Below are 57,671 nucleotides of genomic sequence, written 5' to 3'. Positions count from 1 at the left end.
CAAAGTTGGCTGCGCCGGCGATCTTTATGCCGTCGATGCGCTGGTGTCCGCGATCGAAGCCGCCAAGGGCCGCAGCAAACGCATTGCGTTTGAGGTCATCATCGAAAGCGCCGCCGGCATCGCCCATGTCGAAGACATCGCCGCCGCGTCGCCCCGGCTTGAGGCGATGAGCCTCGGGGCTGCGGATTTCGCCGCTTCGATGGGCATGGCCACCACCGGTATCGGCGGCACACAGGAAAACTATTACATGCTGCGCGAAGGGGTCAAACATTGGTCCGACCCCTGGCATTGGGCGCAGGCCGCGATTGTCGCCGCCTGCCGCACCCATGGCGTGCTGCCGGTGGACGGCCCGTTTGGTGATTTCAGCGACGACGAAGGTTTCCGCGCTCAGGCGCTGCGCTCTGCGACCTTGGGCATGGTTGGCAAATGGGCCATCCATCCGAAACAAGTCGCCATCGCAAATGAGGTCTTTACCCCATCGGAAAGCGCCGTCACCGAAGCGCGCGAAATCCTGGCCGCAATGGAAGACGCCAAAGCCAAAGGCGAAGGCGCCACCGTATACAAAGGACGATTGGTCGACATTGCCTCGATCAAACAGGCAGAGGTGATCGTGCGGCAATCTGAGATGATTGCCAGTAACTGACCCTTAGCGTTCTTGTGGCAATGTATGGCGTCCGCATAGTACCTGCGGTCGCCATATTGGATTCAGGAAGAGGTGCATGCCCCAGCGTCTGACATTGTTGCATAGCGCCGAGGTCCATTGCCGGACCTTTGATTCCTTACGCGATCGGCTGGCCCCTTCGGCAAGACTGACCCACAAGGTGCGGCCCGATTGGCTCGCGCGGGCGCGCGAGGCCGGGATGACGCAACATCTTTCGGCGGAAATTCACATGGCCGTGCGATCCGCACCCGGCCGGGTTCTGTGCACCTGCACCACCATCGCCGAAACAGCGGCGGCGGCGGGCGCAATCCGTATTGATCAGCCGATGATGCGCCGCGCCGCGCAATCCACCGGCCCCATCCTGTTGGTCTGCGCCTTGAATAGCACGGCCGCCACCAGCCGCGATCTGCTGCAAAACTGTCTCGACAGTCTGGACCGCGACACTGCGATCACCCTCTTGGTGGTCGAAGAATTCTGGCCCTTGTTCGAAGCCGGGCAAGAGGCCAATTTCAGTGCCGCAATTGCCGCCGCAGTGATCGAGGCGACCCAGGCGCGACCGGACTTCACGACGGTTGTTCTTGCCCAGGCTTCAATGGCCAACGCGGCACATTTGCTGGATGGAATCGCGCCAGAGGTTCTGACCGCACCGGAGCTGGCCTTGCGAGCGGCGCTGGACCTTGGACCGGAACAGAAACCGGCCCGCGATCTAGGCCCGCTCGTCCTTGGGCGATCCCATTACAACAAATGATGTGATCTCTTTCACTTGGGGCAACGCGCCCAGAACATCGGTGTGAAAGGCCTTGTAGCTTGGCAGATCGGCACATTCGACCCGCAGCATATATTCGATGACACCCGTGATGTTGTGGCATTCCCGCACCTCGGGTGCCCGGGAAATCGCGCGTTCAAATGCCTCTTGCGCGGCTTTGGAATGTTCAGACAGGCCAACCCCTACCAGAACCACAAATCCACGCCCCATGCGCGCCGGATCGAACACCGCGCGATAGCCCGTGATCACCCCATCGCGTTCCAAGGCCGCCACCCGCCGCAAACAGGCAGAGGGCGACAGGCCAATCTCTTCGGCCAGTGCCTGGTTGCTGATCCGGCCATCACGCGCCAATGCGCGCAATATTCTGCCGTCGATTCCATCAATATCCGTCATGAATTGCACAAATACAGCATTCACACAGGGATTTGCAATTTCACGGCGCAAACTCCGTGAAATATTGCGGCCATGACCTATGACCTCTTCCTTGCCCTTGCGGGCTTTGCCATTGCGACCAGCGTGACGCCGGGACCGAACAACATGATGCTGATGGCGTCGGGTGCCAATTTCGGCGTGCGCCGCAGCATTCCCCATATGCTGGGCATCATATCGGGGTTTCCGGCCATGATCTTTTTGGTTGGGGTGGGTGTGATGCAGGTGTTCGACGCCTGGCCCGGCCTGCGCGATGCGCTATTGGTGGCTTCTGTGGTCTATATGCTGTGGCTGGCATGGAAAATTGCCACCGCCGCACCACCGCCGGAAAACAACACTGAGGTCACAAGCCGGTCCCGCCCGCTGTCCTTTCTGCAATCGGCAGGTTTTCAATGGATCAACCCCAAGGCCTGGACCATGGGGATCAGTGCCATCACAGTCTATGCCGCCAGCCGCGATTTGACGGCCATCCTGTGGGTGGCGTTGATTTACGTTGGGGCGGGCATGATCAGCACAACGGTCTGGGTCGTGTTGGGACAACAGATCCGCCGCATCCTGCGCAACCCCCGGCACCTGCGGCTGTTCAATATATTGATGGCGGGATTGTTGATTGCCTCACTTTTGCCGGCCCTGATGGCAGGCTAAACGCGGGTCACAGATTGCATCCTGCGCCACATCGGGCCATATACGCCCTGCAGCAAAGGAGTGTCGCATGGCGCATTATCTCGATTTTGAAAAACCATTGGCCGAGATCGAGGGCAAGGCCGAAGAATTGCGGGCGATTGCCCGCCAGAGCGACGACGCAATGGATGTCGAGGAAGAAGCAGGCGCGCTGGACCGCAAAGCGGCAGCGATGCTGAAGGATCTGTACAAGGATCTGACACCTTGGCGCAAATGCCAGGTCGCCCGCCATCCACAGCGCCCCCACTGCAAAGATTATATCGAGGCGCTGTTCACAGAATTCACGCCGCTGGCCGGCGACCGCAATTTTGGCGAAGATCTGGCGATCATGGGCGGCCTGGCCCGGCTGGACGACCGCCCGGTGATGGTGATCGGCCATGAAAAAGGCCATGACACCCAATCGCGGCTGGACCGCAATTTCGGCATGGCCCGCCCCGAAGGCTATCGCAAGGCCGTGCGGCTGATGGAAATGGCCGACCGCTTTGGTCTGCCTGTGATCACCCTGGTCGACACCGCCGGGGCCTATCCCGGCAAAGGCGCCGAAGAACGCGGCCAATCCGAAGCGATTGCCCGGTCCACCGAAACCAGCCTGAACCTTGGCGTGCCTGTTGTGTCGGTGATCATCGGCGAAGGCGGCTCTGGCGGTGCGGTGGCGCTGGCCACAGCCAACCGGGTGGCGATGCTGGAACATGCTGTCTATTCGGTGATCTCGCCCGAGGGCTGCGCATCGATTCTGTGGAAAGACGCCGAAAAGATGCGCGAAGCGGCGCAGGCGCTGCGGCTGACGGCGCAGGATCTTTACAAACTGGGGGTCTGCGACCGAATTGTCCCCGAGCCGCTGGGCGGCGCGCAACGCGATCGCACGGGCACCATGCGCACCGTCGGCCGGGCCATTGTTCAGATTCTGGACGAATTGGCGGGCAAAGACGCGGCGGCACTGCGCCAAGACCGGCGGAAGAAATTCCTGGACCTCGGATCCAAAGGGTTGGCGGCGTAACACCCGCAGCCCTACCCTTTGGCCTGCGCCTTTGACCTCCGCCCGCCTGCGCCTAGGTGGTCAGCAGGCGCAGACCTTGGGTCACATCGGACCGCACTGCCAATCGCAGCCCCGGCTCATCCCCCGCTTTCAGCGCGGCAATGATCAGCCGATGATAATGCGGCGCTTCGGTGCGGCGCAGCCGCCCATAAAGCGACCGCATGGTCGGCCCCAATTGCAGCCAAACGGTTTCCGCCATCGCCAACATCGCAGGCGCTTGTGCGCGGAGATAAAGCGTGCGGTGAAACTCAAGATTGACGCGGATATAGCCCGCAGCATCCCGGTTCGAAATGACCTCGGAAATCGTTGAGTTGATGCTTTGCAGCCGTTCGATCAGCGCAATATGCGCGCGCGGCATCGCCCGGCTGGCCAATTCCACTTCGATCAGCGAACGCAACGCCGCAAGCTCTTCTATCCGGTCGTTGCTCAGCTCGGGCGTTGACACCCGGCCAGAGCTGGACAGAGACAACGCACCTTCGGCCACCAACCGGCGCACGGCTTCGCGTGCGGGTGTCATCGACACCCCGAATTCGGTCCCGATCCCGCGCAGGGTCAGCGCCGCACCGGGGGCGATTTCGCCATACATGATCTGCGTCCGCAGGCGGCGATACACCCTGTCATGGGCGGATGTGGCGCTGTCTGGCTTGGGGTTCATCAACATGGCGCAATTGTGATCACAAAAGCCGGATCACGCAAGTCAGTTCTGCGTCACATGTCAGTTCTGTGTAAAACGAATGCGATGCAGCGCCGCGCCCTCGTCGCGCAGCCAACGGCGGGGGCCCTCATACGCACCATAGAGCCGCTCAACCACCGCCCAGAAGGCCGGTGAATGGTTCATCTCTGCAAGATGCGCCACCTCATGTGCGGCAACATAATCCAACACCGCAGGCGGGGCGAGGATAAGCCGCCAGGAATACATCAAACCGCCATCCGCAGTGCAACTGCCCCAACGAGAGCGGGTATCGCGCAGCGTCAGGCGGTTATAGGGCCGCCCCAACGCCGCGGCGTATTCATCCGACGCCGCCGCCAGCCGCGCCCGCGCACGGGTTTTCAAAAAGCCCAGCAGCCGCGCCGCTGCGCGATCCTCTGTCCCCGGCACCAAAATATGGTCGTCCGACATCTGAACCCGGCGCCCGGATCCGATGCCCACCCGCCGCAACCGACCCTCAACCGGAAGATCCACCCCGACGCGCACCTCCAGCCAATCGGATTGTCCAGCCAGATGCTGCCGCAGCCAATCCTCTTTTTCGCGGGCAAATTCCAACGCCTGGGCTTCGGACACGCCGCGTGGACGGGTCAGCGTCACGGTGCCATCCAGAGACGAGATCCGCAGGGTAATCCGACGCGCTCGGGCAGACGACCGAAGCAGAAGCGGCACCGGGGGGTTGCCGGGAAGCGAATGTTGGCCCATATGGGGTCCTTATGCAGGCTTTTGCGCGCCTTTCGCCAAAGGCTTTGACACGGCATTGGTCTTATGGCAGTGGAACACGATTGCCCGCAAGACTGAATGCCCGCCAGAACGAAAAACTGAGAGAGACCGAGATGCCCAAGGAAGAATGGGGAACAAAGCGCCTTTGCCCCGCCACCGGCAAGCGCTTTTATGACCTGAACGCAAATCCGATCGTCAGCCCCTACACGGGTGAGATTCTGGAATTCGACAGCACCAAATCGCGCATGATCCAGGCAGACGCCGCGGATGCCGCATCTGCCAAAGCCGCTTCGAAGGACGAAGAAGAAGAAGTGGTGCTGGATGATGATGACGCCGATGCCGTTGACGTGGATCTGGGGGATGACATCCTCGAAGATGACGACGACGAGGACAATGTCTCGCTTGACGAGATTGCCGATGTTGCATCGGACGACGACGACTCCTGAGGCGAAATAAGACGCCACAGGAAAAAACGGCGCGGGGGGAAGATTTCTGCTTGAACCTCTCCCCGCCTTTGCATATGACGCGCGTCACGGGGACAACAAGACGTCCTCTGGTTCGGGGCCTTAGCTCAGCTGGGAGAGCGCTACAATGGCATTGTAGAGGTCAGGAGTTCGATCCTCCTAGGCTCCACCAAACACCTCCTTAGGGAATGTGTTTCATCCTTTCGACATCAGATACGGACAATCGTCGTTTCACAGATACGACGAGGGATTCCGCATATTTGCGCCCGTGCCCCTTCGGGCCATATCCGACTGCAAGGTCGGGTTGGTTTGGGTGCCCTTGCGTCCGATAATTGCATTGGCACAGCTGTCGTCTTATGATCGCCATATGCAAGACACGCCACGCAAGTCCCCCGACGAAACGCCAGAGATTGATCCCGCTGCGTCAGATCTCACCGTGCCAGATCCCACTACGGCAGACACTGGCCGAGACATAGCCCTGCCCGCAGATGTGGCGGGGTCAGGCAGCCTCGACCGGCTTGTCGACACCGCACGCGCTTTTGCGAACCAGGCCGCATCGGACAATACGCTCAAGGCATATAGCCGTGATTGGGCGCATTTTGCCCGCTGGTGCCGGATGAAGGGCGCAGAGCCGCTGCCGCCCTCGCCAGAGCTGATCGGGCTTTACCTTGCGGATCTGGCCGCCCCCACACAGGGCACGGCCCTGTTGGTCTCCACAATTGAACGGCGCTTGTCGGGGCTTGGCTGGAACTACGCCCAGCGCGGTTTCACGCTTGATCGCAGGAATTGCCATATCGCAAGCGTTCTGGCGGGCATAAAACGCAAACACGCCCGCCCGCCCGTGCAAAAAGAGGCCATCCTACGGGATGATATTTTGGCGATGGTGGCCAGCCTGCCCTATGATCTGCGGGGATTGCGGGATCGCGCGATCCTGCTGTTGGGCTACGCTGGTGGGTTGCGCCGCACCGAGATTGTCAGCCTGGACGTCAACAAGGACGACACGCCGGAATCGGGCGGTTGGATCGAACGTCTTGATGAAGGGGTGATTTTGACCCTGAACGCCAAAACCGGCTGGCGCGAGGTCGAAATTGGCCGGGGCTCCTCTGATGCGACCTGCCCTGTTCACGCGCTGGAACAATGGCTGCATTTTGCCAAAATCGACTTTGGCCCGATATTTGTGCGCAGCTCGCGGGATGGCAAACGCGCGCTTGCCGCCCGGCTAAGCGACAAACATGTGGCCCGGTTGATCAAACAAACCGTCTTGGCCGCCGGGATTCGCGCCGACCTGCCAGAGAAGGAGCGTTTGGCGCTGTTTTCCGGCCATTCCCTGCGCGCCGGACTGGCCAGCAGCGCCGAGGTTGATGAACGCTATGTCCAGAAACACCTGGGCCATGCCAGCGCCGAAATGACCCGCCGCTATCAACGCCGCCGCGACCGTTTCCGGGTCAACCTGACCAAAGCAGCCGGGCTATGATGCCGCTGCGGTGTCTGCTTCGGCCGGGGCCAGTTTCAAGGTCGCAAGCCAGCTGAGCGCGATCATCGCCGCCGCCGTCGCCAGACACAGCGCCACGCCGCCGATCTGATACGACAGGCCAGACAGCACCGTGCCCAACAGCCGCCCGGCGGCGTTGGCCATATAATAGAATCCGACATCCATCGTCACACGTTCCTCGCTGGTGAACGCAAGGATCAGATAGGAATGCAGCGAAGAATTGACCGCAAACAGCGCCCCGAACGCCAGCAGGCCGATCACCAATGTCACCGTCAGCCATGTGGTCGGCGCGCCGGCAATCGCGACCAGCACCGCCAATGCCGCTGGCACCACAAACAGCGCCGCGACCCAGTGGCGGGCCAATGCGGTGATCTCGTCATCGCTGCGGGACTTGGCCCGCAAGAGCTTGGGTGCGCTGGCCTGGACCGCGCCATAAAGGATGATCCAGACCGCCATGAAGCTGCCGATCAGGAAAAACGCGGCGCGGTTGCCCTCTTCTGTGCCATCCGACAGGACCGCGTAGAAATAGATCGGAATGCCCACCACGAACCACACGTCGCGCGCCCCGAACAGGAACACCCGCGCCGCGCTCAGCCAATTGATGTTGCGGTTCTTTGACCAGACTTCATTGAATTTTGCATCCTTTCGCCCGGCGGGCAGACCCGAAGGCATGCGCAAGGCAATCGCCACAAGGATCACCGCCAGCACCGCCGCCATGAACAGCACCGAGGCCACAAAACCAAACAGCCCCAGCGCCGCCGCCCCAAGCAGGAACCCGACGCCCTTGACCGCGTTTTTCGACCCGGTCAGCAGCGCCACCCAGCGGAACAACCCGCCGCCATCCTTCGGGGCCAAAACCTTGACCGCGGATTTCGATGACATCTTGGCCAAATCCTTGGCCACCCCCGACGCGCCCTGCACCAGCATGACAAAGGCCACCGACAGCCCGATGGACCAGCCTGGGTCCAGTTGCGCCAGCGCCAACAACGCCACGACCTGCAAACCCAACCCGGCATATAGTGTTGAGGTCAGGCCGAACCGGGCCGCGATCCATCCCGCCGACAGGTTGGTGACCACGCCGGCAATTTCATACAGCACAAACAGATAGGCCAATTGCACCGGCGAAAAGCCAAGCGTGTGAAAGTGCAACAGCACCAACATGCGCAAGGCGCCATCGGTCAGCATGAAGGCCCAATAGGCCGCCGTTACGGCGACATAGGCGGCAAAGCCGTTTGGTGTTTCAGTGCTTTGTGCGGTCATTGGTCAGGGCCAGTTCTGAAAAAGGAAGGCCGCCACCAGTCCAAAGAACCGGAGGCGGTGAAAATTCAAGCACAGGGGATCAAAGGCTGTTGCCTACCATCAAAGCCACATCCACCAACCGGTTGGCGTAGCCCCATTCATTGTCATACCAGGCATAGATTTTGACCTGGGTGCCATTCACCACCATGGTCGACGGCGCATCGACAATCGAAGACCGGGGATCATTGGTGTAATCGGTCGACACCAAGGGGCGGGTTTCATAGCCCAGAATGCCCTGCAACGGACCTTCGGCTGCGGCTTTGAACAGCGCGTTGACTTCTTCTGCCGTGGTGTCACGCTCTACCTCAAAGACGCAATCGGTCAGCGAAGCATTCAGCAGCGGCACGCGCACGGCATGGCCGTTCAACTTGCCCTTGAGATCCGGGTAGATCAGCGTGATCGCGGTGGCCGATCCTGTGGTGGTCGGGATCAATGAGTTCAGCGCAGACCGCGCCCGCCGCAGATCCTTGGCCGGGCGGTCGACAATGGTCTGGGTGTTGGTCACATCATGGATCGTGGTGATCGACCCATGTTTGATGCCCAGATTTTCGTGAACCACCTTGACCACGGGCGCCAGACAATTGGTTGTACAGCTGGCCGCCGTGACAATCCGGTGGGTCGCCGCATCATAAATGTCGTCATTCACGCCCATCACGATATTGGCGGCATTGCCATCCTTGACCGGGGCCGAGACCACAACCTTTTTCACACCGGCATCAAAATAGGGCTGGATCTTGGCCTCTGTTTTGAACACGCCGGTACAGTCGATCACTACATCCACCCCATCCAGCGGAAGATCCGCCAGATCGCGGCTCTGGTGACAGGGGATGCGGGTGCCGTCGATGGTGATGCTGTCGTTATCTGCGGCAAAATCGGCCTTCCAGCGGCCATGAACCGTGTCAAATTCCAACAGATGCGCATGCATCGCCGGATCCCCCACCGCGTCATTGATAAAAGCGATGTCAGCGCCGCGTTCCAGCAGCGGACGCAGGGCCAATTTGCCCATACGCCCCAAGCCGTTCAATGCATATGTCGTCATGTGTCTTCCTTTACGCGACCGATGTCGTCGACCTTGTTTTGCAGCGAGACCCGATCCAGCGCATCAAATGGCAGAGCGGCAAACGCCATGATACGATGACGCATCATTGCGTAAGTTTGTTGAAACGCGAGCCGCTTTTCCGCTTCGGTCCCGGTTGCGCGCACCGGATCCGGCAAACCCCAATGGGCGCTGATCGGCTGGCCCTGCCAGGCCGGGCATTCCTCATTCGCGGCGCGGTCACACACGGTGAACACGAAATCCATCTTTGGCGCATCTTCGCCCTGGAATTCATCGACGTTCTTGGATCGAAGATCGTCGGTCGCGATATCCTTGGATTTCAGCATTTCCACCGCAAATGGGTTCAGCTCGGAGTAATGTTTGGTGCCTGCCGAAAACGCATTGAACCGGGTGCCGCCCAGTTCACGCAGAATGGCCTCGGCAAAAATCGACCGTGCGGAATTGCCGGTACAGATGAAAAGCACGTTGTATTTGCGATCTGACATGGTGTGTCTCCTGTCGGACTGAGGATCGTTTTGGTCGAAGGCGGGCCCATTGAACAAAGGCGGGCAAAGATCGGGGCGGCCGCGGCAGCAATCGAGAAACAGATCACTGATCAGCGCCCGGGCCGCTGTCGGGTTCATGGAATACAACAGCGACGTTCCCCGCCGCTCCTGGGTAATCATCTCGGCGCGGGTCAAGGCCGACAGATAGACCGACGCGGTCGAGGCCTTGAGCCCCAAAATCCCGGCAATTTCACCGGCAGGCAGCGCATCGGGACATCTGCGCACCAGCAAGCGAAACACCGCGAGACGCTGTGGGTGGCTAAGAACGGCGAGTTTATCTGCAATATTTATTTCCATAATTCATGAATAACCAAACAATCACGATTCGACAACCGGAAATGGCGGGCTATGACGTCGTACAGAGGTCGGGGTTGGAACCCCTGCACTGGCCCGGTAAGGTTCCTGCGAAACTTGGAAATTGCCGCCGTGCCCCTCGCTGTGCCCCCGCCCCGCCCTGTATCTCTGGCCCTGTCGCGTCGAACGCTGATCACCGGCGCGGCCACCTTTGCCGCTGTTTCGGTGATGGCTGCCCCGGTGATGGCTGCGCCCGCGCCCGTGATTGCCGCCGCCGCTTCGTTGCGCTTTGTGATGGCTGATTTGCTGGCGGCCTTTCAGGACAGGACCGGTGACACTGTGCGGGTCTCATTTGGCGCTTCTGGCACCCTGGCCCAGCAAATGCGCCACGGCGCCCCGTTCGAAATCTTTTTGTCGGCTGACGAAACCTATATCCGTGCGCTGGCCGCGGATGGCGTTTTGCCCACCGACGGCGTGATCTATGCCAAAGGCCGATTGGCCCTGATCGCCCCAACGAACGGCCCGCTGGATGTCGACAGCGATTTGGCCGGGCTTGCAACCATGTTGGGCAGCGGCACATTACATCGCTTTGCCATCGCCAACCCGGCACATGCGCCCTATGGCATTCGCGCGCGCGAGGCCTTGCAGCATCGTGGCTTGTGGCAGGCGTTGCAGCCGCATTTGGTGCTGGGTGAAAACGTCGCCCAGGCCGCGCAATTTGCCGTATCGGGCAATGCCGACGGCGGGCTGATTGCGGCGTCGCTCGCCAATGCCGGGCCGGTGGCCGCACAGGGCTGGTCGGCGCTGATCCCCGAAGGCTGGCACAGCCCGTTGAACCAACGCATGGCGCTGACCGCAGGGGCCGGACCGGTTGCACAGGCATTTTTTGCCTTTCTCCAGGACAAGGAAGCGCTGGCCATATTCACCAACCACGGTTTTGCCCTGCCGGGGGACGCGTGATGGATTGGCAGGCCCTGCTCCTGTCGCTACGTCTGGCCGCCTGGACGGTGGTGGTGCTGCTGCCGGTGGCGATCTTCTTTGGCCGATTCCTGGCCTTTCAACAGTTTCGCGGCAAAGGCGCGGTCGAGGCGCTGGTCATCCTGCCGCTGGTCCTGCCGCCCACTGTGTTGGGATTTTACCTCTTGGTGGCCTTTGGCGCGGCCAGCCCGGTTGGCAAGGTTTGGCAGATGCTGTTTGACGGCCCGTTGGTGTTCAGCTTCTCTGGTCTGGTGGTGGCATCGGTGCTGTTCAACCTGCCCTTTGCCATCCAACCCGCCCAGCGCGGTTTCGAAGCGGTGCCGGTCGAGGTGCGCGAGGCCGCAGCCTGTTGTGGTATGTCACCAATGCAGGCCCTGCGCCGGGTCGAATTGCCCTTGGCCTGGCCGGGTGTGCTGACCGGAATGGTGCTGACCTTTGCCCATACGCTGGGCGAATTCGGCATTGTCCTGATGGTCGGCGGCGCAATCCCCGGCGAAACCCGCACCATTGCGATTGCGATTTACGACCGGGTGCAATCCTTTGACATGGCCGGGGCCGCCCAGATGTCGGCCGTGTTGCTCGCGATTTCGTTAAGCACGATCGCGGTGACATTCTGGCTGTCGACGCGCGCCGGGCGGAGGCTGTCCTGATGGCGCTGACGGTCACACTGTGCGCCACGGCACCGATCCAGATGAATGTCGCGCTTTCGGCCAAAGCCGGCGAGGTGCTGGCGCTGGTTGGCCCGTCGGGTGCCGGGAAATCCACCATCCTGCGCGGCATTTCCGGGTTATGGACGCCGGACACTGGCCGGGTCGCGGTTGGAAACGCGGTCTGGTTCGACAGTGACAGGTCCCTGGACACCCCCGCCTTTCGCCGGCGCGTCGGCATGGTCTTTCAATCCTATGCGCTGTTTCCGCAGATGTCGGCGCTGGCCAATGTCATGGCGGCAGGGGCCAACCGCGCACGCGCACAAGAGTTGCTGACCCTTGTCCGCCTTGCCGGACTTGAGGCGCGCCGCCCGGCGGAATTGTCCGGCGGCCAGCAACAGCGGGTGGCCGTGGCACGGGCCTTGGCACGTGATCCAGAGGTCCTGTTGCTGGATGAGCCGTTTTCGGCGGTGGATCATGCAACCCGACAGGGGCTTTATGCCGAGATCGAGCGCCTGCGCGCCCATCTGGCCATGCCGGTGGTCCTGGTGACCCATGATCTGGAGGAGGCCCGGCGCCTGGCCGATCAGATTGCGGTGATCGACAACGGGCAGGTTCTGCGCCAGGGCCCGACGCAGGACATCCTGTTTGACCCCGTCGCCCTGCGCGGCATCGGCCTACGTGGCGCGGGCGCAACCCTGACCGCGCGACTTGAGGCCCAGGAAGCCGACGGGCTGACACGGTTGCAGGCGGCGTCAGGTCCGCTCTGGCTCCCGCGGATCAGCGGCGCTGTCGGCGATGTGGTGCGGGTGCAGATCATGGCGCATGACGTGATCCTGTCGCGCAACGCCCCGGTGGATGTGTCAGCCCTGAACATCATTCCGGGCGTGATCGACACCATCGTGCCGGGCGACGGCCCCGGTGCAATTGTCACGCTTCAGGTCGGTTCAGAGCTGCTGCTGGCCCGGATCACCCAACGTTCGGTCCAGACCATGGAGTTGGCGCCGGGTCAGAGCTGCTTTGCGCTGGTCAAGTCGATGGCCGTCGCGCCGCATCAGATCGGTCGCGACAGCGCGTCTTGACCCTCAGACCGGTTACAACCCGTTCACCGGCACCTTCAGCATCGGGAAACCATCCTTGTCCTTGGGCACCTCGCCGGCCCGCATATTCACCTGCAACGATGGAATAATCAGTTTCGGCATGCCCAACTGCGCATCGCGTTCAGTGCGAAAAGCAATAAAGTCCGCCCGCGATTTGCCACCACCAACATGTATATTATGTGCCTTTTCCGCGCCGACAGTGGTTTCCCACTGAATATCGCGGCCGTTGGGACCATAATCGTGGCACATGAACAGACGCATGTCGTCGGGCAGCGCCAGCACCCTCTGGATCGAGTTGTAAAGCGTGCCGGCATCGCCGCCGGGGAAATCCGCCCGCGCCGAACCACCGTCCGGCATGAACAGCGTATCCCCGACAAAAGCGGCATTGCCCATCACATAGGTCATGCAGGCGGGCGTGTGACCGGGGGTATAAAGCGCATGAACCGGCATCTCCCCGACATGATATATATCGCCATCCTCGAACAATTGGTCGAACTGGCTGCCATCGCGCTGAAATTCAGTGCCCTCGTTGAACACCTTGCCAAAGGTATCCTGGACCATCAGAATCCCGGAACCGATCCCGATCTTTCCCCCCAATTGTGCCTGAATATAAGGCGCCGCCGAAAGATGATCGGCATGGACATGGGTTTCAATAATCCATTCGAGGCTGAGGTCGCACTTTTTAACCTCGGCAATTATCTGGTCTGCATGGTCATGCGTGATTCGCCCGGCGGCGTAATCCATGTCCATTACACTGTCGATAATGGCGCAAGCGGCGGTCGCTGGATCCTTGACGAGATAGGAAATCGTATTTGTTGCCGAATCAAAGAACGCCGAAACATCGGGTTTGATTTGCATTTGCACAGGAAAATCCATGGTGATCTGTCTCCTGACCGAATGGGGCGGACCAGACGAATGGCCCGTTTAAATCACCCTAACACAGCCCCGCATGCCCATACATAGAAAAAATTGAATACTTGATTTCACGGCCAAAACCCCCGGCCCCCGGCCATAGTTCCGGACGGGTCGATCAAAATTGTTACCCCAATGATTTATGGGGTTTGCCGGGAAAGAGCGCCAATTCCCCGCGACGCAGCGGTCCGGCGAAGATCGGCCAAATTTTAAAGAAAAGATCAGCGAAAACCCGCCAGTCAGCACACTTCATGCTTGCATTCTGCGCAGGTCACTTCGCTGTAGCAGAAATGTCACCATGCGCGTTTTGGTAATCATTGTTAACATTTTACTTTACCTACGACATGCATCTACCTAAGTTTTATCGAAAAAAGACGAGCAAACACTTCAATCATAATCACTCACAAAGAGTGAATTGAGAGGCAGATATGGCAAGAATCAGTGTCTTTGGCATTGGGTATGTAGGCGTGGTTTCCGCGGCCTGCTTGGCCCGAGATGGTCACCAAGTTATCGCAGTGGACGTCGATCCCGGCAAAATTGATGCGATCAACGCAGGACTTTCCCCCATTGTGGAAAACGGTCTGGATGAATTGATCGCAGACGTGGTGAAAGCTGGTAAGCTCACCGCAACAGATGATGTGCAACACGCCATCGACAATACCGACGCCAGCTTTATTGCGGTCGGCACCCCCAGCGCCCCGGATGGGTCGGTTGGTCTTAAATATGTTGAAATCGTTTGCCGCAATATCGGCAACGCATTGAAAAACAAAGATGCCTACCATGCGGTTGTCATCCGGTCGACAATTGTCCCCGGTTCGACCGAAGGCACATGTATCCCGACCCTCGAAGAGGCCAGCGGCAAGAAATCCGGCAAGGATTTCGGCGTCGGATACTATCCTGAATTCCTGCGCGAAAGCACAGCGATCGAAGATTACTATGATCCCGGCCTGATCGTTTTCGGCGCCCAGGACAAAGGCACTGCCGACATCCTGACTGAGATCAACCAAGATCTGCCTTGCGACATCAAAGTTGTCGATGTCCGCACCGCAGAAATGGTGAAATACACCTCGAACACATGGCGCGCGGTCAAAGTGACCTTTGCCAACGAGATCGGCAATATCGCCAAATCGTCCGGCCTCGACGGCCAGACCGTGATGGAAATCCTGTGTTCCGACACCAAGGTTAACATCTCGTCCTACTTCATGCGTCCCGGTTTTGCCTTTGGCGGCTCCTGCCTGCCCAAAGACGTGCGCGCGCTGCGCCATCTGGCGGCAACCCAGGGCACGCCTGCGCATCTGCTGAACGCCGTTCTGGAAGCCAACGAAGCACAAATTCGTCGCGCCGAAGAAATGGTCGAACGCACAGGCGCCAAGAAGGTGGGCTTTGTAGGCATCTCCTTCAAACCCGGCACCGACGATCTTCGCGAAAGCCCGCTGGCCGAACTGGCCGCGCGTTTGATCAAGAACGGCGTACAGGTCGACATCTATGACCCCTATGTGCACGAAGCCTATGCCAACGAAAACTCGACCGCGGGCCGCGGCAACGACGTGATCCCTGACCTGAAGGACCGGATGAACCCGGATCTGGACGCGATGATCAACGATGCGGGCGCCATTCTGGTTGGCAACTTCTATCGTGAGACAGTGGAAACACTTGAAGCTGCCTCCAAGAGCCGTCCTGTGCTGGATCTGACGCGGATGAACCGCGACAAGGTCTCTGACGGCACATACGAAGGCATCTGCTGGTAATCGCCATGATCCTTGCGCTTTCGCATTTGGCCTACTTCTCAGTGGTAATCCTGCTGGTCACCCTGGTGCCGAAAACGGCACTAGGGGAGATTTCCTATGCGACCAACACGATTTTCATCATGGGGTTTCTGGGCACCTGGCGGTACAGTTGGGCGGCAGTCAACTTTACCCGCGCTATTATCTTCCGCCGGATTGTCCATCCCAAGCGAAAGCGCAAAAACCGCAAGCGGTTTGCCGCATTGGTCGGCAAATCGCACATGTATATGCTGGTCACCTCCTATATGGTGGAACCGCATGTCACCCTGCCCGTCTATCGCAGTGTCTTTCGCGCCGCTTCCCGGGCGCGGGACGGGGCAACGATTGTGGCTTCGGTGGTGGATGGGGCAGACGAACGCCTGATCCGCTCCATCTTTGAAAGCCAGACAGAGGACATGAGCAATGTCCAACTGATCATTGACCGGATCAAGGCCAACGGCAAACGCGACGCCCTGGCCAAGACCCTGCGTATCCTTGGCGCACAAAGCCCGACACACCGCGACATCCTGGTGTTTGTCGATGGTGATACCATGGTGCCGGAAGACATCTGGTACGAAAGTGCCCCGGTGTTCACCGACCCCAAGGTCGGCGCGCTAACCACCGACGAAGGCATTAGAATCGATAAGGAAAACCTGTTCAAAGACTGGTTTGTGCTGCGGTTCAACCAACGGCAGGTGATGATGTGTTCGATGGGTCTGTCGAAACATGTGCTGACCCTGACGGGCCGGATGAGCGTGTTTCGGGCCGATCTGGCCACACGGCCGGATTTCATCGAAGGCATCAACTATGACTTCCTCGATCACTGGCGTCTGGGTCGGGTCAAGTTCCTGACCGGTGACGACAAATCGACTTGGTTCTGGTTGCTGAAAAACGGCTATGAGATGCATTATCTTCCCGATGTTGCCTCGATCAGCTATGAGACACAGCCGCGCCCGACCTTCTTTGACAGCTCCAAGACGCTGATGGTGCGCTGGTTCGGCAACATGATCCGCACGAACGGGCGCGCGATGCGGCTTTCGCCGCGGCTGATCGGGCCGTTCACATGGTGGTCGATCATCGACCAACGTGTGTCGATGTGGACCACCCTTGTGGGTCCAATCACCGTCGCACTTGCGGCCCTGATGGTCACCCCATCGGTGATCCCGCTCTATATCGCCTGGGTTTTGACCACCCGTTACATTTTCTGCGTCATTATTGCGTTGTTCCGGGGGACCTGGTTCCCGATCACGCATCCACCGATCCTTTATTTCAGCCAGGTCGTCGGTGCGGCACTGAAAACCTATGTCAGCTTCCGCATGGACAAACAAAAGTGGACGCGTCAGGGCAGCGGCACAGTCCGCAAGGTCGTGGCCTTCCGCGACAAGCTCAAAGCATCTGAATCCACCGCGCACCACGCCATAGCGATTACATGGCTCACCGTCGCCATCCTGTTTTTCACCAAGGTCTGAGGCAACATCATGCTCGACAGAACCAATAATAATAATTCGAACGGCACCCCGCCACCGCCCCATATTCCCAGTGAATTCGGGTTCGACAATGAGCATCCTATTCTGCCGGTTCCCTTTACCGCGCAGATTGGCGATGCCCGTTTCAGTGGCAATGGCATTTCCGTCACCGCCGCTTATGTCGAAGCTACAGGGCCAATCTCGACCACATTGTTTGGCAGCCGCCAGGCCGTGCGACTTCGGTTTGACTTTGGTGGCTTCACCATCACGCTGTTTCCCGAAGCACGGGTGATTGCCAATGGTGCGGACGGCGATTTGATGCTGCAATTCATCGACCCGACCGGGCCGCATTTGCCGCAGCTGCGCTATATTCTGAACACCTATATTGCCGGCGACGTCGTTTCGCTGGGCTCGATGATGGCCTATACCGGCCCGACCCAGCCCAAAGAACCCGCCGCCAAGGGCGGTGCCAAAGCCGACCTGCGCCGCCGGATCAAAAGCATTGCCGCAGCGACCCTGTCGGCCGGGCTGATCCTGGTTGCGCTTTATTCGCTCTATTCGCGCTATACCACCAACTACGAGCTGCGCCCGGTGTTCATCATGCGCGCGGGCAATGAAATGCGCGCCACCGGCGGCGGTCAGGTGCTGTACCTCAACAGTGAGGCCAAGCAAGGCGAAGTGCTTTATTCGCTGTCTGCCACCACCGGCGATGTGCTGAACTTCCAGTCCCCTTGCGACTGTGAGGTGGCTGTGACCGACGGCATGTTCGAAGGCGCCACTGTCCTGCCCGGTGACAGCATCCTGACACTGTACGGCCAGGACGACAAAGTCAGCGTTCAAACACAAATGAGCACAGAAGGTCTGTCGCGCGCGATGAGCGGCGAGAACGTCCATCTGATCATGGATGACGGTCGGGCCATTCCCGCGCGTGTCATCCTGACATCGGCCACCAGCGCCGCAGCGGAAAACGGCGACATTTTCCTGCCCGTGCGCATGGAGCCAATACCCGGCGCCCTCACCGCCGATGACATCGGGAAATCCGCGCGGGTGCGGCTTTCCAAGGCAATTTTTGCCAAGCCATTTGACAACGGGAACAACTGACAATGAAAGAGATCACACCTCTGATCATCTGCGGTGGAAACGGGACACGGCTTTGGCCCATCTCCCGCACGCAAAGCCCGAAACAATTCCAGCGTGTTGGCGACGCCGCTTCTCTGACCTTCTTTCAGACAGCGATCGACCGCCATTCCTCTGAGGGGTTCGGCACGCCACTGGTTGTCTCTTCGGCCAAACACACGCTGATGTTGCACCGTCAATTGCAGCAAATTGGGCGCGGCGCGGATGTCATCCTGGAACCGATGGGTCGCAACACCGGTCCTGCGGTTCTGTCGGCGGCCCTGCGTCAGATGGAAAAAGACCCCGATGCGCTTATGCTGGTTGTGCCCGCCGATCACGTGATCGAAGGCGACATCAACAGCGCCATCCTTGCGGTGCGCGCGGCGGCAGAAGACGGCTATATCATCACCTTTGGTATCAAGCCGCGTTATGCCGAAACCGGGTTTGGCTACATCACCGATGGCGGGCCGATCTTTGCCCACCCTGCCCTGCGCGAGGTCGAACGCTTTGTTGAAAAGCCGCCCACCCGCAAGGCGCGTCTGCTGGTTGAAAGCGACATTGCTTACTGGGCCTCGGGCATCAGCCTGTTCAAGGCCTCGACCATCATCGAGGAATATGCCCAATACGACCCCGAAACGCTTGAGCATGTGAAAAAGGCCGTTGCCGGTGGCAAGGAAACGCCCGAAGGGCTGTTGCTTGACGCCGACGCCTTTGCGCTTGCCGATGACGAGCCGACCGAAACGGCCGTATTCGAACGCACCCGCAAGATCGCGCTGTGCCCACTGGATGTGGATTGGAGCGATGTCGGCAGCTGGACTGCGATGTATGGCATTTCCAATGCCGATGCCCAGGGCAATGTCATTCAGGGCGATGTGATCCAGGTGGAAACCAAAAACTGCATGGTGCGGTCGGAAACCCGGCTTGTGACCTGTGTGGGACTGGAAGACATCATTGTGGTCGACACCGCCGATGCGTTGCTGGTGACAAAGGTCGGGCATTGCCAATCGGTCAAGAAAGTGGCGCAGCACCTGAAATCCACCTCGCGCGTCGAAGCCGAAAAGCACCAACGCAGCGATTTCGAATGGGGCCACATCTGTCAGATCATGGAACGTGATCACATGACGATGTGCACCGTCAGTGTGAAACCGGGCGCGACCATGCGGCTTGACCCTGCGCCGGGCCGCGAGGCGATCATCACAACCGGCGAAGTGTTGCTGACCAATGGCCGCACACAGGCGCGGATGGGCGAAGGCGACCGTCGCGAGCTTTGTGAAACCACGCCAACCACGCTGTCCAATCCGACCGATGGCATGATCGAGGTCATGGTCATCACGATCGCCGCGCAGTCGCAACTGCAGGATCTGGCAAGCAGCGCCCGTTATGCATCGTGAAACCGCCATATCGGTGACCCGGACGTCGCCAGCCAGACGGCTGGCGGCGCTTGGGGCGTTTCTGACAGCGATGCTGGCAGTGACATCACCGCTGGCCGCCGCACCGGACAGCCCGGGCCAATTGCGCCGCATTGCCGTCGAACGGCTGGCGATCGCAACCGAAGCTGACGGCCGGGCCCACCGCCGGGCACGTGAAATGCTTGGCTCTGCCGGGTTCCCCCTGCCCGCCGTACCCGGCCTTGTGCCGCTGGCACCGCGCGGAGAAGCGGCCCTTGCCACTGACCGGTTTGACCTGCGGATTGCACTGGGTCTGCTCGCCCAGGCTTTTGGCCATGATGACAACAGTGCCGTGCTCGATGCACAGGAAGAAAACGGCGTGCATGCCGTCATTGTCGAACGTGGCAGTCTGGGATTGGCGGATCTGACCCGGATCATGGGTACAGGCGCAGTCGCCCAGGGCAACGTGGTCGAACTTCATGCGCCGTTGATCCTTTGGCATGACGCGGAATTGCATTTGAACGCCAATGAGGTGCTGCAACTGTCGCGCCGCCATGGGGCGTTTATCCTGAATTTCGGTCGGTTGATCGTGGATGGCGCCGGGATTCACGGTGTCGGCACGCAAAGCCCCTACAACGAAGAATTCGCGCCCTTCATCACCACATCCGGCCCGGGTACGATGCAGATGCGCAATGCGCAGATCTCCGATCTTGGCTTTGGCGGCTCGGTGAAGTTTTCCGGCCTGTCCGTGGCGCGTTCTGCGCTGGACCGGCCCGCAGCCGCCTCTTTCATCATCGACAGCGTGATCGAACGGGTGCAGCGGATTTCGATCCAGGCAGCCAGCAATCTGACCATCGACAACAACCGCATCATCGACGCCGGCAGCGCCGCTTTGGTCGTGCAACACAGCCGCAACACCACCATTTCCGCCAATATCATCACCGGCAAATCCAACACCAATGCGATCCGGGTTCTGGATGGCGCGGTGGGCACGGTGCTGGCGGGCAATGCGATCCTCAAAGGCGACCGTGCCGGCATCCTGATCAAACAGGCCGCCGACAACACCCTGGTCAAAGACAATATTGTCTGGGCACGGGGCGGCGGTGGCATCAAGGTCGACCGCGCAAGTTGCACCGAGGTGATTGGAAACTTCCTGATTTCCAACCGCCAAAAAGGCATCGAAGTCCGCCGCAGCCTGGATGCATATCTGGCCGGAAACTATCTGGTGGACAACAAAAGCGCCGGGATCTGGGTCTCTGGCCAACCGAAACGCGCCGTCACCCGCATTGCAGGCAACGTACTGGATTCCAACGGTTCCGGCATTGCCACCGCAACTGCGGCGGCGGTCCTTCTGGAAGGCAACGACTTTTCGGCGCAATTTCCGAAATTCTTCTCTGGCGATCTGTCACCACAGGCCCGGTTTGTGGCCGCGGATGTGACCGGTGAGACGCCAATTGCGCTGGATGCGGCCGGACCGGTTCCGATCACCGACCTGGTGCGCAACTGCGAAAGCGCGAGCTAGGGCCATGGTGAGGGGCTGGACCAAATCATTGGCCATCGTTTTGGCCGGGCTGGTGCCGCTGAGCGATGTTGCGGCCCAATCCCTGACCCTGCCCTCCAGCGCGGAATCGCGCCGGATTTCGGTTGTGGTGGATCGTGGCATCACCAGCACGCGGCAATTGCCCACCACGGCCTTGCGTCAATTGCGCAAGGAAATGGTGTCGGGCGCCCCAATGGCCGAAGACGATCTGCGCGCTTTGGCCAATCAGAAAGACGGGCTTGCCGCGCTGAAACTGACCAAGATCCTGCGCCAACGTGGCGTGGCGCAAAATGCGTCCGATCTGGCCTATTATGCCAGCATCGCAGCAGGGGCCGGGCGCAAGGGCATGTTGGATGACATGATCGGCGCGCTGTATTTCCTGTCGCCCGCCACAGAACCCAGCAGCCGGATTTCGCAATATATTCGGGTGCTTTACGCCCATGCCTGGGCCGGAAATACCCAGGCACAGGATGCAATGGTGGCGTTGAACGGCCCGGACCAGCTGTTTGGCCCGATGTCGGACGCCACGCGCGACCGCATTGTCGCGCTAAGCAGCACCGGGAACGGCCGCATGGTCCTGTCCCTCGCGATGAAGGACATGGGCCGGACCGATCTGAACAGAGCTGAGCTGAACCGGGTATTGGGATATCTGGAAATCGCAGACCGGCGGGGAGATCTGGCGATACGGGCAATGGCGTTCAGCCTTGCCGAACAGGCCAAAGCACGGCGCAACGCGCTTGCGGTGAATTAAGGGATGGCACGGCAGATGAGACTTCTTGAACGGTTTGGTGCGGCGCTGATCGGTGTGGCCCTGACCGGCACTTTGGTTGGTCCGGCAGCGGCACAATCACAATATGGCTGCCGCGATCTCGCGGGGTCGCAATATCTGGCATCGGTCGAAGGGCGCGACGGCGTGTTTTTCCGCATTTCGCCCGATCTTTCCAATATGCACCCGATGACCCCGGAAACTGTGGCTGATCTGGCTGAATTGAGCCAGGCACTGGCGGCCAAGGGCACAGCATTGATCTATGCGCCGGTGCCGACCAAGCCGCTGGCCCTGCCCCGGTATCTGTCCCCCGAAGCGATGGATTTCGGCTTTGATTATTCGCTGGCCACCACGGTCTATCTTGATGACCTTGGAAAATTGCACGAGGCCGGTGTGCGCGCGGTTGATCTGCGGGCGGAAATGGCCCCGGCGAATGCGCCCTTGTCGTTCTTTCGCGCCGATCCCCGGTTGAACGCTGCGGGGGCACAGCTCGCGGCGCGGGCCATTGCCCGGGCGATCGCGGCGGTCCCCGGCATCGAGGCACTGGCCCGAAACCGGTTTCAAACCCGCCCCACCGGCAGCGCCAATGTCGAATCGCACAGCCGACTGGTGCGGCAGCAATATTGCGCCGAACCCCTGCCCGAGGCCACAACCGAGACATTTGCAACCACACGCGCCTCGACCGGCGATGGCCCACAGGGCGTGATTGCATTGGTGGGCAGCGCCCATTCCGACACGCCCGAAGCCAATTTCGCCGGTTTCCTGGCGGAAGAGACCGGCATTCAGGTGATCCAGTATTCCGTGCCCGGTGGTGGCGCCTTTGCTGCGATTTCGACCTATCTGACCTCCGCCGAATTTCAACAGGCCCGCCCCAGTATCATCGTCTGGGAATTGCCCCTGGCCGAAGCGCCCGGTCTGAGCGACGACCAAAGAATGCTGGAATTGATTGCCGCAGCGCGTGGCAGTTGTGATCTTGGCCTGACCGTCAGCCGCGAAGGCGGCAGCCGCGACCGGGTCAACGCCGATCTGTCGTCGGTCAGCGACCAACATGACAAGATCCTGTTCATCGACGCCGACGGCGCCCAGGCCCGCCGCGCGGTGTTCACCTGGCACGACAATCAGGGCCGCAGCCGCAGCCGCGAAATCACCCGCCACCCGGCACAGCTGCCCACCGGGCGGTTTTATGTACCGATGTCCGGGCTTTGGCCCGAAGGGGCCCGCAACGTCACTGTCACGCTGGACGCGACATTGGGAGACAACACCGAGATGCGCCTATGTTCGCGATAAAACGTCAAATCCCGCACGCTCTGGTCGCTACGGCGGTCCTGGCCCTGAACCTTCCTGCCGCAGCCACGGCCGCGCCGCTGGACTTTGCCTTTTTGCCGCCGCCGGTCGAACAACAGAACCTTTGTGGCGGCGACGGTCCCGAAGAGCTGATCTCTGACGCGCCCGGACCGGGATCTGATGGCGAACTGACCACCATTGAGCGTGTTCGGTTCCTGCAACGCGACATTCGCCGATATCAGGCCGAAGACCCGAACCGCTATTTTGATTTCATCGTCGCGCTGCGCAAACGGCTGTCGCAGGCTGACGCGCGGTTTGGCGGCATGGATGAAACGCTTGATCTGATCGGATTGCATATCGACGCCGGTCGGCTGCGGGAATTGATGCAGGCCGGGCTGGTACAGCAACTGAACGAGCGCCGCGCAGAGCTGAACTATACCCAAAGCATGAAACTGGCGCAGTTCTTTCTGAACGGCATCGGCGTGCAACGCGACGAGGAACAGGCGCTTGATCTGATCCGCGACGCTGGTTTTGGCGGCAATGCCGATGCATTGCTGTTCATCGCGCGCCGCATGGCCGAGGGCCGCCCCCTGCCCGGCTGGGAGGCACCCGCCAACCTGACCGCAACCATGGCCTTTGGCGGTTTGCTGGGCCAGATGGACAGCCAGATCTGCATCCGCGCCGAACGCATCGCGCAAGAATACCGCAAAGGCATCATTGTTCATCGCAACACTGACATCGCCTTGGCCTGGGACCGGTTTGCCGCCGATCTTGGATCGGCACGGGCGGCATGGCGGGTGGTGGAACACCATCTGGCCGCCGGCGTGATCGAGCAGGACAACGACGAAATGCTGGCCTATCTTCAGCGTGCGGTCGAGCGCGGTATCGCAATTGACGACAGCGCCGAAGGCCAGCTGCAGAGTGCCGGGGTCGACCTGGACATGCTGCGCGAAATCCTGGCCTTCAATCAGGCCGAGGATCGCGGTCGCAGACGCCCGACCCTGACGCCGCTGTTGCAGCTTGATGTCAATATCGACGCCTTGGAAAACAGCCCCTCCAGCCCCTATCTGACCTACCTGCGTGAGGTTACGCAGATTCCATCGGCCCCCGGGGCGATTTACACCGATCTGGCCAAGGAAATTGCGGTCCGGCTTGGCCGCTGGGGCGGCGAAGCGCAGATGATTGCCCAGTTGGAAATCGCGGTTGCGCGCGATGACGCCGAGGGGATGCGGCTTTTGGCCGAGCGTCTGCTGCGGTATCGCGACACCCCGGCACAATTGGACCGGGCCGTCGATCTTTTGACGCTGGCGGCAACGCGCCACAGCGATGCCGATGCGATGGATGATCTGGACAAACTGTTTCGCTGTCAGATCCCCACCGCGCCGCATTTGGACCAGGCCGAGCCCTGGGCCCGCGCCTTTCGCGCGACAGCACATGAAACCGTGCAGGTCAGCGCGACAAACCTGATTTCGCTGGACCCCTACAAAGACCCCTGGAGCCTGGCGCATCTGCAACGTCAGGCGCTGGCCGGGCGCACAACCTCGCTGGCGAACTATCTGGAATTGGTCAACATCGACCCGATTGCCACCGAAACCCGGCAACGGATCTGGGCCGATCGGCTCGACAATTCCGACAAGGGACTTGAGGAATTCGCCAAGCTGGAGTTTGAACTGGCGACCAACCCGGCGGAACGCGCGCTGGCGCTGGAATTCTTTCGCCGGGTCTATCTGAACAACGGTGTGACCTCGGCGCTGGATGTGGCCGTGGCGATGATCAACGACAACGGCACCGACCCCGCCGTGGCCACCGAAGTGCGCCGCTTGTTGCGTCAGGCCAGCTATCGCGGCGAAGGTGCCGCAATCCGGCTGCTGGCACGTCTGGGCAAAACGCCCGAGGCCGAAGCGGCTGTGTTCACCGAGTTTGCCCAAATCATCGAGGAACGCGGTGATTTCCTGGCCTTGATGTTCGCCCTGCCCCATGTCGCGCCCAGCCAATACGACGATTACTTTGACCGGGCGGTCAGCCTGATGGCCTGTTCGACCAAGGACACCAGCGAGCTGGGCGAAGCCCATGCCATCCTGGACAATCCCGACATGGCCTATCACTGGCGTCGGATCGGGCTGGTGCTGCGTGGCGGACATGTGTTGGCGAAACTGCGGTTCACAGACACCCAAATGGAAGTGTTCGATACCGGCGCCGCACCGACACCGGTCGACGTGGTGGCCCGTGACCGTGGCGACGACATTGCGGCACGCTGGCGGTTGTTTGACCTGACGGCGCGACCGGATCTGGCTGGTTTTGACGCCCAGGCCGCCGCCGGGCATTTCGCTGGACTGGTGTCGCAACCCGACAATATTCCGCGCGCATTTGAGCGGTATTTCGCCGCTCCGCCAGAAGTGAGACGCGCCATTGACCAGTCGATGGATTTCCGTCAACTGTTGGCGCGTGCCACGGCATCCGGCGAACCCGAGGCCCTGTGGCGGCACGCACGTCTGCTGCAATCGGAGGCACGAAATGTGCAGACCATGGCCGCAGCGACCGCAGCCGTCCGACAGGCCGCAGAAGCCGGTTCCGTGGCGGCAATGGCTGAATTTGGCCGGGCCAAACTGTATGGCACTGGCACCAATCGAGAAGTTACGGAGGCCCTTGAATGGCTCGACAAAGCTGCCGCAGGTGGAAACCAAGAGGCGGGCGAACTGGCGCGGCAATTGCGATTGCGCTGACACTGGGATCTGCGTTGAGTCTGGAGCTGGGAACCAGCACCGCCGTTCGGGCACAGGAGCTGAATTGCCCACTTGCGCCCGCGCCGGTGCTGTCTCTGGCCATCGAAAGCCGATATACCGATGACAGTGAAACCCGGTCAGAGATCGACAAGGAGGCCGAGGCGGCCGCCATTGCCGATCTGAAGCCGCTGGACAATTTCATTGTTTCCCTGACCGATCAGGCCAACCAGATTTTTGCTGCGGATGCCCCGCATGAGGAAATCGCCGATTGCGTCGTGCATCAGGTCGCTGAATGGGCCCGTGCCGGGGCGCTGGCCAATCTGGATTCCGACACCACACGGCTGACCATTGGATCCCGGCTGGCCGGGTTCGCGCTTGCGCTGCGCCAGGTGGTGCCGCATGGCGGCACAGAGGACGACCTGAACGCCATTCGCCCATGGTTGGCGGGTCTGGCGCAGGATCAGATGCTGTTCTGGGAAGAAGCCGCGCCCAAGGGCGCCAAACGCGGCAATCTGCGTGCCTGGGCGGCGCTTGGGGGGGCTGGCATTGCGGATCTGACCAACGACCCTGTGCTGCGCGGCTGGGCGGGCTGGTCGGTGGACTATGTTCTGTGCACCGCCAACCCTGACGGCAGCCTGCCACAAGAGATGTCGCGCGGGCGGCTGGCCTATCATTACCAGATGCATGCCGTCGCGCCGCTGGTGGTGGCCAGCAAGCTGCTGCGCGATCAGGGCTACCACCCTGGCGCACGCTGCGAAGATGCGCTGGAACGTGTGGTCAACTTTACCATCGCCGAGATGGACGGCGGAGCGCGCACAATGGAAATCACCGGCGAAGCGCAAAATTATTTCGACGGCAGCCGCGAGATCACCGGCTACAACCTCGCATGGCTCCCGGCCTATCTGACCCTGTCCCCTTCCGCGGAACTCACTGATTTGGCTGCATCTTTCGCCCCGCTCGGCAGTTCCAAACTGGGCGGCGACCAAAGCCTGATCTGGCAATCGGAGACCCAATGACCCGCAATGCAAAATTACATGGGAAATTTTGCAAAAACCCACTGGACACTCCCGCACCCCTAACCTAGAACGCGTCCACCCGAACGGTTGTCCGTTCACCCATGCCCGGGTAGCTCAGGGGTAGAGCAGTGGATTGAAAATCCTCGTGTCGGTGGTTCGATTCCGCCCCCGGGCACCACAACTAAATTACAGCGCATTTTCGCACTAGAAAATTGAGTAAAATCAACTTTCTTGGTATCCATGTGTCTCAGCATGTCTCACTACGTCTCAGCCTTTGGCGGTAAAACTGACGGTAGAGACAGCAAGAGACTTACCGTCACGAGGATACCATGTCGCTAACTGATCTGTCCTGTCGAAATGCCAAACCTGCCCTGAAGCCTCGGAAGATGACTGACGGCGCTGGGCTGTATCTCTATATCTCACCTGCGGGATCAAAAACTTGGCGTGTAGACTACCGCCACGAGGGTAAGCGGCAGACCGCAACGCTTGGGCAGTATCCCCGCGTTTCTCTAGCCACGGCCCGAGCGATGCGGGATGAATTGAAGCGCAATCTGACCGAAGGCGTCGCTCCTGCAAAAGTCGATGCGCTGGCCGTTCAGAACGCGTTTCAACGTGTCGCGAACGAATGGTTAGAAGCGCAGCGCGGGGCTTGGTCCGAAAAGCACTATGAGCGCATCGCATCCCGGTTCCGCCGCGACGTGTTCCCGTTCATCGGAAAGCGTGACATTGCCGAGATTGAAGCCCCCGAACTCTTGAAAATCATTCGTGCTGTAGAAGCCCGGGGCGCGCTAGATGTGGCTTCGCGGATTCATCAGACGCTTGGGGCAATCTTCCGCTACGGGATTGCCTGCGGCCTCTGCAAGCGCGACCCGGCGGCAGACCTTCGCGGAGCCTTGCGCCCAGCGCCCCGGGTCAAGCACGTCGCCGCGCTGGGCGGGTCCGAGATGCCAGCCTTCCTCAACGCCCTGTCACATGCTGACTGCGAACCCCAAAGCCGTCTGGCGCTTCTCCTGGCCATACACACCGCTTGCCGTACCAACGAAATCCGGTTCGGGCGCTGGGAAGAGATTGACGGCGATGTTTGGCGCATCCCCGGTGAACGGATGAAGATGGGCGCGGACCATGTTGTGCCCTTGTCCCGGCAGGTTCTAACGATCCTCAACAAGTTGCGACGCCTTGCGGACGGTGGGGGATACATCGTGCCGGGAGATAAGCCAGTGAAGCCGATCTCTGAAAACCGGATGCTCTATCTGGTTTACCGGCTGGGCTTTTACACCAAGGCCACTGTGCATGGCTTCCGTTCAACGTTCTCAACCGTGGCGAATGAGTCCGAACTCTGGTCCCCGGATGCAATCGAGAAGGCTTTGGCGCATTCGCCCAAGAACGCAGTGCGGGCGGCATACTATCGCGGGATGCGCCTGGAAGAGCGGCGTCGGCTCATGCAGTGGTGGAGCGACAAGCTGGATGAATGGGAGGCCGCTGGGCGGGCAAAGTCCGTGGTCTCTACGAAGCCGAGGATTGAAACGGATTTGTCCGATCTACTCAGCTAAAAGTTGATTTTCGATCTTACTCTGCGACTTCTGTACTTTCACACTAGATGTGAAATGTCTTTAATATCAGTGTATTGGAGAACTATTCGACTCGTGATATGATGAACCCTGGATTGAAAACGCAAAGGCCCCGCAGCTTGCGACTGCGAGGCCTTTCAAACCAGAAAAGGTTTATCTAATGCCTCTCGACAATAGCACGAACGCCCATGCCGGGCAAGCGTCACCATGTGCCGCGAACACAGACCTTTCCGACCTGTTATGCGTCTCCATGGGTCTCCATGCGTCTCAAAACGACCCGCTGAATGAGGCCAATCGAGACCTGCTTGCCGCCGGTGCTTCTCTCCATTGGCTGCACGCCGGAGAGAAAAGACCCGTCGCGGCGAACTGGTCCAACCTGCCAAACCAGACCGAATCAGACCTGCTGAACACCTACCGTGAAGGGCGGAACATAGGGGTGCGGCTCGGTTTTGCCTCCAAGATTGGAGACGAATATCTTCACCTGATCGACCTCGATGTGCGCGACCCGGCAAAGGCTGCGGACGCATGGGCGGCACTTTTGGACCTCTGGCCCGAAGCCAAAGGCTTTCCGACCGTTGTAAGTGGCAGCGGGGGCGACTCTCGCCACATCTATTTCCTGTCGCCTGACCCGATGCCTAAGCGGAAACTGGCAAAGGGCGAAGGATGGGAAATCGACCTTATGGGAACCGGTTCACAGGCGGTATTGCCGCCCTCGATTTATCCAACGACCGGACAGCCCTATGTCTGGGAACGCCCGTTCCATCGCCAAGCCAAAATCTCCCGGGCGACGCTCGGCAGGTTTGCCAAAGGACGCGCGCCCGATGTGTCTTCAACCGATCTTTCGGACCTTTTCAGGGAACGGGCAGACCGGACAGAGGTGCGTCTCGCCCTCGCCATGATCAATGATGCAGACGACCGTGACACCTGGCTGCACATCGGTATGGCGCTCAAGGCGGAATACGGCGACACCGAAGAAGCTTTTGGCATGTGGTCGCACTGGTCTCGACAATCCATCAAGTTCAATGAGCGCGGACAACGGACGGCTTGGAAGTCCTTCCGGGGAGGCGCAATCGGAATCGGCACCCTTTTCGAGATTGCCAAGGCCTATGGCTGGGCAAAGTCAGGCGCAGGCTACTGCGCTGACGACTTTGATGACATATTGCCCCTACAGGAAATGTTAGCGCCAGCCGCATCACGTCTGACATTCCTGACACCGGACGAGTGCGACGGGTCGGAGGCGCGGAAATACGTGATCAAAGGTTTACTGTCGCATGGCGATGTGGGCTGCATCTTCGGCGCACCGGGTGCAGGCAAGTCCCTCGCTGGTCCGTTCCTCGGATACATGGTTGCGCTGGGCAAGGAAGCCTTCGGGATGCGGACCCGGCAGGGCAAAGTGTTCTATGTGGCGGCAGAAGACCACCACGGGATGAAGGGGCGCGTAAAGGCGCTCAGACGCGAATACGGTGGCACCGATGCTTTTTCGCTCGTGGGGGGAATATCCCGACTTTTGCCCTCAGCCGGGGAAAAACGTGCCCCTGATCTGCAAGCGTTGCTCGATGCCGTGGAAGCCCAGCGCCCCGACCTGATCTTCATAGACACGCTTGCTGTCGCATTTGGCAGCTTCGATGAAAACTCAGCCGAACCAATGAACCAGATTGTCCGCATCGCGCGGGCGCTTTCGACTTGGGGCGTGACCTGCCCCCCGCGAAATCCCTCACCGTAATGTAGAGTCTGCGCCAACTCTGAAGGAGCAGACAGATGCGAAAGAGTCGTTTCACCGAGGCGCAGATCATCGGTATGATCAAAGAACAGGAAGCAGGGATGCCGACAGCGGAGGTGTGTCGCAGGCACGGGCTGAGCACGGCGACTTTCTACAAGTTGAAGGCCAAGTATGGCGGGATGGAAGTTTCTGAGGCCGCCAGGCTGAAGGCGCTCGAAGACGAGAACGCCAAGCTCAAGCGCCTGCTGGCCGATACCATGCTCGACAACGTCGTGCTGAAAGACTTGCTGGGAAAGAATTGACGACATTGACCAAGCGGCGAGACGCGGCGCTTCGGGCGATGCGGGATCATGACATCTCGCAGCGCCGGGCCTGCAGGCTTGTCGGTGTCGATCCCAAAACAGTCCGGCGAGAACGCCCACCGGACTGTACCGAGATCCGCAAGGAGATGCAGGACATCGCTGCCAAGCGGCGCAGGTTCGGTTACCGCCGGATCGGCGTGCTGCTGGAGCGCAAGGGCATGACCATGAACCACAAGAAGCTCTACAGGGTCTATCGCGAAGAAGGGCTGTCCGTGAAGCGGCGGCGCGGCCGGAAACGGGCGCGTGGCACCAGGGTGCCGATGCCAGTTGCGGCGTATCCCAATGCTCGTTGGTCGTTGGACTTCGTATCCGACAGCTTCGGCGCCTCGCGGAAGTTCCGGATGCTGGCAGTGATCGATGACTGCACTCGGGAATGCCTGTGCCTTATCGCGGACACCAGCCTCTCCGGCGCAAGGGTCGCCCGGGAGCTCAGCGCTCTGATCCGGCTTTACGGAAAGCCCGGCTGCATTGTCAGCGATAATGGAACTGAGTTCACCAGTCGGGCCATCCTGAAATGGGCCGACGAGAACGAGGTGCCGTGGCACTACATCGATCCGGGCAAGCCGCAGCAGAACGCGTTCATCGAGAGCTTCAACGGCAGTCTCAGGGATGAGCTACTGAACGAGGAGATCTTCGACAGCCTGGATGATGCGCGGCGCAAGCTGGCCCTATGGCGTTACGACTATAACACGGTCAGGCCACACTCGTCCTTGGGCAACCAAACGCCGCTGCAAGCGCGCCGTGCGCTTGAGCAATTTGAAGACTCCGCGCCCGGCGCGCTTGCGTCAGACGCGGAAGCCGAATACCCAGATTCAACCTGCAGACTCTCATTATGAATGAGGGACCAGCAGGGGGCAGGTCAGCCCGCTTTGGCTGAAATTCTCGAATGTGCCAAAAAATGCAGTCCTGCGCTACTTCGCACACGATTTACATGGCAAAGATAAAAACGCCATTGAGGGATTCGGTGGGGCCACCGCCCAGCGCGGCGGCTCGGCGGCAGGGTGAGCGCTGTGAGCCGTGTTTGGCGATGGACTGCGGGAACCCTCTGCGGGACGCTTGTGGCATTCAGTCCGCCTAGATTTGGTGCCGCATGACCGCTCCGACCACGCCCGTCCCGGTATACCTTGACCAAAACATTCTCAGTCATTTGCGCGAGGACAGTCATTACTTCATACATCCGGTCCGCAAGCAATGCCGGTCGTTGACGATCTGAGAGGCCGCAGTTCTACAGACCTTTCCGGACTACTATCATTTCTGCGGCCCCCACACGAAACAACACCACCAGGTGTGCAATGCAGTGCCGCCATACCTCGCATATCGGATCGGCAAAGCCGTTCTCGGCTCGATCGGGTGGTCAAAGGCCGACACGCAGCTTCACGTCTGGCTCCGATGACCTTGAACTTGATCGACAAGCTGAAGAAGTGCCGCCTGACTGGTCAGACAGAATGTGCGTCACTCAACCGAAGTGGGTCAGGCCACCCCGACAGGCGCCCAGCATGGTGGACAAGCATGAGGCGGATCAGGGCCAATTGCGCCGTGCGAACATGGTCCAGAAACGCCAAAGTCCAAAAATAAGGCGCAAAATCACTTATATATTGCATTTCTATTGAAAATAAGCCAGTCAACTCGAGGAACCGTAGATTTTCATCCGTACCATGCGAGGAGACGCCATTGACCACAGATATCGTTGCCGAATTTGTAACGACAGGCACATTGCGCGTCGCGCTTAATCACGGGAACCGCATCCTCGTGGGGCGCAACACCGACGGGACCCCCAAGGGCATCTCGGTCGACCTTGCAAAAGCACTGGCCAGCGACCTCGGCGTTGACCTCACATTCGTCGAATTCGATCGCGCGGTTGACGTCTCGAACTCTGCCGAGGATGACCTATGGGATGTTTGCTTCCTTGCCGTCGATCCAAAGCGCGCGCAGACCATCGACTTTACCGATCCCTATATTCGGATCGAAGGGCGTTACCTCGCGGGGGCGGGTTGCACCGCGGAAACCGCTGACGCATTGGTGACATCTGGCGCGCCTGTCGGCACGGTTGAGGGCTCGGCCTATACGCTCACCCTTGCGCGCAAACCCGGTGCCGAGCATCTGGTGACCTTTCCCGACATTCACGCCATGCTTGCGGCGCTGGACGCAGGCGAACTCCACGCGGTTGCAGGCATTGGCGCGGTGATGGAGACCGAGGCCAAACTGCGCCCGGGGGCACGCACGCTGCAACCGCCGTTCATGGAAATTCTACAGGCGATGGCCATTGTGAAAGGCCGCCCCAAAGCGACCGCACACCTGCGTCATTTCCTCGCCGAATTGGCGCGCAGCGGTCGGGTCGGTGACATCCTTGAAGCCCACGGCGTCAGCCGCGACAGCGCAATTGCCCCCGACCCCGCCTGAGACTTCGCGCCTTTGCCGCACGGCCCAAAACACGGCCCGAAACAAGGACATCCCATTGTCATCTCATGCGCGCGCGCTTGAATCCCTGCCTTCTGCCCCACCTCAGCAATGCGGCACAGAGGCCGCAGTGCAACAGGGTCAAGAAACCTTCGGCAGATCGTCACTGCCAACGGCGGCGCGTGCCCACATTTTGGAACATCTGACATGACGCAAAATGCCACCTGGGACACGCATGTTCACCTGTTCGACCCGCGCGTCTTCCCCTTCGCGCACCAGCGAAGCTACACGCCCGGCGACGCCAGTGTGCCTGACCTTCTTGGCATCATGGCGGCGGGGAACATTGATCGCGCCGTGGTGGTGCAACCAAGCGTCTATGGCAGCGACAACACCTGTTTGTTAAAGGCGCTCGACACCCTTGGCGACCGCGCGCGCGGCGTGGCGGTGGCCGACCCTGCGACCCTCGACCATGCCACGATCGCCGAAATGCGCGCCAGCGGCGTGCGCGGTTTTCGTGTCAACCTGGTCAGCGGGGCCGAGGTCGATGCGGGCGCGCACGCGGTTCAGGCGATGGCCTCGGCCCTCGCGGGCAGCGGCATGTTCCTTCAGATCTATGCACCAATCGACGCCGTGCTGCGGCACGTCGAACTCATCACACACGCGGGTGTGCCCGTCGTTCTGGACCATTTCGCGGGCATCGGCGCACAGGCCCCCGAAAGCAACCTGATCGACCTGCTCCAAAAATGTGACTCTGAGCCTGTTTGGATAAAAATGTCAGCGGACTACAAACTTGGCGCCACACCGGAGAGCGCGCGAACCCGGGCAATATCCCTGATCCGCGCATGCGTCGCCCTGCGCCCCGACCATATCATTTGGGGCTCAGATTGGCCGCACACCAGTGGAGGCCCGGAACGCAAGACACGCGCATTTGGCGAGATCGAGCCGTTTCGGAATGTCGACTCTCACGCCATCCCGAGGCTGTTTTCGGCCTGTGGGGTGACGCCCGAACAGATCCAAAACATCATGTGCCACAATCCCGCCCGCCTGTTCGACGGCCAGTAAGCGCGCGGGCAGCGGACCGCGCGTCGTTTGGATTAATTGGCGGCAATATTCAATCCTGCGGCACAATTACGCCTGGGAATGCGCCTCGGCCTCCATCTCCTCTGACCAATTCCGTGCAATCGGGCTTTTGCGACGCAGCGCGCCCGACAGGTGCCGACGCATGAAATAGGACGCCTCCACCACTTCGCCCCGCTCCAACAGGTCGATGATTTCAATGTGGTCGCTACATTGCACCTGCAACCGCTCCTGATCCACGCGCGCACGGTATTCCATCAGACGACGCATGCGGTTCACACGCTCCAAGGCACTGGCAAAAAACGGATTATTTGACATTGCGATCAGGGCCTCGTGAAAGGCCGCCCCATTGGCGAGCAGCTGTTCCGGCGGCGTTCTGGCCACATCGACTTCCAACATCCACTCCTGAATTCGGCGATGCTCTGCGAGCACCTTTCGGTCGAGCTCAAAGCTCGGCTCGAGCAGTGCCACCGGCTCGATCGCGAGGCGGAACCGATAGATTTGATCGAAGGCCTCTGAGGTTTTCGCCACCGGCAGCAACCGCCACCCATAGCCTTCTTTGCGCTCTGCCCACCCCTCGCGCGCCGCGCGCGCCATCATGTCGTTGAGCCGTGATTTGGTAAGCGAATACCGCTGACGCAAGCTCTGTTCTGTGACAATTTCGGTCAGGCGGTTTTTGAGCCAATCTTCGGCAAAGGTTTGATATACATCGGATTCCTCAGAATCCTGCGCCGCAATTTCCTGGGCCAGCCCCTCGGGGATTTCCTCGGGCACGAAATACCCCCGATTGGCCTGATGCTCCAGCAACCCCTTGTCAGACAACGCGACCAGCGCATCGCGAACCGGCGTGCGGGACACCTGATACCGATCTGCAATCTGCTGCGTGGCCACATGCGTCCCCGGCTCAATCGTGCCGGTCAGAATATCCTTGGCAAGACGGTTGGAGATGCGTGTCGCGAGGTCGCTGCTGCTCATTTTATTGGTCCTTATTGGTCGATCACGTTTTGCCCTTGGATGCGCGCGATCCAGATTCGCAGCACCTCCCCACCGGTAGAAGGCATTTTTGGCGACCAAAATGCTAAAATCAAGAGCCGATTCTGCCGCAATGCAATCTCACACCCCTCAATGGGCCTCCTGCATTTGGCAATCAATTCGTTATTTTTCAAACAATTACCACCATTTCCGCCAAAATTTTCGCGTCGCAAAAATTGGCTATTGGCTTTTTCGGTCGTTAAGTGCAATCTGAAGCCCGACTACACTGCACCTAACGAAAACGCATTTGGGAGGAAAAAATGCAATTCAAACACAACCTCGTCGCAGCGGCGGCTCTCGCCATCGCCTCGTTTGCACCAAGCGTGGGTCTGGCCCAGGACTTTGAGCCTGAAAACCCACAGTGCATCGCCCCATCCAACCCCGGTGGCGGCTGGGATTTCATCTGCCGCACCACCGCGCGCTTCCTGTTCGACCTTGGCGTCATGGATGACACGATGCAGGTCACAAACATGACCGGCGGCGGCGGCGGCGTGGCCTTTGCCCATGTCACCAAGGAACGCAACGATGACAACAACCTGATTGTTGCGGCCTCCATGTCCACCAGCGCCCGGATCGCGCAAGGCATCTACAAAGGCGCAAGCTTTGACGATGTGCATTGGCTGGCCACGTTCGGCGCGGAATATGGCGCGATTGCCGTCGCCGCAAATTCCGAGTTCCAAACGCTCAACGACATGATGGATGCGATTTTGGAGAACCCGAAATCCGTGGGCATCGCCGGCGGCTCCTCGGTGGGCAGCTATGACCACATCAAGCCCATGTTGCTGGCTCAGGCCGCAGGAATGGAAGACGTCACACAGGTTAAATACGTCTCTTATTCCGGTGGCGGCGAAGCGATGACCGGCCTTCTGTCCGGCTCGGTTCAGGCCGTTTCGGGTGACTTCTCGGAAATGCTTGGCTTTGTTGAATCCGGCGACATCCGCATCATCGGCATTCTCGCGCCGGAGCGTTTGAAAAACTTCCCCGACATCGCCACCGCGAAAGAGCAGGGCTATGACGTGATTGGCGCGAACTGGCGCGGTCTCTACATGCCACAGGGCGCGTCTGACGAAGCCAAGGAGTTCTGGAAGCAGGCGATCATGACGATGGCCGAAAGCGACGATTTCAAAGCCGCACTCGAGGCCGCTGCGATTGAACCCTTCAACAACTTTGGCGACGACATGAACGCCTTTGTGCAAGGTACAATCGACGACGTGACCAAGCTTTCGAAAGAAATCGGCATCATCAAGTGATGCACCACGGCTGCCCCGACCGCTCGGGGCAGCCGCTTATACAACCCTGCAAATCTGGAGACCAAGATGAGTGACCGAATTTTCGGTGCGGTCGGTCTTGCGCTGGCCGCATTCTACATATGGGCCGCCTCGATAATCCCCAACAGTTTCATGGTCGACGTGATCGGCCCGCGCACCTTCCCCTATATCGTTGGCACCATCATGGCGCTCAGCTCGTTGATATTCATCTTTCGCCCCTCGGGCGAGCCTGAATGGCCTGCTGTACGTGAGTTGAGCGAAATCGCCTTCGCCGCAGCCGTGATGTTTTTGTACGGCTGGGTGCTGCCCGAATTGGGCTTCGTGATCTCAACCATTTTCGCAACCGCATACCTGACATGGCGACTGGGCACGAAGCCCCTCGCCTCGCTGGTGACGGGTCTTGCGACATCGGTCGGTATCTATGTCGTGTTCCATCTGATCCTTGGCTTGTCGCTTGCCAAGGGCCCGCTGGGTTTCTGAGGAGCAAATATCATGGAAACTCTGAGTTCACTTGCGGATGGCTTTGCCATCGCCCTGACCTTCGAAAACTTGTTGCTTGCGCTGCTGGGCTGCTTTCTCGGCACGTTGATGGGCGCCCTGCCCGGCCTTGGGCCTGCCAATGGCGTGGCCATTCTCATACCGATCGCCTTTTCGCTCGGGCTTGGCCCGACGCCTTCGCTGATCCTTTTGACGTCGGTTTATTACGGCGCGATGTACGGGGGGCGGATTTCATCCATTCTCCTTAATATTCCGGGCGACGAGCCTGCGATGATGACCTGTCTCGACGGCTATCCCATGGCACAGCAGGGCAAGGCGGGCGAAGCTTTGTCCCTGTCGGGCATTGCGTCCTTTGTTGGGGCATTCTTTGCCACCTGCGGGCTGGTGCTTTTGGCGCCGCAACTGGTCAAGATCGCGCTGCTGTTCGGCCCTGCGGAATACTTCGTGCTGTTCACATTGGCCTTTGCCACCTTGGGCGGGATTTCCTCGACCAATCAGGCAAAGTCGGCGTTTGCGGCGGCTTTCGGCCTTGGGATTGCGATGATCGGCAGCGACAGCCAAACAGGTTCGCAGCGCTTTACCTTTGATGAAATCCACCTGTTCGACGGGATTGATTTCCTGATCGCCATCGTCGGCCTGTTCGCATTGAGCGAGGTGTTCATCTTCCTTGAGAAACACCGTGGCGGCAGCGTCGGTCACAGTGGCGACATGAAGATTGGTCGCCTCTTGCCTAACCTCTCCGTGCTCAAGCGTTGTATCCCCACAATGGGACGTTCCAGCGTCATTGGCTTCATCTCTGGCGTTCTGCCCGGAGCGGGTGCATCGCTTGGCTCGTTCCTCAGCTACTCGCTTGAGAAACAGACCGTGGACCGCGAAGGCAAGACCTTCGGCAAGGGCGATCCGCGCGGTGTGGTTGCACCTGAGGTCGGCAACAATGCCGCATCGGGCGGCGCGCTTGTGCCGATGCTCGCCCTCGGCGTGCCGGGATCGGGGACAACAGCGGTGCTTCTGGCGGTGCTCTTGCAGTTGAACATCACCCCCGGCCCACTGCTGTTCCAAAAGAACCCGGATGTGGTCTGGGGCCTGATTGCCGCCTTGTTCATCGCGAACTTCATGCTGCTGGCGCTTAACATCCCATTGGTTGGCCTGTTCACCCGCGTCTTGCTGGTGCCAACACGGATCTTGATGCCCGTGGTCGCGATGGTCTCTTTTGTCGGGATCTATTCCATCACCGGCTCGACGTTTGACGTCATGCTGATGGTTGGTTTCGGCATCCTGGGCTGGGTGCTGCGCAAGCTGGACGTGCCATTGGTGCCGATCATCCTTGGCATCCTGTTGGGCAACGAGATGGAAGTGAACCTGCGTCGGGCTCTGACGATCTCTGACGGTGACTGGGGCATTCTCGTCGGCAGCCCCTTGGTGTTGATCTTGTGGGCCGTGGCCATCATCGGCTTCGTCCTTCCGATCTTCCTGTCGCGTCGCGTCAAACGGAACATGGAGGCCGCGCGCCCCTCTGAGGAAATCGCCGCAGGCGACTGACCCCTTCAAACATGGGGGGCGCCCATGTCGCCCCCTGTCCCCCCTCTCAATCTCTCTCAGCGGAACAATCCGTCGAAATTATCAAGGAGAACCATAATGCGTATCATGTATTTGCCCTGCGACGGTATCGGGCCGGAAATCACGGCCGAAACCCTCAAGGTGGTCGAGGCCGCGAATGAACGCTTTGACCTCGGTCTGACGTTCGAAAAGGCAGAATCCGGCTTCGACTCGCTCAAGAAATATGGCACCACCCTGCGTGAAGAGGTGCTTGACCGCGCACGGACCGAATTTGACGGCGTGATCCTCGGCACGCAGTCGCACATGGACTATCCCCCCGTTGTCGAAGGCGGCCGCAATGTCTCAGCCGGGTTCCGCATCGGTCTGGACCTCTATGCCAACGTGCGCCCCGCACGGAGCCGCGATTTCATCCCGAACAAAGCGCCGGGCATGGACCTTGTAATCATGCGCGAAGCGACCGAAGGATTTTACCCCGACCGCAACATGTACAAAGGCGTCGGAGAAATGATGCCCGACCCGAACATGGCCCTGTCGGTCCGCAAAATCACCCGTCACGGCTCGATGCGCATCTGTCGCGAAGCGTTCAAACTGGCGATGCAGCGCAACAAGAAGGTTGTCGCAATTCACAAGGCGAACAGCTTTCTCATGACGGACGGGCTGTTTCTTGAATGCTTCCGCGAAGTGGCCAAGGAATTCCCCGAGGTCGAGACAGACGACAAGATCGTTGACGCCTTTGCCGCCCTTCTGGTGCGTCAGCCAGAGATCTATGACGTTGTCGTCGCGACCAACTTCTACGGTGACATCCTCTCCGATCTCGCCTCCGAGCTTTCGGGTTCCTTGGGTCTTGCAGGGTCGATCAACGCCAATGCCGAAACAGGCCTGTGCTGTGCCCAGGCACAACACGGCTCTGCCCCGGACATTCAGGGCAAGAACGTCGCCAACCCGACCTCTTTGATCTTGTCGGCGGCAATGATGCTGTCGTGGCTCGGCGAGCAACGCGGCGTGCAAAAGCTTCTGGATGCAGGCACAGCGATCACCGAGGCCGTGGATGCGGTCATTGACGATCCGGCCAAGCGCACGCGCGACCTTGGCGGTTCGGTCAACACCGACCAATTCGGCACCTTCGTCGCCGATGCCGTCGCAGGCAAAGTTCCGGCCTAGGTTGGTCCGCTCGACGGGCAGGCACCTCCCCCCTGCCCGTCACCCCCTCTCTGCATTCGGGAACTCGACATGACACGTATCGTATTGATCCACGCCACCCGGGTCGCAATGGCCCCGATCGACGACGCCTTCAAACGGCTCTGGCCGGATGCCGAAACCATCTCGATCCTCGAAGAAGGTCTCTCGGCCGATGCAGCGTCCGGGCGTGTCGATGCAACCGAGCTTGATCGCCGCATCAACGTGCTGGCGGATTATGCGATGGATCTCGCGCCCGACGCCATTCTCTATACCTGTTCTGCCTTTGGGGCGGGCATTGAAACCGCCGCCGCGCGGCTGGACATTCCGGTCCTCAAGCCGAACGAAGCCATGTTCGAAGCGGCCGTCGCAAGCGGTGGCAATGCCACCATGCTCTATACCTTCCCCCTGCTGTGGCGGGGATGGAATTGGAATTCACCGAAGAGACGGCACGCAGCGACGCAGATGCGACGCTGACCTCCGTCGCGGTCCCCGATGCCCTCGCCGCGCTCAAGGCGGGTGATGGCAAGGCACATGACCAACTGATCGCGCAGGCCGCCGCCAATGTGCGCAATGCCGACGCCATAGTGCTGGCGCATTTTTCGATGAGCCGCGCCGCCGACGCGGTGCGGGCCTGCACGGATATTCCCGTGCTGACCAGCCCCGACGCCGCGATAGACAAATTGAAGCGGGTTTTAGCCCCCGCAAACGCAAAAGGAACCTTGGAATGCTGATAGGTGTGATCGCCGACGACTTTACCGGCGGGAGCGATATTGCAAATACGCTGGCCAAGGGCGTCGCCCCGGAAGGTGGATTGATCACAGCGCAATATGCGGGCGTACCAACGCAAAAAGCCGCGCCAGAGATCGAGGCAGGCGTCATCTCTCTCAAGAGCCGCTCGACATCGGTTGAACAGGCGGTCGCGCAATCGCTGGCGGCGCTGGAATGGTTAAGTGAGCAAGGCTGCGAGCAGATCGTTTTCAAATACTGCTCGACCTTTGACTCAACGAATGACGGCAACATCGGCCCGGTCTCCGAAGCCCTCGCACGTGCCCTGGACTGTCGCGGTGTTGTCGTCTGTCCCGCCTTTCCGACGGCGGGGCGCACGGTCTTTCAGGGGCATCTGTTTGTTTTTGATCGTCTGCTGAATGAATCCGGGATGCAGAACCACCCGTTGACGCCGATGACCGATCCCGACCTGCGCCGTGTCTTGCGCGCACAAACGGATGAGAGCGTCGGCCTCATACCGCACACTGTTGTCGCGGCTGGCGCGGATCCTGTGCGCGACGCCCTGTGTTCCATGCCCGAACGCTTTGCCGTGGTTGATGCGATCTCGGATGAGGCGCTTCTGACCATCGGGGATGCCGTCGATGGCGCGGCGCTGGTCACTGGCGGCTCCGGGATTGCGCTTGGCCTGCCACGCAATTTCATTCGCACCGCGCGTGCGCAGGGCGGCGACGTACCGTTCACCCCCGCCACCGGACCCGAAGCGATCCTTGCCGGGTCGTGTTCTGGCGCCACACGCGGTCAGGTAGATTATCACGCCGCCCGCCACCCGACGCTTGCCATTGATGTGCCCGGCGTCATGCAAGGGACCGTCACGGTCGACGACCTCACGGGCTTCATCGTCGCGCATCAGGGCGACGCGCCGCTGGTCTATTCCTCTGGCACGCCAGAGGAGGTGCGCGCGGTCCAACAGGAATATGGCCGCGAGGCCACCGCCGCCAAGCTCGACGCCTTGTTCGCCGATACAGCACGGGCGCTGGTCGAGCGCGGCTACCGTCGCATCGTGGTCGCGGGGGGCGAAACCTCAGGCGCGGTGGCACAGGCGGTCTGTACCACGCTTGACGTCAACGCCATGCGCATCGGCCCCGAAATTGACCCCGGCGTTCCCATTCTCAGCCTCGGCGACGCCCCCGTTCTGGTCGCGCTGAAATCCGGCAATTTCGGCACCCCCGACTTCTTTGAAAAGGCACTGCGCATGATGGAGACCGGCGCATGACCGAAGAAGAGGGCAAAGCACGGGAAGAAATGGCACATCTGTGCCGCTCGCTCTTTGACCGTGGCTTTTCCGTTGGCACCGCCGGCAATGTGTCCGTGCGGCTGTCAGATGGTATTTTGTTGACCCCCACCAATGTGCGGCTCGGTGATCTCGATCCGAAGCGCATCTCGAAGCTGGACTTCGCAGGCCACCATATCGCCGGTGACAAACCCACCAAAGAAGTGTTCCTGCATCAGGCGTTTTACGACACGCGCCCAGAAGCAGGTGCGGTGGTTCATTTGCATTCGACATGGGCCACGGCCCTGTCCTGCCTTGCAGATATCAACCCCGACGATTGTGTGCCGCCGCTCACGCCTTATGTCGTGATGCGCGTCGGGACGGTGAAACGGGTGCCCTATGTCAAACCCGGCGATCCAACCATGGGCGACATGATCCGCGATTTGCAGGGCAAATATGCGGCGGTTCTACTGGCCAACCACGGCCCCGTGGTCAGTGGCAAAAACCTGTTCTCGACCGTTGCCGCGGCAGAAGAGCTTGAAGAAACCGCACGTCTGATCGTGGCGCTGCGCGGCATGAACACACAGGTGTTGACGCCCCAGGACGTCGCGGAACTGAACACAACTTTCGGCAGGATTTAACCCAATTGCCCAGCTTGAAGCCCCTCCCCCGCGCTCTGCTCACCCTTGTCGCGGCGATCGCTGCGGGGTGGGCGCTTTCGACGACGGGGCTGCCGCTTGGGTGGTTGATTGGCGCGATGCTCTTGATTGTGGTGGCGTCATTGCTTCAGCTGCCTGTGGTGCAACCCACGCTGTTGATGCCCTATGTAAAGGCTGCTGTCGGCACGATGCTGGGCGCGGCGATCCCGTCCAATATCGTCGAGCTGGCCGTCGCATGGTGGCCGTCGCTGACCATGATGTTCGCCATTTTGATTATTGGCGGTGCGATAAATTACAATGGTCTCCAGCGTCTGTTCGGGTTCCCGAAAATTGACGCGCTGTTGTGCTCCATGCCCGGCGGGATTTCCGAAATGATCCTGATCGGCGAGCATGCCGGCGCGGATCAGCGACGGGTTGCAATTGTTCATGCGCTGCGCATCGCGCTCTCTATCCTGCTTATTCCCGTGCTTGCCGGGCTGGCCTTTGGCGTTTCGGTGGAAAGCACCACAAACGCCTTATCACATCAGATGACCCTGCCCGATTGGGGCTGGTTCCTGGCATGTATCGCCGCCGGCGTTGCGGCTGACAGATGGCTGCGCATTCCGGCGGCACTCATCCTCGTCCCGATGCTGGTCAGCGCCGCGCTGCACCTGACACAGGTCTCGGCGTTTCATGTCCCGTCAGAGGTCTCGATCGCCATTCAGGTGGCCATCGGCATCAATGTCGGCGCGCGGTTTCTGGGTGTCTCACTGTCGACGCTGGCGGGGTTTGCCCTGTCCGCGATGGCCGTCGTCGCAATCCAGATTGGCATCGCCATTCTTGCGGCCGTCATCATGGCCAAACAGGGCGGCTGGGACGGGCTGGCCTTGACCCTGGCCTTCGCGCCGGGCGGTTTGGCAGAGATGTCATTGATCGCCGTAACCATGGGGCGCGAAGTCGCGCTTGTCGCCTGTCACCACATCCTGCGCGTGCTGTTCGCACTCTTTGCCGCACCGACGCTGGTCTCACTTTTGTCCAAGAGGTCGCAATGACACTTCACACCGATGTGCACCACCACGATCAAACCATGCGTTTTGTCGATCTCAAAACGATCCTCGGCGCGCGGCTGGCAAAGCTGCCACATGTCTTGCGACTGCTGAGCGAGAACCACCTGCGCGAGACACAGGCACCTGCCCCGCTGATCGCTGCCCTCGACGACTGGCTTGCGAAGCGGCCAACAGGTTTCGAATTCTCGTTTCGCCCCAACCGCATCTTGATGCACGACACGACCTGCACCCCGGCGATTGCCGATATTGCAGGGCTGCGGGACGCAATTGCCGAGGCCTGCGGCGACCCTGCCCAGCTGACGCCGCAATTGCCCGTCGAGGTGTCCGTAGACCACTCGCTCGCCGTGGATATCTATGCCAACCCCGAGGCTGCCACCCGCAACGGTGCGCGCGAAATAGAGCGCAACCACGAACGGTATGCATTCATGAAATGGGCCTCGGCCAACCTTAGCGGGGTGCATGTGAATCCACCCGGTACGGGGATCATGCACACGATCAACCTCGAACAGCTCGCCACGCTTCTGGAGATCAACGAAGACGGCACCGCGCATCCGGATATGCTGTTGGGGACCGACAGCCATACGCCGATGATCAACGGCATTGGCGTGCTGGGTTGGGGCATTGGCGGGCTGGAGGCGGAAAGCGTGATGTTCGGCCAAGCCACGACGCTGGCCGTGCCAAAGGTGGTCGGCGTGCGGCTTGTCGGGGCCCTGCGCGCGGGGGTGCTGTCGACCGATCTGGCGCTCGAGATCACCCACCGCCTGCGCGCGCTTGACGTCACGGGCGCCTTTGTCGAATTCCTCGGCCCGGGCGTCGCGACCCTTACGGCGGGTGACCGCGCGGTGATCGCCAATATGGCACCGGAATACGGCGCTTCGACCGGCTTCTTCCCGGTGGATGCCAATAGCGTGACCTATCTGGAACAAACCGCGCGCGCAGCGCCGCTGACCCAGGCCATTGAACCCGTCTTTCGCGCGATGGGACTTTGGTTCGATCCCGAAGCGCACCCCAACTTCGATCAGGAGATCGAGATTGATTTGGCGTCACTGACCCCCGTCGTCGCGGGGCCGCGCCGCCCGCAGGACCGATGCGCGCCCGCGCAGGCACAGACCGGGATTGAAACCGCAATCAACCGCCCTTTGGCCCCCTGTCCCCCGGACAGGAACACGGTGCCGGACGGCGCTGTCGGCGTGGCGGCGATCACGAGTTGCACCAACACATCCGATCCACGCCTGTTGATTACGGCGGGGTTGCTGGCGCGCAAGGCGGCGCAACGCGGCCTCACCGTGCCCCATTGGGTCAAGACCTCTTTGGCGCCCGGATCGCCCTCGGCACGCGCCTATCTGGATCGCGCGGGCCTGACCCGCGATCTTGCGGCGCTCGGCTTTGACATTGTCGGGTTTGGCTGCACCACATGTATCGGCAACTCTGGCCCGCTGCCTGCGGTGATCGAAACGGCATTGGAACAGGACAAAGCCGTCTGCGCGGTCCTGTCGGGGAACCGCAATTTCCCCGGACGCGTGCACCCCAAACTCGACCTCGGATATCTGGCATCACCGCCACTGGTCATTGCCTACGCGATCAAAGGGCGGATCGCCGGGGATATTCTGAGCGATCCCCTGGGCGAGGACGCAAGCGGCGCAGCGGTCTATTTGCGCGACATTTGGCCGGATCGCGATGACATCGACGCCGCAGTGACGCGCGCCTTTCGCGCAGATGACGTGCCCCAGGCCTTTGCCACCGCTTCGGGAAACAAAGCGTGGCAGGACATCGCCTGTCCCGCCACGCCATTGTTCCCATGGGACAGCGCATCGCGCAGCTTGCGTCGCCCGAAATTCGCATCCCTGTCAGAGACCACGCGCCTTGGACAGTATTCCGCCGCGCCGCTTCTGGTGCTTGGCGATGACATGACGACCGATCACATCTCGCCGGCGGGGTGGATTTCACCCGACAGCGAGGCCGGAAAATGGCTGATCGCGCGTGGCGGCACGCCGGCCGATCTGAATGTCTATGCCTCCTACCGCGGCAACTGGGAGGTCATGTTGCGGGGGCTGTTTACCAATCGGCTCGCGCGCAATTACCTCGCCGATGACCTGCCCGCAGGCTGGACCACCCTCAAAGACGGATCCCCCCTGCCCGTGCATCGCGCTGCTGTGCAACTGGCCACGGCGGGCACCTCTGCCGTGATCCTTGCCGGCGCGCGGTATGGCATGGGGTCCAGCCGCGATTGGGCCGCCAAAGGGGCCGCGCTTCTTGGGGCGCGGGCCGTCATCGCCCGCAGCTTCGAGCGTATTCACCGCCAGAACCTGATCGGAATGGGGGTTGTCCCGCTTGTGATCACGGATGGGTTCCTGCCCGCCAGCGCAGGCATTACGGCGGCGGATCGCTTTGACATTTCCCTGCCGCCGGACAGTTTGACGCCCAATCAGGATGTCGCACTGCATTGGTCACCTGCGAACGGCCAGCCAAAAACCATCGCCTGCCGCGCCGATGTGCAAACCGGGCAAGAGGTCGCATTGCTGCAAGCGGGCGGGGTGCTGGCCTCGATCCTTGAACGGGTTCTTGGGCACCACCCGCGCCCCGGCGTGGCGTGACAATCCCGCGCAAATGTGTACTCATTTACAGATACGGCCACCCAATCGCCGTGCCAGCCTGTGAAATGAGACCAAAGTGAACGCGAAACGCAAAATTTACGAGTATCTGACAGGCGAGATCGCCAGCGGCCGCGTCAAGACAGGCGGGCGCATGGCCACGGAAAAAGAGCTGGCCGCGCAATTCAGCGTCAGCCGCTCGACAATTCAGGCCGTGATGTCGCAACTCGTGTCCGAAGGCTACGTGCGGCGACAGGCGGGCAAAGGCACCTTTGCCTGTCAGCGCGAGGATGACATGCGGGTTCGGGTCAATCTCGACATCCACAATATCCAATCCTTTGAAAACGAGGCCGCCGTGTCGGGCGAGCGTGTCACCTATCGGCTGATTTCCTTTTCACGTATCGCGGCCCCGGCGCGTGCCGCGGCGAAACTTGGCCTTGATCTGGGGACCGACGTCTTCAGCCTTCATCGTCTTCGGTTCATCGACAAACTCTGCATTGGCATGGAAATACGGTATTTTTCGCCCGCATTGACCCTGGATTTCCCTGCCACCGCATTGGAAACCGAGGGCGTGCATAGTCTGATCGAAGATGTTCTGGACATCCGCATCAGCCGGATCGAAGCCGCCCTGCGCGCCGAGGCGGCAACCGCTGCGGATGCCGCCCATCTGGGCCTTGCCCCACATGCGCCGCTGCTTGTCCGCTCTCACACCTTGTTCGACACATCCGAGCAGGTGATTCTGCATGGCGATTCCTACTACGTGCAACCTTTCTCGTTCCGCTACACCGCCAGCGTGCGAAACTGAGCCCAAGCGCAGACGCATCAACGCGATCGGCGCCGCACCCCTAGACCTTTGATTTTCATGGAATTTTGATCGGACGCCCCGGCGTGCCGCCATGGGCCGTGGGCGTTCGAAACCTATTGACTAGTCATTTGGAAAACGTCCCGACAATAAGATTGCCTGATTGGATTTTTTAACTTATAAATCCATAACAGCCATCGGAGACAGCAATGTTCTTTGCCCCACCCCAAGACATCACAGCAGAGGTTTTTGCGGAAGTTCCCGCAAAGCTGATGCCGCAGGACACCTCTGAGTGGGGCACCGTCCAGCACCCGGGAAAGACCTTTCGCGCTTTTCTGGAGGGGCCATCCTTTGACACCGAGGGCAATCTTTACTGCGTCGACATCTGCCATGGCCGCATTCTGAAATGTGATCCGGGCGGCAATTTTTCGGTGGCCGCATCCTATGACGGCGAACCGAACGGCCTGAAAATACACAAGGACGGGCGCATCTTCATCGCTGACCACGCGCATGGCATCATGGTCATGGATCCCCTGTCTGGCAAAGTCGAACCATATCTGACCCGTCCCGGGCTTGAACGGTTCCACGGGTTGAATGACCTGCATTTTGCAAGCAACGGCGATCTCTATTTCACCGACCAGGGCCAAAGCGGGCTCCACGCCCCCTATGGCCGCTTGTTCCGGCTGGGCGCCAATGGCGATCTTGATTGCCTGATCGACAAAATCCCAAGCCCGAATGGTTTGGTTTTAAACGAGACTGAAAACCAACTTTACCTTGCCGTCACGCGGATGAACGCCGTTTGGCGCGTGCGCTTCCTCCCGGGTGGCCGGACCGTCGCCAAAACAGGCACCTTCATTCAGCTGTCAGGCGGAATGGCGGGGCCCGACGGTCTGGCGCTCGGAGAGGGGGGAATTGGTGATCGGGCACATGGGTCTTGGCACGGCCTGGGTGATGACACGACTGGGCGAGCCGATGTACCGCATCCGTTCGCCGCGCGGCATCCTGACCGCGAACATGGCATTCGGAGGTGTCGACAATCGGGACCTCTATATCACCGAGGCTGAAACCTCGACGATCCTAAAAGTGACACTGCCGTTTGCGGGCAAGACGATGTTTAGCCATCAAACCTGACCCGCATCGGCACTCATGCGACAGGGAGGCTCCGCATGATACAGATATTGGACAGATTACTGTCCACCTTTGAAAAAACATTGATCGTTGTCCTGACACTTGCGGGACTGATCATGGCATCCGTGCAGGTCGTTCTGCGCTATGCGTTCAACACCGGCATTCACTGGCTTGAGGCTGGTTTGGTGACGGCGCTGGTCTGGGCCATGCTGATTGGCGCGGTCCACGGTGTGCGCCAGGGATCTTATCCACGGGTTGACCTATTGCCGCAACTGATGCCCCGGCGCACGCGCGCCACGATGAACGCCATTGCGCTTTTGGCGACCCTTGTCCTGGTTTGCTACTATCTCTTTGACAGCGTGTTTTATGCCGAATTCATCAATCGCATCAACGCGCTGCATCCCGAGCTTGGTATCAAGATGGTCTATCCGTTTCTGATCATCCCCCTGATCACCGCGCTTATGGCGCTGCGCTACATCCTGCTGGCAGCCGCGCTTTGGCAACGGCCCGACAGCATCACCCCCGAAGAAGATTTTCGCGGCCTGATGGCCAGCCAGCCTGACGACCAAGGAGATTTGAAATGACCGCAGTTGTGCTTGTTGGGCTGTTCTTCGGTCTCATTCTTGTTGGCGCGCCGATTGCCGTGGCGCTTGGCGGTTCTGCGGTTCTGGCGTCGATGATCTTCTCGCCGATTGCGGACGGTATTGTCGGGCAAAAGCTGTTCTCGAACCTCAATCACTTTACGCTGATGGCGATCCCGTTCTTCTTCCTTGCCGCTGGCCTGATGGAGCGCGGCGGGCTGGTGCAGCGATTGGTCGGGCTGGCGCAAGCGGTCGTTGGCCACCTGCGTGCCGGGCTGGGCATGACCACGGTTCTGACCTGCATCTTCTTTGCCGCCATTTCCGGGTCCAGCCCCGCGACGGTCGCGGCGGTTGGCAACATTCTCTATCCGTCCCTGATGAAAGAGGGCTATTCGGCCAAATATGCCGTTGGCGCCCTGGCGACCTCCGGCTCGATTGGCATTCTGATCCCGCCGTCGATCCCGCTTATCCTCTATGGCTTTGTGACGGAAACCTCGATCCCTGCCCTCTTTGTTGCGGGCATCCTTCCGGGGTTGTTTTACGGCGCGATGCTGCTGATCACCGCACGCATTCTTGCGGTGCGCGAAGGCATCGAGGTCAAGCCCAAGGCCACCGCCCGCGAGCTTGGCCAAGCGTTGAAGGTCAGCCTGCCTGCGCTGTCGCTGCCGGTGTTCATCGTGGTCGGCATCTATGGCTTTCCCGAATTCGACCTGTTCGGCTGGCACATGGATGGTGGGGCGATCTTTACCCCGACCGAGGCCGCAGCCATCTCTGCCGTGCTTGCCATGGTGATTGGTTTCTTCATCTACCGCGAGCTGACGTTCCGCGACCTTGTGGCGGTGACGGCAGAGACCGGTCCAAAAGTTGGCATGGTGTTCTGGATCACTGCAAATGCCCTGTTGTTCGGCTTTTTCCTGACCAAGATCGGCATTCCTGCGGCCATGGCCCAGCTGGTAGTTGACCTGAACCTGTCGCCAATCGTGTTCCTTCTGTGCGTGAACATCCTGCTGGTGATCATCGGCTTCTTTCTGGAAGGCGTGCCAACCATCCTGATCTTTGCGCCGCTGCTGGTGCCCGCCGCCGAGGCATTGGGAATTGATCCCGTGCATTTCGCGATCATCATGGTGGTGAACATCGAGCTTGGCCTGATTACGCCCCCGGTTGGCATCAACCTCTTTGTGGCCAGCTCGATCACAGGCATGCCGGTTCTCAAAGTGTTTCAGGCGACGCTGCCCTGGATGGCCGCAACGATCATCACGCTCTTGTTCGTCACCTATTTCCCGCCGCTCTCGATGTTCTTGCCCGATCTCATGCACTGACATCGCGACCGTCCATTTCACCCCGCCCATTTCACCCCATCAACGAGGAGAGGAGACCTCATGTTTACCACCACAATCAAAGCCAGCTGTCTGGCATTCGCCGTCGTCGCGGCCACAGGCGTCGCCGCGCAAACCGACATTATCATGTCGAACGACAACAACGAAAAGGGGTTGAAGGGCCAGACCTTCGACCTTCTGGTCACCGAATTGGAAACCCGTCTGGGCGACCGCGCCCGCGTCGAGATGCACCACAGCGGCACGCTCTTTGATCAGCAAAGCCAGATCCAGGGTCTGCAACTGGGCGGTGTGAACATCATCTCGCCAACTGCGGGCGTCTACAGCTCGGTCAACGAAAACGTCGGCGCGTTGCAATTGCCGTTCCTGCTCAACACGCCTGCCAAAATTCAGGCCGCCGTGGCCGATCCCCTTGTGCGCGAGGCGATCATGCCCACGTTCAACGGCCAAAACATCGAAATCGTCGCGGTTTGGATGAACGGGCCACGTGATCTGGGCTACAAGGCCGATGCGCCGATCCTGTGGCCGACGGACGCCAAGGGGCTGAAGGTGCGGGTGCAATCGGCACCGATCTTCGTCAAGACATGGGAGGCCGTCGAAGCCAGCCCGATTGGCATCAACTGGTCGGAATCCCCAACCGCGCTGCAACAAGGTGTCATTGATGGTGCCGAAGTGACCCCCAACTCCTGGCGCGGCTCGTCGACCTATCAATTCGTCGATCACATCACCAAGACCGACCACCAGTATTCCTTCTACTTGGTTGGCGCCAACAAGGCATGGTGGGATGGCCTTGATGATGACGTGAAGCCGGAAATCGAAGCCGCCCTTCAGGTGGCAACCGATTGGAACATGAGCCAGGCAAGCAGCCTCAACGATGGCGACCTGGAGTTCATGGCCAGCGAAGGCGTGCAAATCCACGACCTGACTGCCGAGCAGCGCCAAGCATGGATCGACGCCATGCAGCCCGTATGGCAAGAGCTTGGCACTGATCTTGTCGGCGAAGAAGTGATGGCGCGCCTCAAGGCGATCGCAGCCGGCGAATAAATCACCCCCCCCTCCCCTGTAGACGAAGAAACGGCGCGGCCCTTGGGGACCGCGCCGTTTTGCATTTCATGAATGGCGGTGGTGCGTCGCGTTACGACGCCACCCGGGCATGACGCACCGAAGACCAGAACGACACGCCGATGATCGTCGCGCCCCCAAGCCCGGTCAGAAGCTCCGGCACATGCACCAACGCCTGGGCATACATGATGACCGACAGGATCAGGATCGCGTAGAACGCGCCATGTTCGAGGAATTTATACTCGGTCAGCGTCCGCTTCTCGACCAGCATGATGGTCATCGAACGCACATACATCGCGCCAATCCCCAGCCCGATTGCAATGACAAAAAGGTTCTGCGTCAACGCAAAGGCCCCGATCACGCCGTCGAAAGAGAAGCTGGCATCAAGCACTTCGAGGTACAAAAACGCCCCCAACCCGCCACGCGCCGCGTCGCTCATGGTTTCGCTGGCACGATCCAGAATGTTGCCCATCACATCAACGACCAGGAACGTCAAAAGCCCGTACAACGCCGCCGTGATGAATGTCATACGCTCTGCGCCCTCAAGAAAAGAGGCAAATGTCAGCGCCAGCAACAGGACAAATGCAATCTCGACGCCTCGGATCGACGCTAGGCGGCTGACATGGTTTTCCACCATCGGCAGCCAGTGGATGTCCTTATCCTCGTCAAAGAAGAACGCAAGCGCCACCATCATCAGGAACGTCCCGCCAAAGGCCGCAATCCCCAGATGTGCATCCTTCATGATCGCCGCATATTGCTGGGGTTCCGCAGCGGCGAGCTTGATCGCCTCAATCGGCCCGATCTTTGCCGCGACCGCCACAATGATGAGGGGGAACAGAATGCGCATCCCGAACACGGCGATCAAAATCCCCCATGTCAGGAAACGCTTTTGCCAGACCGGCGTCATCTGTTTGAGCTTGTTGGCGTTCACGATGGCGTTGTCGAACGACAACGAGATTTCTAGCACCGACAGCACGATGCAGATCACGAGCACGGTCAACATGCCTTCCAGAGTGCCGGTTGTCGCCCAGCCCAGCCAGGCACCAAGCAACAGGCCGAAAAAGGTCACGACCAACGGCCATTTCATATAGTGAAGCGAAGTCATTCGAAGCCTCGAAAATTAAAGAAGAGACGCCAGCCCCTGCGCCGCGCGCGGGGCCATGTGGCGGGGGCCGACCTGTGCTCAGGTCGGCGCGTGATAGCGAAAGCGTGTGGTCGCATCGCGCCGCGTGGGATCGGCGACAGGCACCGCCGACAACAGCGACTGCGTATAGCGATGATGCGGATCAGTGCAGATCTGCTCTGTTTCGCCGCTCTCGACCACCTCGCCTTTGTACATCACAAGCACCCGGTCACAGAAGTAGCGGACAAGCCCGACATCATGGCTGATGAACAGGTAACTCAGGTCAAGCTGTTCCTGGAGATCGAGCAAAAGATCCATTACGCGCGAGCGGATACTGACATCCAGCGCCGAGGTCGCCTCGTCCGCGATGATGATACGCGGCTTTGGCGCGATGGCACGTGCAATGGACACCCGCTGACGCTGGCCACCCGAAAAGGCATGTGGATAGCGGCTCCCCGCTGATTTCGGCAGCCCCACAAGATCGAGCAGTTCCTCGACCCGTTCCTTGCGCTCCGTCGCCGAGGTCATGCCAGACAACAACAGCGGCTCTGCGATGATCTGTGAAATGGTCATCCGCGGATTTAAAGAGGCAAACGGATCCTGGAAAATCATCCGCATATCGCGCCAATGCGGCAACAGCGCCTTGTCATCAAGCCCCACGAGATCGGTTTCTGTTCCATGGGCATCGGTCAGCAGGATCTGCCCCGATTGCGCGGTCACAATCCGCTGAATGCACCGCGCCAATGTGGTCTTGCCAGAGCCGCTTTCGCCAACGATCCCAATGTTTTCGCCCGCATGAAGGTCAAAGGAAACATCCTTGACGGCATGAAGCCATCTGACCTCTTTCCTGAAGATCCCTTTGCTGCTGAGCGGGAACTTCTTGCCCAGATCAACCGCCCGCAGGATCGGTTGCCCGATGGGGCGACGTGCGCGCATTTCCGTCCGCCGCTGCGATGGCGTATCCGAGGATTGCGCCGCCTTGAGAAGCGTTTTGGTATAGCTGTGCTGCGGTTCCCGAAAGAGGGTGAAGACGTCGTTTTCCTCGATCACCTTGCCGTGGCGCATCACCGCAACCTGATCGGCGATCTGCGCCACAACCCCCATGTCATGGGTGATGAACAGCATCGCCATTTGGTGACGATTTTGCAGATCTTTGAGCAGGTCGAGGATTTCCGCCTGAATGGTCACATCCAAGGCTGTGGTCGGCTCGTCCGCGACAAGGATTTCCGGGTTGCACGCCAGAGCCAGCGCAATCATCGCACGCTGTCGCATCCCGCCCGAAAACTCGAACGGATATTTGTCAATCGCCACCTCGGGCGAGGCGATCTCTACCTGTTTGAGCAGATCAACCGCCTTGTCACGCGCGTCTGCCTTGCTGATTTTCTCATGCAGGCGGATGGATTCCGTGATCTGGCTTCCGATCCGATGCACCGGCGACAGCGAACTCATCGGTTCCTGAAAAATCATCGCAATATCGCGGCCACGAATGTCGCGGATTGTTTTGCCTTTGACATCAAGCGTGGCAAGGTCAATCGCCCCCGGCCGCACGCGTCGTGCCGCGCTTTGCGATGGATGCAGGATGATCTCGCCCTTGCGGATCAAACCCGGCTGCTCAATCCGCAAAAGCGATCTCGACAGCACACTTTTGCCGCTGCCGCTTTCCCCCACAAGACAGAGCGTCTTGCCCGCGTGGATATCCAGCGACACATCGTCGACGGCGTTGAAATCCCCGTCGCGGGTGGCAAAGGCCGTGGTCAGGTTGCGGATGGAAATGATCGGCGTCTGAGTGGTGGTATTGGTCTGTGTCATGTTCTGCCCTTTCATGCGCCGTGCTGCGAATAGGGGTCGGCTGCGTCGCGCAATCCGTCACCAAGGAAGTTCAGCGCCAGCACCACAACGACCACAAAGCCGCCGGGGATAAACAGCCATTCGGCCTGTGCGATGGAACGAATATTCTGGGCCTCTTTCAAAAGAACGCCCCAGGAAATCGACGGCGGCATCAGCCCCAGACCGAGGAACGACAAAGAGGTTTCCGCGAGGATCATCACCGGAATCGCAAGCGAGACCGAGGCGATGATATGGCTCACCAGTGATGGCATCATATGGCGAAAGATCACCCGACGGGGCGACGCGCCATCCAACCGGCCTGCGGTGACGAAATCCTCTGACCGCATGGCCATGAACCGCCCCCGGACCACCCGCGCCAGCTCTGTCCAGCCAATCAGTGACAGGATCAGTGTGATCATGAAATACCGCGTCAACGGATCAAGCGACGGCGGAAGCGCCGCGCTCAGCCCGAGCCAGATCGGGATGGTCGGGATCGACAGCATCAGCTCGATGACCCGCGACGATGCAGTGTCGAACCAGCCGCCGAAATAGCCCGCAGCGCCGCCGATGATCAGGCCAAGCACAAGGCTCATCCCCACACCGACAAGACCGATGGACATCGAAATCCGCGTGCCAGCCACGATGCGGCTGAACATGTCGCGCCCCAATCGGTCAGAGCCGAACAGATAGAATCTCTCTCCCTGATTGACGGGGCCGAACAGCGTGCGATTGACAGGGATAAGATTGACGAGCTTGTAGGTTTCGACCTTCGGAAACAGGCGCAGGAAGACACGTTCGTTTTCGACCGGTGCATAAGACGCCTTCAACGTCAGCTTGTCGCGCGTCAGTTTCTGCTTTTGAACATGCGGCGCAAACACGCGTTTGCCCATGTCATCGACATAGGTCAAACGGATCATTTGCGGCGGGTGATAGACATCGGTGCGCGATGTCAGATTTGGATCAAACGGCTGAAAAAACTCGGCAAAAAGCGCCACGACATAAAAGGCGCCGACAATGTAGAGACTGACCAGAGCCACCCGATGCTTGCGGAATTTTTCCCAGATCAGCCGGGCTTGGGACGCTTCGGCGACATCGTCAGCTGCGCGTGGATCGCTTGGTGTTGCGGTGTGTTGCAATTCCATCAGTGAGGCCCCCTATGTGTACCGAATGCGTGGATCAATCAGCGCCAACAGAATGTCGGACACCAACATGCCGACAATCGACAGGACGCTGAGCAACAAGATGAAGGCCCCCGCGAGGTACATGTCCTGTGACAACAGCGCGTCGAGCATGAGCGGATCGGCGGTCGGCAGCGACAGAACCACCGCCACGATTGTCGAACCTGATACGATCTGCGGGAAGGCCCAGCCAATCGTCGACACAAAAGGATTTAACGCAATCCGAACCGGGTATTTCATCAGCAACCGAAACTCGGACAGCCCCTTGGCACGCGCCGTGACCACATAGGGTTTGAACAATTCGTCCAGCAGGTTCGCCCGCATCACACGGATCAGGCTGGCGGTCGAGGCGGTGCCGACGATCACAACCGGAATGATCAGGTGCTTGAGCAGATCGACGACCTTCGCGCCGCTCCACGGTGCATTTGCATATTCCGGCGAGAAAAGCCCCGTCACATCCGCGCCCAGATGCACGGTGCCGTAATACATCAGCGCCAGCGCGATCAGGAAGTTCGGCGTCGCCAACCCGATAAAGCCGAGAATACTAAAGAAATAGTCCCCTGCGGTATATTGACGAACTGCGGAATAAATCCCGATGGGAAGGGCGATCGCCCATGTGAAGAACAACGTCGATGTCGCCAAAACCACCGACAACGCCATGCGCTGACCGATCATTTCCGAGACAGGCTGTTGGAATTCAAATGAGATTCCGAAGTCACCGCGGGTGATGATGCCGCTGATCCAGTTGAAATACTGAACCAGGATAGGCTCGCCCAGGGCAAAACGTTCGCGCAGGGTTTCCAAACGCGCTTGGTCAACCACCTGCCCCTGCGCCTCAAGCCGCGCGGCATAGGTTGTCAGATAGTCGCCCGGCGGCGCCTGAATGATCAAGAACGCGAACAGCGATATCGCGAAAAAGAACGGGATCGACCAGACGATCCTTCGAAAGATGTAATAGAGCAATTTTCCCTCCCTTAGCCGAAAGCTTCCCCGCTTTCTCGTGGCCATAGAGGAATTAAAATGCAAATGATTTTCACATATTCAATAGGTAACAGCATTTTAAAGTTGAAAAAGCCAATACGCCACATCATCTTGAACATCGTGGAACCTGCCCGATCGGGAGATGGGCAGTCGCCCGCGACACTAGGAGGAGACAATCAGAATGCGTAATTTTCAAAGAGTACCGCGCCTTGCGACGGCGCTCGGGCTTGTGCTTTTGGGCACGGCTTTGCACGCTCAGGCGACAGGACAAAACCCAGAGTTTGACGCCAGCGTTTCGGCCGGCGACCTGCCGCCCGTGGCGGAACGTGTGTCCGCCGAACCAGAGATCGTAGATTTTGGCTCGGTCGGCACCTATGGCGGCAAATGGCGCTTCGGGCTGGCCAGTTCCGGCGATGATGGCACCATGCGCCAGCACGTCGGCACCAATGGTCTGGTGCGCTGGCACCATAACCGTGAAGACCTGATTCCCAACGTGGCCAAAGGCTGGGACGTGTCCGAGGACGGGACGGAATTCACCTTCTACCTGCGCAAAGGGTTGCGGTGGTCGGACGGCACCCCGATGACGACAGAAGACGTGGCCTTTGCCATCGACGATGTCCTGCTCAACGCCGATTACGGTTCACTGTCGACACGTTTCAAGGCCGGCGACGATCCGATGGCGCTCGAAGTGGTTGATGACACGACGTTCAAGATCCTCTTCCCGCGCGCCAACGGCGAATTCCTGGGTCAGATGGCGCGGGAAGAAGGGGCTGCCCTCGTCTTCTATGCCAAACACTATTGCGCGACCTTCCACCCGGATTACAACGACAACCTTCAACCCCTGCTCGACGAAGCGGGCGTGTCCGACTGGCAAACGCTGTTCGTGCAAAAATGTGGCGATCCGACCGAAGGCCAGCGCTGGCTGAATGTCGAGCGTCCCGTTCTGGACCCATGGGTCATGGAAAACCCGCTTGATGGCGGCGCGACGGTCGTGACGCTGACGGCGAACCCGTATTTCTGGCAGGTCGACGCCGAAGGCAATCAATTGCCCTATATCGGCGAGCTTGAAGGGCGGATTTTCCAGGATCCCGAGGCGATGACACTTGCCGCCATTGCGGGCCAGTTCGATTTCCAGGCGCGCGGCATTGATGCGGCGGCAAACCGTCCCGTCCTTGCCGACAACCGCGAGGCAGGCGAGTACCAACTCTACGAGGTCGTCGGTGTTGGCGGCAACTACAACTGGATTCAGCCCAACCTGAACCACAAGGACCCGGTGATTTCCGCGCTGTTCAACGAAAAGGATTTCCGCATCGCGCTGTCGATCGGCATGGATCGCCAAGAGGTGATTGATACCGCCCTGCTTGGGGACGGCACCCCGTGGCAAACCGGCCCCTGGGAGGGCAAAAAGCTCTATAATGAAAGGCTGGCCACGCAGCACCTTGAGTATGATCCTGCCAAAGCCAACGCACTTCTGGATGAGCTTGGCCTGACAGAGCGCAATGAGGATGGAATCCGCCTGATGTCGGATGGCCGCCCAGCGCGGTTCCTGATCGACATTCGCAACACCTATCCCCAGATCATCGACATGATTCAGGTGGTTCAGGCCCAGTGGAAAGACATCGGCATCGCGATTGACCTCAACGTTGTGGACCGCTCTTTGCACAAGCTGCGTTCCGCCAATGCGGACCACGATTTTACTGCGGACAGCGGCAACACCACCCTCAGCCCGGGTCAGTTGCCATCGTCGCTGCTGCCCATCGACGACAGCTCGCGTCACGCGCCGCTCTGGACCGAGTGGTATACAACCGGCGGCACCAGCGGTGTGGAACCCCCGGAGCACGTGAAAGAGCGCT

The 57,671-nt window shown here is 60.0% G+C and carries 51 protein-coding genes, 2 tRNA genes and 1 pseudogene (2 of these 54 running past the window's edge); 42 read left to right on the top strand and 12 right to left on the bottom strand.

Features of this window, described 5'->3' with window-relative positions:
• Positions 1-643, top strand: the 3' portion of a protein-coding gene (locus tag AC0L4F_RS11050) for an L-malyl-CoA/beta-methylmalyl-CoA lyase (RefSeq protein WP_244688378.1). It extends 317 nt beyond the left edge of the window; only the last 643 of its 960 coding nucleotides appear in the window; the start codon falls outside the window, past its left edge; the stop codon is at positions 641-643.
• 76 nt (positions 644-719) lie between these two features.
• Positions 720-1,409: a hypothetical protein gene (locus tag AC0L4F_RS11045; RefSeq protein WP_244688376.1), complete on the top strand. Its 690-nt coding sequence runs from the start codon at positions 720-722 to the stop codon at positions 1,407-1,409.
• Here AC0L4F_RS11045 and AC0L4F_RS11040 read toward each other — a convergent pair.
• Entirely contained in the window at positions 1,368-1,820 is a 453-nt protein-coding gene (locus tag AC0L4F_RS11040) for an Lrp/AsnC family transcriptional regulator (RefSeq protein ID WP_244688374.1), read from the bottom strand. The genes AC0L4F_RS11045 and AC0L4F_RS11040 overlap by 42 nt on opposite strands.
• 72 nt (positions 1,821-1,892) lie before the next feature.
• Between AC0L4F_RS11040 and AC0L4F_RS11035 the strand changes: the two genes are divergently transcribed.
• Positions 1,893-2,501 (top strand): LysE family translocator, encoded by a 609-nt coding sequence (locus tag AC0L4F_RS11035; protein WP_244688372.1) that lies wholly within the window; start codon positions 1,893-1,895, stop codon positions 2,499-2,501.
• Between the two features lie 67 nt (positions 2,502-2,568).
• Positions 2,569-3,534 carry an acetyl-CoA carboxylase carboxyltransferase subunit alpha gene (locus tag AC0L4F_RS11030; protein ID WP_244688344.1) on the top strand — a complete coding sequence of 322 codons (966 nt, stop codon included), beginning with the start codon at positions 2,569-2,571 and terminating at the stop codon, positions 3,532-3,534.
• 52 nt (positions 3,535-3,586) lie between these two features.
• Here the strand turns inward: AC0L4F_RS11030 and AC0L4F_RS11025 are convergent, their stop codons facing one another.
• A complete protein-coding gene (locus tag AC0L4F_RS11025; RefSeq protein ID WP_244688342.1) occupies positions 3,587-4,234 on the bottom strand; it encodes a GntR family transcriptional regulator in 648 nt (215 codons plus the stop codon).
• A 54-nt stretch (positions 4,235-4,288) separates the two neighbouring features.
• Positions 4,289-4,984 (bottom strand): M48 family metallopeptidase, encoded by a 696-nt coding sequence (locus AC0L4F_RS11020; RefSeq protein WP_244688340.1) that lies wholly within the window; start codon positions 4,982-4,984, stop codon positions 4,289-4,291.
• A 131-nt stretch (positions 4,985-5,115) separates the two neighbouring features.
• Here AC0L4F_RS11020 and AC0L4F_RS11015 point away from each other — a divergent pair, with 131 nt between their 5' ends.
• The 3 genes from AC0L4F_RS11015 (at position 5,116) to AC0L4F_RS11005 (ending at position 6,940) form a co-directional block, all read left to right on the top strand.
• A complete protein-coding gene (locus AC0L4F_RS11015; protein ID WP_244688338.1) occupies positions 5,116-5,448 on the top strand; it encodes a TIGR02300 family protein in 333 nt (110 codons plus the stop codon).
• 114 nt (positions 5,449-5,562) lie between these two features.
• A tRNA-Ala gene (locus tag AC0L4F_RS11010) sits at positions 5,563-5,638 on the top strand.
• Between the two features lie 195 nt (positions 5,639-5,833).
• Positions 5,834-6,940: a tyrosine-type recombinase/integrase gene (locus AC0L4F_RS11005; RefSeq protein ID WP_244688336.1), complete on the top strand. Its 1,107-nt coding sequence runs from the start codon at positions 5,834-5,836 to the stop codon at positions 6,938-6,940.
• On the opposite strand, the gene arsJ is transcribed toward AC0L4F_RS11005, so the two are convergent.
• The 3 genes from arsJ to AC0L4F_RS10990 all read right to left on the bottom strand — a co-directional run bounded on the left by arsJ (position 6,935) and on the right by AC0L4F_RS10990 (position 10,156).
• Positions 6,935-8,218 (bottom strand): organoarsenical effux MFS transporter ArsJ, encoded by a 1,284-nt coding sequence (arsJ, locus tag AC0L4F_RS11000; protein WP_244688334.1) that lies wholly within the window; start codon positions 8,216-8,218, stop codon positions 6,935-6,937. The two genes, AC0L4F_RS11005 and arsJ, sit on opposite strands and share 6 nt — an antisense overlap.
• 79 nt (positions 8,219-8,297) lie before the next feature.
• Positions 8,298-9,296, bottom strand: coding sequence for an ArsJ-associated glyceraldehyde-3-phosphate dehydrogenase (locus AC0L4F_RS10995; RefSeq protein WP_244688332.1), 999 nt, complete (start codon positions 9,294-9,296; stop codon positions 8,298-8,300).
• Complete coding sequence (locus AC0L4F_RS10990) at positions 9,293-10,156, bottom strand: arsenate reductase/protein-tyrosine-phosphatase family protein (protein WP_244688330.1); 864 nt, start codon at positions 10,154-10,156, stop codon at positions 9,293-9,295. Before AC0L4F_RS10990 ends, AC0L4F_RS10995 begins: the two co-directional genes overlap by 4 nt.
• 129 nt (positions 10,157-10,285) lie before the next feature.
• Here AC0L4F_RS10990 and modA point away from each other — a divergent pair, with 129 nt between their 5' ends.
• The 3 genes from modA to AC0L4F_RS10975 are packed head-to-tail and all read left to right on the top strand — an operon-like array spanning position 10,286 to position 12,860.
• Positions 10,286-11,113 (top strand): molybdate ABC transporter substrate-binding protein, encoded by an 828-nt coding sequence (gene modA / locus AC0L4F_RS10985; protein ID WP_244688328.1) that lies wholly within the window; start codon positions 10,286-10,288, stop codon positions 11,111-11,113.
• Positions 11,113-11,781: a molybdate ABC transporter permease subunit gene (gene modB, locus AC0L4F_RS10980; RefSeq protein ID WP_244688326.1), complete on the top strand. Its 669-nt coding sequence runs from the start codon at positions 11,113-11,115 to the stop codon at positions 11,779-11,781. Before modA ends, modB begins: the two co-directional genes overlap by 1 nt.
• Positions 11,781-12,860, top strand: a complete 1,080-nt coding sequence (locus tag AC0L4F_RS10975; RefSeq protein WP_244688324.1) for a molybdenum ABC transporter ATP-binding protein — start codon at positions 11,781-11,783, stop codon at positions 12,858-12,860. The genes modB and AC0L4F_RS10975 overlap by 1 nt, the downstream gene beginning before the upstream one ends.
• 12 nt (positions 12,861-12,872) lie before the next feature.
• Here the strand turns inward: AC0L4F_RS10975 and AC0L4F_RS10970 are convergent, their stop codons facing one another.
• Positions 12,873-13,754 (bottom strand): MBL fold metallo-hydrolase, encoded by an 882-nt coding sequence (locus tag AC0L4F_RS10970; RefSeq protein ID WP_244688322.1) that lies wholly within the window; start codon positions 13,752-13,754, stop codon positions 12,873-12,875.
• A gap of 464 nt (positions 13,755-14,218) precedes the next feature.
• Between AC0L4F_RS10970 and AC0L4F_RS10965 the strand changes: the two genes are divergently transcribed.
• The 16 genes and pseudogenes from AC0L4F_RS10965 (at position 14,219) to AC0L4F_RS10890 (ending at position 33,961) form a co-directional block, all read left to right on the top strand.
• Complete coding sequence (locus AC0L4F_RS10965; protein ID WP_244688319.1) at positions 14,219-15,538, top strand: nucleotide sugar dehydrogenase; 1,320 nt, start codon at positions 14,219-14,221, stop codon at positions 15,536-15,538.
• A 5-nt stretch (positions 15,539-15,543) separates the two neighbouring features.
• Positions 15,544-17,022 carry a glycosyltransferase gene (locus tag AC0L4F_RS10960; RefSeq protein ID WP_244688317.1) on the top strand — a complete coding sequence of 493 codons (1,479 nt, stop codon included), beginning with the start codon at positions 15,544-15,546 and terminating at the stop codon, positions 17,020-17,022.
• 9 nt (positions 17,023-17,031) lie between these two features.
• Positions 17,032-18,120, top strand: coding sequence for a hypothetical protein (locus tag AC0L4F_RS10955; protein ID WP_244688315.1), 1,089 nt, complete (start codon positions 17,032-17,034; stop codon positions 18,118-18,120).
• A 2-nt stretch (positions 18,121-18,122) separates the two neighbouring features.
• A complete protein-coding gene (locus tag AC0L4F_RS10950) occupies positions 18,123-19,526 on the top strand; it encodes a mannose-1-phosphate guanylyltransferase (protein ID WP_244688312.1) in 1,404 nt (467 codons plus the stop codon).
• Complete coding sequence (locus AC0L4F_RS10945) at positions 19,516-21,045, top strand: right-handed parallel beta-helix repeat-containing protein (RefSeq protein WP_244688310.1); 1,530 nt, start codon at positions 19,516-19,518, stop codon at positions 21,043-21,045. The genes AC0L4F_RS10950 and AC0L4F_RS10945 overlap by 11 nt, the downstream gene beginning before the upstream one ends.
• Positions 21,046-21,073: 28 nt before the next feature.
• Positions 21,074-21,814, top strand: a complete 741-nt coding sequence (locus tag AC0L4F_RS10940; RefSeq protein WP_244688308.1) for a hypothetical protein — start codon at positions 21,074-21,076, stop codon at positions 21,812-21,814.
• 15 nt (positions 21,815-21,829) lie between these two features.
• Positions 21,830-23,116, top strand: coding sequence for an alginate O-acetyltransferase AlgX-related protein (locus AC0L4F_RS10935; RefSeq protein ID WP_244688306.1), 1,287 nt, complete (start codon positions 21,830-21,832; stop codon positions 23,114-23,116).
• Positions 23,104-25,836, top strand: a complete 2,733-nt coding sequence (locus tag AC0L4F_RS10930; RefSeq protein ID WP_244688304.1) for an SEL1-like repeat protein — start codon at positions 23,104-23,106, stop codon at positions 25,834-25,836. Before AC0L4F_RS10935 ends, AC0L4F_RS10930 begins: the two co-directional genes overlap by 13 nt.
• A gap of 14 nt (positions 25,837-25,850) precedes the next feature.
• Positions 25,851-26,852: an alginate lyase family protein gene (locus AC0L4F_RS10925; protein ID WP_244688302.1), complete on the top strand. Its 1,002-nt coding sequence runs from the start codon at positions 25,851-25,853 to the stop codon at positions 26,850-26,852.
• Between the two features lie 103 nt (positions 26,853-26,955).
• Positions 26,956-27,030 (top strand) — tRNA-Phe (locus AC0L4F_RS10920).
• 151 nt (positions 27,031-27,181) lie between these two features.
• On the top strand, positions 27,182-28,402 hold the full coding sequence (locus tag AC0L4F_RS10915) for a tyrosine-type recombinase/integrase (RefSeq protein ID WP_280520554.1): 1,221 nt from the start codon (positions 27,182-27,184) through the stop codon (positions 28,400-28,402).
• A 178-nt stretch (positions 28,403-28,580) separates the two neighbouring features.
• The gene (locus tag AC0L4F_RS10910; RefSeq protein ID WP_244688296.1) at positions 28,581-30,143 is read left to right on the top strand and encodes an AAA family ATPase; all 1,563 of its coding nucleotides are present in this window, start codon (positions 28,581-28,583) and stop codon (positions 30,141-30,143) included.
• A 35-nt stretch (positions 30,144-30,178) separates the two neighbouring features.
• Positions 30,179-31,338, top strand: a protein-coding gene (locus AC0L4F_RS10905; protein ID WP_244688294.1) for an IS3 family transposase whose coding sequence is annotated in 2 segments (ribosomal slippage) — positions 30,179-30,428 and positions 30,428-31,338 — 1,161 coding nt in all. Because the reading frame shifts where the segments join, the coding sequence is not laid out codon by codon here.
• A gap of 389 nt (positions 31,339-31,727) precedes the next feature.
• Positions 31,728-31,895, top strand: a pseudogene (locus tag AC0L4F_RS10900) (DNA cytosine methyltransferase); the annotation flags it as partial.
• Positions 31,896-32,173: 278 nt separating this feature from the next.
• Positions 32,174-32,902: a transporter substrate-binding domain-containing protein gene (locus AC0L4F_RS10895; RefSeq protein WP_244688292.1), complete on the top strand. Its 729-nt coding sequence runs from the start codon at positions 32,174-32,176 to the stop codon at positions 32,900-32,902.
• A gap of 204 nt (positions 32,903-33,106) precedes the next feature.
• The gene (locus tag AC0L4F_RS10890) at positions 33,107-33,961 is read left to right on the top strand and encodes an amidohydrolase family protein (protein WP_244688290.1); all 855 of its coding nucleotides are present in this window, start codon (positions 33,107-33,109) and stop codon (positions 33,959-33,961) included.
• Between the two features lie 66 nt (positions 33,962-34,027).
• Here AC0L4F_RS10890 and AC0L4F_RS10885 read toward each other — a convergent pair whose 3' ends face one another.
• Positions 34,028-34,951 (bottom strand): GntR family transcriptional regulator, encoded by a 924-nt coding sequence (locus tag AC0L4F_RS10885; protein WP_244688288.1) that lies wholly within the window; start codon positions 34,949-34,951, stop codon positions 34,028-34,030.
• A 317-nt stretch (positions 34,952-35,268) separates the two neighbouring features.
• On the opposite strand from AC0L4F_RS10885, the gene AC0L4F_RS10880 reads away from it, so the two are divergent.
• The 15 genes from AC0L4F_RS10880 to AC0L4F_RS10810 all read left to right on the top strand — a co-directional run bounded on the left by AC0L4F_RS10880 (position 35,269) and on the right by AC0L4F_RS10810 (position 50,691).
• Positions 35,269-36,258, top strand: a complete 990-nt coding sequence (locus AC0L4F_RS10880) for a Bug family tripartite tricarboxylate transporter substrate binding protein (protein ID WP_244688286.1) — start codon at positions 35,269-35,271, stop codon at positions 36,256-36,258.
• A 66-nt stretch (positions 36,259-36,324) separates the two neighbouring features.
• Positions 36,325-36,756 carry a tripartite tricarboxylate transporter TctB family protein gene (locus tag AC0L4F_RS10875; RefSeq protein WP_244688284.1) on the top strand — a complete coding sequence of 144 codons (432 nt, stop codon included), beginning with the start codon at positions 36,325-36,327 and terminating at the stop codon, positions 36,754-36,756.
• 12 nt (positions 36,757-36,768) lie between these two features.
• Positions 36,769-38,313, top strand: a complete 1,545-nt coding sequence (locus AC0L4F_RS10870) for a tripartite tricarboxylate transporter permease (RefSeq protein ID WP_244688282.1) — start codon at positions 36,769-36,771, stop codon at positions 38,311-38,313.
• A 96-nt stretch (positions 38,314-38,409) separates the two neighbouring features.
• A complete protein-coding gene (locus tag AC0L4F_RS10865; RefSeq protein ID WP_244688280.1) occupies positions 38,410-39,492 on the top strand; it encodes an isocitrate/isopropylmalate dehydrogenase family protein in 1,083 nt (360 codons plus the stop codon).
• A 69-nt stretch (positions 39,493-39,561) separates the two neighbouring features.
• A complete protein-coding gene (locus AC0L4F_RS10860; protein WP_244688278.1) occupies positions 39,562-39,984 on the top strand; it encodes a hypothetical protein in 423 nt (140 codons plus the stop codon).
• Positions 39,936-40,241, top strand: a complete 306-nt coding sequence (locus AC0L4F_RS10855; RefSeq protein WP_244688276.1) for an aspartate/glutamate racemase family protein — start codon at positions 39,936-39,938, stop codon at positions 40,239-40,241. Before AC0L4F_RS10860 ends, AC0L4F_RS10855 begins: the two co-directional genes overlap by 49 nt.
• Positions 40,235-41,509: a 3-oxo-tetronate kinase gene (gene otnK, locus AC0L4F_RS10850; protein ID WP_244688274.1), complete on the top strand. Its 1,275-nt coding sequence runs from the start codon at positions 40,235-40,237 to the stop codon at positions 41,507-41,509. Before AC0L4F_RS10855 ends, otnK begins: the two co-directional genes overlap by 7 nt.
• Complete coding sequence (gene otnC / locus AC0L4F_RS10845; RefSeq protein WP_244688272.1) at positions 41,506-42,147, top strand: 3-oxo-tetronate 4-phosphate decarboxylase; 642 nt, start codon at positions 41,506-41,508, stop codon at positions 42,145-42,147. The genes otnK and otnC overlap by 4 nt, the downstream gene beginning before the upstream one ends.
• 5 nt (positions 42,148-42,152) lie before the next feature.
• On the top strand, positions 42,153-43,196 hold the full coding sequence (locus AC0L4F_RS10840; RefSeq protein WP_244688270.1) for an AbrB family transcriptional regulator: 1,044 nt from the start codon (positions 42,153-42,155) through the stop codon (positions 43,194-43,196).
• Positions 43,193-45,805, top strand: coding sequence for an aconitate hydratase AcnA (gene acnA / locus AC0L4F_RS10835; protein ID WP_244688268.1), 2,613 nt, complete (start codon positions 43,193-43,195; stop codon positions 45,803-45,805). The genes AC0L4F_RS10840 and acnA overlap by 4 nt, the downstream gene beginning before the upstream one ends.
• A gap of 76 nt (positions 45,806-45,881) precedes the next feature.
• The gene (locus tag AC0L4F_RS10830) at positions 45,882-46,607 is read left to right on the top strand and encodes a GntR family transcriptional regulator (protein WP_244688265.1); all 726 of its coding nucleotides are present in this window, start codon (positions 45,882-45,884) and stop codon (positions 46,605-46,607) included.
• A 206-nt stretch (positions 46,608-46,813) separates the two neighbouring features.
• On the top strand, positions 46,814-47,668 hold the full coding sequence (locus AC0L4F_RS10825; RefSeq protein ID WP_244688263.1) for an SMP-30/gluconolactonase/LRE family protein: 855 nt from the start codon (positions 46,814-46,816) through the stop codon (positions 47,666-47,668).
• A gap of 102 nt (positions 47,669-47,770) precedes the next feature.
• Positions 47,771-48,316: a TRAP transporter small permease gene (locus AC0L4F_RS10820; RefSeq protein ID WP_244688261.1), complete on the top strand. Its 546-nt coding sequence runs from the start codon at positions 47,771-47,773 to the stop codon at positions 48,314-48,316.
• Entirely contained in the window at positions 48,313-49,632 is a 1,320-nt protein-coding gene (locus AC0L4F_RS10815; protein ID WP_244688259.1) for a TRAP transporter large permease, read from the top strand. Before AC0L4F_RS10820 ends, AC0L4F_RS10815 begins: the two co-directional genes overlap by 4 nt.
• A gap of 60 nt (positions 49,633-49,692) precedes the next feature.
• The gene (locus AC0L4F_RS10810) at positions 49,693-50,691 is read left to right on the top strand and encodes a TRAP transporter substrate-binding protein (protein WP_244688256.1); all 999 of its coding nucleotides are present in this window, start codon (positions 49,693-49,695) and stop codon (positions 50,689-50,691) included.
• Positions 50,692-50,782: 91 nt separating this feature from the next.
• On the opposite strand, the gene AC0L4F_RS10805 is transcribed toward AC0L4F_RS10810, so the two are convergent.
• The 4 genes from AC0L4F_RS10805 to AC0L4F_RS10790 all read right to left on the bottom strand — a co-directional run bounded on the left by AC0L4F_RS10805 (position 50,783) and on the right by AC0L4F_RS10790 (position 55,800).
• On the bottom strand, positions 50,783-51,814 hold the full coding sequence (locus AC0L4F_RS10805) for a DUF475 domain-containing protein (RefSeq protein WP_244688254.1): 1,032 nt from the start codon (positions 51,812-51,814) through the stop codon (positions 50,783-50,785).
• Positions 51,815-51,892: 78 nt separating this feature from the next.
• Positions 51,893-53,641: a dipeptide ABC transporter ATP-binding protein gene (locus AC0L4F_RS10800; RefSeq protein WP_244688252.1), complete on the bottom strand. Its 1,749-nt coding sequence runs from the start codon at positions 53,639-53,641 to the stop codon at positions 51,893-51,895.
• An 11-nt stretch (positions 53,642-53,652) separates the two neighbouring features.
• Positions 53,653-54,801 carry an ABC transporter permease gene (locus AC0L4F_RS10795; RefSeq protein ID WP_244688250.1) on the bottom strand — a complete coding sequence of 383 codons (1,149 nt, stop codon included), beginning with the start codon at positions 54,799-54,801 and terminating at the stop codon, positions 53,653-53,655.
• Between the two features lie 12 nt (positions 54,802-54,813).
• Positions 54,814-55,800, bottom strand: coding sequence for an ABC transporter permease (locus tag AC0L4F_RS10790; protein ID WP_244688247.1), 987 nt, complete (start codon positions 55,798-55,800; stop codon positions 54,814-54,816).
• 199 nt (positions 55,801-55,999) lie between these two features.
• Here AC0L4F_RS10790 and AC0L4F_RS10785 point away from each other — a divergent pair, with 199 nt between their 5' ends.
• Positions 56,000-57,671, top strand: the 5' portion of a protein-coding gene (locus AC0L4F_RS10785; RefSeq protein WP_244688245.1) for an ABC transporter substrate-binding protein. The gene runs 239 nt beyond the window's last position; only the first 1,672 of its 1,911 coding nucleotides appear in the window; the start codon lies at positions 56,000-56,002; the stop codon falls past the right edge of the window.

The sequence above is a fragment of the Marinovum sp. J2-8 genome (genome assembly GCF_055808435.1).
Note: the sequence above shows the minus strand (reverse complement) of the source record. Positions and strands in the feature narration are given on the sequence as shown.

What these genes read in the sequence shown, in the direction of transcription:
- acnA (WP_244688268.1), top strand. Translation starts at nt 43,193, where the DNA reads ATGACACTTCACACCGATGTGCACCACCACGATCAAACCATGCGTTTT.
- AC0L4F_RS10930 (WP_244688304.1), top strand. Translation starts at nt 23,104, where the DNA reads ATGTTCGCGATAAAACGTCAAATCCCGCACGCTCTGGTCGCTACGGCG.
- AC0L4F_RS10880 (WP_244688286.1), top strand. Translation starts at nt 35,269, where the DNA reads ATGCAATTCAAACACAACCTCGTCGCAGCGGCGGCTCTCGCCATCGCC.
- AC0L4F_RS11040 (WP_244688374.1), bottom strand. Translation starts at nt 1,820, where the DNA reads ATGACGGATATTGATGGAATCGACGGCAGAATATTGCGCGCATTGGCG.
- AC0L4F_RS10820 (WP_244688261.1), top strand. Translation starts at nt 47,771, where the DNA reads ATGATACAGATATTGGACAGATTACTGTCCACCTTTGAAAAAACATTG.
- AC0L4F_RS11005 (WP_244688336.1), top strand. Translation starts at nt 5,834, where the DNA reads ATGCAAGACACGCCACGCAAGTCCCCCGACGAAACGCCAGAGATTGAT.
- AC0L4F_RS10875 (WP_244688284.1), top strand. Translation starts at nt 36,325, where the DNA reads ATGAGTGACCGAATTTTCGGTGCGGTCGGTCTTGCGCTGGCCGCATTC.
- AC0L4F_RS10805 (WP_244688254.1), bottom strand. Translation starts at nt 51,814, where the DNA reads ATGACTTCGCTTCACTATATGAAATGGCCGTTGGTCGTGACCTTTTTC.
- AC0L4F_RS11025 (WP_244688342.1), bottom strand. Translation starts at nt 4,234, where the DNA reads ATGTTGATGAACCCCAAGCCAGACAGCGCCACATCCGCCCATGACAGG.
- AC0L4F_RS11015 (WP_244688338.1), top strand. Translation starts at nt 5,116, where the DNA reads ATGCCCAAGGAAGAATGGGGAACAAAGCGCCTTTGCCCCGCCACCGGC.
- AC0L4F_RS10910 (WP_244688296.1), top strand. Translation starts at nt 28,581, where the DNA reads ATGCCTCTCGACAATAGCACGAACGCCCATGCCGGGCAAGCGTCACCA.
- AC0L4F_RS10975 (WP_244688324.1), top strand. Translation starts at nt 11,781, where the DNA reads ATGGCGCTGACGGTCACACTGTGCGCCACGGCACCGATCCAGATGAAT.
- AC0L4F_RS10965 (WP_244688319.1), top strand. Translation starts at nt 14,219, where the DNA reads ATGGCAAGAATCAGTGTCTTTGGCATTGGGTATGTAGGCGTGGTTTCC.
- AC0L4F_RS10955 (WP_244688315.1), top strand. Translation starts at nt 17,032, where the DNA reads ATGCTCGACAGAACCAATAATAATAATTCGAACGGCACCCCGCCACCG.
- AC0L4F_RS10990 (WP_244688330.1), bottom strand. Translation starts at nt 10,156, where the DNA reads ATGGAAATAAATATTGCAGATAAACTCGCCGTTCTTAGCCACCCACAG.
- AC0L4F_RS10995 (WP_244688332.1), bottom strand. Translation starts at nt 9,296, where the DNA reads ATGACGACATATGCATTGAACGGCTTGGGGCGTATGGGCAAATTGGCC.
- AC0L4F_RS10890 (WP_244688290.1), top strand. Translation starts at nt 33,107, where the DNA reads ATGACGCAAAATGCCACCTGGGACACGCATGTTCACCTGTTCGACCCG.
- AC0L4F_RS10935 (WP_244688306.1), top strand. Translation starts at nt 21,830, where the DNA reads ATGAGACTTCTTGAACGGTTTGGTGCGGCGCTGATCGGTGTGGCCCTG.
- AC0L4F_RS10825 (WP_244688263.1), top strand. Translation starts at nt 46,814, where the DNA reads ATGTTCTTTGCCCCACCCCAAGACATCACAGCAGAGGTTTTTGCGGAA.
- otnC (WP_244688272.1), top strand. Translation starts at nt 41,506, where the DNA reads ATGACCGAAGAAGAGGGCAAAGCACGGGAAGAAATGGCACATCTGTGC.
- modB (WP_244688326.1), top strand. Translation starts at nt 11,113, where the DNA reads ATGGATTGGCAGGCCCTGCTCCTGTCGCTACGTCTGGCCGCCTGGACG.
- AC0L4F_RS10915 (WP_280520554.1), top strand. Translation starts at nt 27,182, where the DNA reads ATGTCGCTAACTGATCTGTCCTGTCGAAATGCCAAACCTGCCCTGAAG.
- AC0L4F_RS10970 (WP_244688322.1), bottom strand. Translation starts at nt 13,754, where the DNA reads ATGGATTTTCCTGTGCAAATGCAAATCAAACCCGATGTTTCGGCGTTC.
- AC0L4F_RS11020 (WP_244688340.1), bottom strand. Translation starts at nt 4,984, where the DNA reads ATGGGCCAACATTCGCTTCCCGGCAACCCCCCGGTGCCGCTTCTGCTT.
- AC0L4F_RS10945 (WP_244688310.1), top strand. Translation starts at nt 19,516, where the DNA reads ATGCATCGTGAAACCGCCATATCGGTGACCCGGACGTCGCCAGCCAGA.
- AC0L4F_RS10885 (WP_244688288.1), bottom strand. Translation starts at nt 34,951, where the DNA reads ATGAGCAGCAGCGACCTCGCGACACGCATCTCCAACCGTCTTGCCAAG.
- AC0L4F_RS11030 (WP_244688344.1), top strand. Translation starts at nt 2,569, where the DNA reads ATGGCGCATTATCTCGATTTTGAAAAACCATTGGCCGAGATCGAGGGC.
- AC0L4F_RS10800 (WP_244688252.1), bottom strand. Translation starts at nt 53,641, where the DNA reads ATGACACAGACCAATACCACCACTCAGACGCCGATCATTTCCATCCGC.
- AC0L4F_RS11035 (WP_244688372.1), top strand. Translation starts at nt 1,893, where the DNA reads ATGACCTATGACCTCTTCCTTGCCCTTGCGGGCTTTGCCATTGCGACC.
- AC0L4F_RS10950 (WP_244688312.1), top strand. Translation starts at nt 18,123, where the DNA reads ATGAAAGAGATCACACCTCTGATCATCTGCGGTGGAAACGGGACACGG.
- AC0L4F_RS10795 (WP_244688250.1), bottom strand. Translation starts at nt 54,801, where the DNA reads ATGGAATTGCAACACACCGCAACACCAAGCGATCCACGCGCAGCTGAC.
- AC0L4F_RS10860 (WP_244688278.1), top strand. Translation starts at nt 39,562, where the DNA reads ATGACACGTATCGTATTGATCCACGCCACCCGGGTCGCAATGGCCCCG.
- arsJ (WP_244688334.1), bottom strand. Translation starts at nt 8,218, where the DNA reads ATGACCGCACAAAGCACTGAAACACCAAACGGCTTTGCCGCCTATGTC.
- AC0L4F_RS10865 (WP_244688280.1), top strand. Translation starts at nt 38,410, where the DNA reads ATGCGTATCATGTATTTGCCCTGCGACGGTATCGGGCCGGAAATCACG.
- AC0L4F_RS10870 (WP_244688282.1), top strand. Translation starts at nt 36,769, where the DNA reads ATGGAAACTCTGAGTTCACTTGCGGATGGCTTTGCCATCGCCCTGACC.
- AC0L4F_RS10815 (WP_244688259.1), top strand. Translation starts at nt 48,313, where the DNA reads ATGACCGCAGTTGTGCTTGTTGGGCTGTTCTTCGGTCTCATTCTTGTT.
- AC0L4F_RS10810 (WP_244688256.1), top strand. Translation starts at nt 49,693, where the DNA reads ATGTTTACCACCACAATCAAAGCCAGCTGTCTGGCATTCGCCGTCGTC.
- AC0L4F_RS10960 (WP_244688317.1), top strand. Translation starts at nt 15,544, where the DNA reads ATGATCCTTGCGCTTTCGCATTTGGCCTACTTCTCAGTGGTAATCCTG.
- AC0L4F_RS11045 (WP_244688376.1), top strand. Translation starts at nt 720, where the DNA reads ATGCCCCAGCGTCTGACATTGTTGCATAGCGCCGAGGTCCATTGCCGG.
- otnK (WP_244688274.1), top strand. Translation starts at nt 40,235, where the DNA reads ATGCTGATAGGTGTGATCGCCGACGACTTTACCGGCGGGAGCGATATT.